General features: G+C 66.0%; 36 protein-coding genes (1 of these 36 running past the window's edge). 21 read left to right on the top strand and 15 right to left on the bottom strand.

What is annotated here, in order from left to right:
* The 3 genes from H7A19_19985 to H7A19_19975 form a co-directional block, all read right to left on the bottom strand.
* On the bottom strand, positions 1-578 hold part of the coding region annotated (locus tag H7A19_19985; protein ID MCP5477110.1) for a serine/threonine protein kinase (this coding region is incomplete at its 3' end). 1,213 nt of the annotated region lie to the left of the window's left edge; 578 of 1,791 annotated nt are visible.
* Positions 575-1,126, bottom strand: a complete 552-nt coding sequence (locus tag H7A19_19980) for a sigma-70 family RNA polymerase sigma factor (GenBank protein MCP5477109.1) — start codon at positions 1,124-1,126, stop codon at positions 575-577. The genes H7A19_19985 and H7A19_19980, both read right to left, overlap by 4 nt.
* 53 nt (positions 1,127-1,179) lie before the next feature.
* Positions 1,180-4,098 carry a right-handed parallel beta-helix repeat-containing protein gene (locus H7A19_19975; protein ID MCP5477108.1) on the bottom strand — a complete coding sequence of 973 codons (2,919 nt, stop codon included), beginning with the start codon at positions 4,096-4,098 and terminating at the stop codon, positions 1,180-1,182.
* 320 nt (positions 4,099-4,418) lie between these two features.
* Between H7A19_19975 and H7A19_19970 the strand changes: the two genes are divergently transcribed.
* The 7 genes from H7A19_19970 (at position 4,419) to H7A19_19940 (ending at position 15,063) form a co-directional block, all read left to right on the top strand.
* Complete coding sequence (locus H7A19_19970; protein ID MCP5477107.1) at positions 4,419-7,697, top strand: hypothetical protein; 3,279 nt, start codon at positions 4,419-4,421, stop codon at positions 7,695-7,697.
* Positions 7,698-7,787: 90 nt separating this feature from the next.
* Entirely contained in the window at positions 7,788-8,078 is a 291-nt protein-coding gene (locus tag H7A19_19965) for a hypothetical protein (GenBank protein MCP5477106.1), read from the top strand.
* Between the two features lie 73 nt (positions 8,079-8,151).
* Positions 8,152-9,387 carry a tetratricopeptide repeat protein gene (locus tag H7A19_19960; GenBank protein ID MCP5477105.1) on the top strand — a complete coding sequence of 412 codons (1,236 nt, stop codon included), beginning with the start codon at positions 8,152-8,154 and terminating at the stop codon, positions 9,385-9,387.
* Positions 9,388-9,450: 63 nt separating this feature from the next.
* The gene (locus H7A19_19955; protein MCP5477104.1) at positions 9,451-10,680 is read left to right on the top strand and encodes a sodium:proton antiporter; all 1,230 of its coding nucleotides are present in this window, start codon (positions 9,451-9,453) and stop codon (positions 10,678-10,680) included.
* Positions 10,681-10,864: 184 nt separating this feature from the next.
* Entirely contained in the window at positions 10,865-12,436 is a 1,572-nt protein-coding gene (locus H7A19_19950) for a CRTAC1 family protein (protein MCP5477103.1), read from the top strand.
* A gap of 101 nt (positions 12,437-12,537) precedes the next feature.
* Positions 12,538-14,556 carry a vanadium-dependent haloperoxidase gene (locus H7A19_19945; GenBank protein MCP5477102.1) on the top strand — a complete coding sequence of 673 codons (2,019 nt, stop codon included), beginning with the start codon at positions 12,538-12,540 and terminating at the stop codon, positions 14,554-14,556.
* 183 nt (positions 14,557-14,739) lie between these two features.
* A complete protein-coding gene (locus H7A19_19940) occupies positions 14,740-15,063 on the top strand; it encodes a hypothetical protein (GenBank protein ID MCP5477101.1) in 324 nt (107 codons plus the stop codon).
* Positions 15,064-15,083: 20 nt separating this feature from the next.
* Here the strand turns inward: H7A19_19940 and H7A19_19935 are convergent, their stop codons facing one another.
* The 4 genes from H7A19_19935 to H7A19_19920 form a co-directional block, all read right to left on the bottom strand.
* Entirely contained in the window at positions 15,084-15,716 is a 633-nt protein-coding gene (locus H7A19_19935) for a hypothetical protein (GenBank protein MCP5477100.1), read from the bottom strand.
* 142 nt (positions 15,717-15,858) lie between these two features.
* Positions 15,859-22,311: an acyltransferase domain-containing protein gene (locus H7A19_19930; protein MCP5477099.1), complete on the bottom strand. Its 6,453-nt coding sequence runs from the start codon at positions 22,309-22,311 to the stop codon at positions 15,859-15,861.
* Between the two features lie 223 nt (positions 22,312-22,534).
* Positions 22,535-29,464, bottom strand: coding sequence for an SDR family NAD(P)-dependent oxidoreductase (locus H7A19_19925; protein ID MCP5477098.1), 6,930 nt, complete (start codon positions 29,462-29,464; stop codon positions 22,535-22,537).
* 490 nt (positions 29,465-29,954) lie between these two features.
* On the bottom strand, positions 29,955-31,577 hold the full coding sequence (locus H7A19_19920) for a PfaD family polyunsaturated fatty acid/polyketide biosynthesis protein (GenBank protein MCP5477097.1): 1,623 nt from the start codon (positions 31,575-31,577) through the stop codon (positions 29,955-29,957).
* Positions 31,578-31,645: 68 nt separating this feature from the next.
* Between H7A19_19920 and H7A19_19915 the strand changes: the two genes are divergently transcribed.
* Entirely contained in the window at positions 31,646-32,260 is a 615-nt protein-coding gene (locus H7A19_19915; protein ID MCP5477096.1) for a TetR family transcriptional regulator, read from the top strand.
* Between the two features lie 333 nt (positions 32,261-32,593).
* Here the strand turns inward: H7A19_19915 and pyrE are convergent, their stop codons facing one another.
* The gene (gene pyrE / locus H7A19_19910) at positions 32,594-33,235 is read right to left on the bottom strand and encodes an orotate phosphoribosyltransferase (protein ID MCP5477095.1); all 642 of its coding nucleotides are present in this window, start codon (positions 33,233-33,235) and stop codon (positions 32,594-32,596) included.
* Between the two features lie 71 nt (positions 33,236-33,306).
* A complete protein-coding gene (locus H7A19_19905; protein MCP5477094.1) occupies positions 33,307-35,097 on the bottom strand; it encodes a hypothetical protein in 1,791 nt (596 codons plus the stop codon).
* A 260-nt stretch (positions 35,098-35,357) separates the two neighbouring features.
* Between H7A19_19905 and H7A19_19900 the strand changes: the two genes are divergently transcribed.
* From H7A19_19900 to H7A19_19885, 4 genes are all read left to right on the top strand, one after another.
* A complete protein-coding gene (locus H7A19_19900; protein ID MCP5477093.1) occupies positions 35,358-36,110 on the top strand; it encodes a helix-turn-helix domain-containing protein in 753 nt (250 codons plus the stop codon).
* Positions 36,111-36,216: 106 nt separating this feature from the next.
* On the top strand, positions 36,217-36,450 hold the full coding sequence (locus tag H7A19_19895; protein ID MCP5477092.1) for a hypothetical protein: 234 nt from the start codon (positions 36,217-36,219) through the stop codon (positions 36,448-36,450).
* A 228-nt stretch (positions 36,451-36,678) separates the two neighbouring features.
* Positions 36,679-37,566 carry a tryptophan 2,3-dioxygenase gene (locus H7A19_19890; GenBank protein MCP5477091.1) on the top strand — a complete coding sequence of 296 codons (888 nt, stop codon included), beginning with the start codon at positions 36,679-36,681 and terminating at the stop codon, positions 37,564-37,566.
* Between the two features lie 93 nt (positions 37,567-37,659).
* A complete protein-coding gene (locus tag H7A19_19885; protein ID MCP5477090.1) occupies positions 37,660-37,989 on the top strand; it encodes an H-NS histone family protein in 330 nt (109 codons plus the stop codon).
* Positions 37,990-38,095: 106 nt separating this feature from the next.
* On the opposite strand, the gene H7A19_19880 is transcribed toward H7A19_19885, so the two are convergent.
* The gene (locus tag H7A19_19880) at positions 38,096-38,896 is read right to left on the bottom strand and encodes a transporter substrate-binding domain-containing protein (protein MCP5477089.1); all 801 of its coding nucleotides are present in this window, start codon (positions 38,894-38,896) and stop codon (positions 38,096-38,098) included.
* 201 nt (positions 38,897-39,097) lie between these two features.
* Here H7A19_19880 and H7A19_19875 point away from each other — a divergent pair, with 201 nt between their 5' ends.
* From H7A19_19875 to mutM, 7 genes are all read left to right on the top strand, one after another.
* Positions 39,098-39,730 carry a TetR/AcrR family transcriptional regulator gene (locus tag H7A19_19875; GenBank protein MCP5477088.1) on the top strand — a complete coding sequence of 211 codons (633 nt, stop codon included), beginning with the start codon at positions 39,098-39,100 and terminating at the stop codon, positions 39,728-39,730.
* A gap of 70 nt (positions 39,731-39,800) precedes the next feature.
* Entirely contained in the window at positions 39,801-40,991 is a 1,191-nt protein-coding gene (locus H7A19_19870; GenBank protein MCP5477087.1) for an efflux RND transporter periplasmic adaptor subunit, read from the top strand.
* Positions 40,992-41,158: 167 nt separating this feature from the next.
* Positions 41,159-44,440 carry an efflux RND transporter permease subunit gene (locus tag H7A19_19865; GenBank protein ID MCP5477086.1) on the top strand — a complete coding sequence of 1,094 codons (3,282 nt, stop codon included), beginning with the start codon at positions 41,159-41,161 and terminating at the stop codon, positions 44,438-44,440.
* Between the two features lie 149 nt (positions 44,441-44,589).
* Entirely contained in the window at positions 44,590-45,966 is a 1,377-nt protein-coding gene (locus H7A19_19860) for an efflux transporter outer membrane subunit (GenBank protein MCP5477085.1), read from the top strand.
* Between the two features lie 151 nt (positions 45,967-46,117).
* A complete protein-coding gene (locus tag H7A19_19855; GenBank protein MCP5477084.1) occupies positions 46,118-46,765 on the top strand; it encodes a DUF4124 domain-containing protein in 648 nt (215 codons plus the stop codon).
* A 4-nt stretch (positions 46,766-46,769) separates the two neighbouring features.
* Positions 46,770-47,360 (top strand): TIGR00730 family Rossman fold protein, encoded by a 591-nt coding sequence (locus tag H7A19_19850; GenBank protein MCP5477083.1) that lies wholly within the window; start codon positions 46,770-46,772, stop codon positions 47,358-47,360.
* 154 nt (positions 47,361-47,514) lie between these two features.
* Entirely contained in the window at positions 47,515-48,327 is an 813-nt protein-coding gene (gene mutM / locus H7A19_19845) for a bifunctional DNA-formamidopyrimidine glycosylase/DNA-(apurinic or apyrimidinic site) lyase (protein ID MCP5477082.1), read from the top strand.
* An 18-nt stretch (positions 48,328-48,345) separates the two neighbouring features.
* On the opposite strand, the gene H7A19_19840 is transcribed toward mutM, so the two are convergent.
* Both H7A19_19840 and H7A19_19835 read right to left on the bottom strand, forming a co-directional pair.
* Positions 48,346-49,275 carry a sodium:calcium antiporter gene (locus H7A19_19840; GenBank protein MCP5477081.1) on the bottom strand — a complete coding sequence of 310 codons (930 nt, stop codon included), beginning with the start codon at positions 49,273-49,275 and terminating at the stop codon, positions 48,346-48,348.
* A 3-nt stretch (positions 49,276-49,278) separates the two neighbouring features.
* Entirely contained in the window at positions 49,279-49,758 is a 480-nt protein-coding gene (locus H7A19_19835; protein MCP5477080.1) for a nuclear transport factor 2 family protein, read from the bottom strand.
* A 204-nt stretch (positions 49,759-49,962) separates the two neighbouring features.
* Between H7A19_19835 and H7A19_19830 the strand changes: the two genes are divergently transcribed.
* Complete coding sequence (locus tag H7A19_19830; GenBank protein ID MCP5477079.1) at positions 49,963-51,045, top strand: aromatic ring-hydroxylating dioxygenase subunit alpha; 1,083 nt, start codon at positions 49,963-49,965, stop codon at positions 51,043-51,045.
* A 180-nt stretch (positions 51,046-51,225) separates the two neighbouring features.
* Here the strand turns inward: H7A19_19830 and H7A19_19825 are convergent, their stop codons facing one another.
* The gene (locus H7A19_19825; protein MCP5477078.1) at positions 51,226-52,308 is read right to left on the bottom strand and encodes a hypothetical protein; all 1,083 of its coding nucleotides are present in this window, start codon (positions 52,306-52,308) and stop codon (positions 51,226-51,228) included.
* A gap of 281 nt (positions 52,309-52,589) precedes the next feature.
* Positions 52,590-53,402, bottom strand: a complete 813-nt coding sequence (locus H7A19_19820) for a class I SAM-dependent methyltransferase (protein ID MCP5477077.1) — start codon at positions 53,400-53,402, stop codon at positions 52,590-52,592.
* A gap of 491 nt (positions 53,403-53,893) precedes the next feature.
* Here H7A19_19820 and H7A19_19815 point away from each other — a divergent pair, with 491 nt between their 5' ends.
* Positions 53,894-55,231: a mechanosensitive ion channel family protein gene (locus H7A19_19815; GenBank protein ID MCP5477076.1), complete on the top strand. Its 1,338-nt coding sequence runs from the start codon at positions 53,894-53,896 to the stop codon at positions 55,229-55,231.
* Positions 55,232-55,486: 255 nt separating this feature from the next.
* On the opposite strand, the gene H7A19_19810 is transcribed toward H7A19_19815, so the two are convergent.
* Positions 55,487-57,671: alpha-2-macroglobulin family protein (locus H7A19_19810; protein ID MCP5477075.1), on the bottom strand; the 2,185-nt coding region annotated here is incomplete at its 5' end.

Genomic DNA, 57,671 nt, shown 5'->3' with positions numbered 1-57,671 from the left:
TAAGCGACGGCCGCGCAAGCTTGTTCGATCAAGTCGATGCATTGCCCCAGGGTCAAACCCTGCTGGCGGGCGTGGCGGTCCAAGCTGACGCCGCTGATGCGCTCCATGACCAGATAGAGCTCGCCGTCTGCGCTTTCACCGCCGTCCAGCAGGCGGGCGATGCCGGGGTGATCCAGCCGAGCCAGAGCATCCCGCTCCTGCCGGAAGCGCTCGATCTGTCGGCCATTCGGAAAGCGCGTGCGCAGCAGCTTCAGGGCGCCTTGTTGCTCGAAACCGCCCTCGACCCGGTGCACCGCGAACACCATGCCCATGCCACCCTCGCCGAGTACGGCGTCGATCTGCCACACACCGAGGCGGCGACCCAGCCAGGGCTGGGGCTCGATCGCACGCTCACTGGCCACCGCGCGGATCTGCTCGAGCGCCGGCGCGGTACGCTGATGATGAAAGAGCAAGCTGCGCAACTCGGCGGCCAGCTCCGTTGGCAGTTGCAGCAACCAGGTATCGCGCTGCTCCGGATCCAGTTCCAGCGCCTCGCCGAACAGCGCCGTGAGTCTGGCGTGGTGTTCGGACGCAGTCACGGGCAATCGCCGGCCAACTCCCTCAACACCCAGGCGCGAGCCATTGCCGCATCGCGCTTGACCGTGGTGGGCGACAGTTGCAGCACCTCGGCGGTCTCTTCCACCGACAACCCGGCCAGATAGCGCATTTCAACGATCTCGACCTGCCGCGGGTCGAGCTCGTTCAGGCGCTCCAGCGCCGCGTCGAAGGCCACCAGATCGATCGGATCGACGCCGCCGCCGAGTGCATTCTCGCGGTCGTCCCAGGTCAGCATCAGCGCCTGCCCGCCGCGTTTGAGGCGCTGCTTGCCGCGCGCGTGATCCACCAGGACATGGCGCATGACCTTGGCCGCCAAAGCCAGAAAGGCCCGGCGATCGCCAGTATCCAGACGCTGCAGCCGGGCCAGCCGCAGCCAGGCCTCATGCACCAGCGCCGTGGGTTGCAGCGTGTGTGGACCGCGTTGATCGGCCATGGCCGCGCCGGCGATGGCCCGCAGTTCGGTGTAGAGCTCCTCAGCGCGCTGGTCCAGCGCGCTGCGCGCCACCGGGTTTTCGCCAGGGTCTGCCATGCCACCAGCATAGCGCCGGCCTCGCCCTGTCGCAGCGGGTCGTGAGCGCTCATTCAGTCCTCGAATCCATCGCTCAGCAGCTGACCTGCGACGCTGCTGCGACAAGGCGCCGGCTCCGAGGTGTTGCCGGCCTCGTCGGTGGCGGTCGCCGTCAGCACCCAGCCCTGCGGCACCTCGGCAATCACGCCGGACCAGCTGACATCGCCATTGGCGTCGGTGGTGCCGGTCACGGTGGAGCCGAGGTAGAGCGTCAGATCACCGCGGCCATCCGGGGGGCAGGCGGGCGCGGCGTAGAGGTCGATGGTGTAGGTCGAGGCCGGTCTGCTGTTGAGCGTGCCGCGGGCAAAGATGCCACCGCCGAGTGTCACCACCGGATGATTCTGGCCGGCGTTGGCACAATTGTGGCCACAGCCGTCGGGATCGCCGGGATCGTTCAGGGTTGGGCCGCTGCCGCAGCCCGGAAAGTCCTGGCACTGGATGTCGATGGCCATGCCTCCGTTGCCGTGGATGCTGTTGCCGCGCACGCGGCTGCGTTCGCCACCGCGGAGCAGTACTCCCGCGCCGGCCTGGTGGGCGATGACATTGCCCTCGCCCGCAGCGCTGCCGCCGATGCTCAGGGTGGGCGCGGTTGCCGGCAGGGAATTGCTCAGGTGATCGATGTAGATGCCGCTTCCGCCGTTGGCCAACACGCTGCCATCGGCCAGTTGCCCCACCCAATTGCCCTGCACGCTGGTCGAGGACATCACGCCGCCCAGCAACAGCGCATCCCCGGGAAAGCCCACCAGCTCGTTGCCACCGCCAGGTGCACCGATGCTGAGGGCGTCGACCCGCCCCAGTTGCCGAATTCCCTGACCCACCGCTCCGGTGGGACTGCCATCTGCGGCGGCACCGAAACGATTGCCAAGCACCAGCAGATTACCGGCGGCAAAGCAGCAGTCACTCATGCGCATGGCGCTGGGGTCGCCCGAGCCGGCGGCGGCGCCGGCGAGGAGGTTCCGGCTGCCGCTGGCGATACCACCGATGCTGCCGCCGTTGAACTGGCAGATGTTGGCGCTGTACCAGGCCGTGCGGGTCACGCTGCCATCCGGTTCGAATCCGAAATAGTTTCCCAGCACTTCCGTGTTGCTGGCGCTGGAGGAACATCCGGAAGTGGCGGCGATGGCAAAGTCGGCAAAGCCATTGCCGTAGGCGTAATTGCGGGCGGCGGTGACGGTGCCGCCGATCCGTGACTGGTCCGGCTGGGTGAAGTTGCAGCCGCCAATGTTGATGCCGACGCCGTTACCGCCGTTGGCGGGCGCCGTACCCGGATAGGGGCCGGTGATATTGGCTTCGATGACGTCACCGCTGCCACAGACGGCGATTCCCGACGCGTAGTCGCGCACCAGCATGCCACGCACCAGATTGTTGGCGCCGAAGGTGGCGAGGCCCGGTCCGTTGGTGGCATTGCCGAAAAGCAGGATCAGCGGCACGCCGGCATAGCCGGGCTGGGTGGTGGCGTCGACGCTGGTGCCGGCGTTGACCACCAGTTCGCCGCTGTTGATGATCGATTGTCCGCCACCGGCAATGCTGAAATTCACCGCATCCGGCCCTGGCAGGGCGGCCGCTTCCTGCAAGGCCGCGCGCAAGCTGCAGCCGCCACTGCCGCAGCCCATGCCGATGTCAGTGGAGCACACCCCGTCGCCCTGTGCGCAATCGGGCAGATTGCTGTTGTTCTCGACCAGAAAGCTGGCCTGCGGTGCACTGGCCACCACGCTCGGTATTGCGCTGCCGGTGTCGACGATCACCAGATCATCCAGGGCATCGGCGTTCAAGCGCATGGCCAGCATGGCGACCGGTGCGGCGCCATTGCTGGCCTGCAGCCGTGTCGCCGAATCGCGCTCCAGCCCGAACTCGACGTGGCCGTCGGCATGGCCGGCGATCAGGCTGGGCAAGGCCTCGGTGGACACGCGCCCGAGCACGGCCGTCGTTGCCGGCCAAGGCAGGCCATCGGCGCGACGATAGGCTGCCGCTGCGATGGTCAAGCCCTGGGCGTTCCATTCCAGACTGTGCAGCGTACCGGATGCATCCAGCAACCATCCGCGCCGCGCGCCTCGAGCTACGCTGGGCGGATACAGCAGCAATTGCCGGGGTGCTGCCATGAGTGGGGCAACGACAGATTGCGGCATTGCCCATTCCTGCCCGCTCAGGGTGCGATCGCTGCCGCTGATCCAGCCCAGACGCTCGGCGCCCAGCCATACGACATCACCCCAGGGATCCTCGTTGAGCATGCCCACCGCCAGTGCAGACACCGGCGCCGGCAGTGCCAGCCTCGTGGGCGGCCGGCGCGAGCCAGCCCAGAGCAACAGACTGGCCTTGCCGTCGTGGGTGACGGCGGCCACTACCTCGTCCACGCCGTCCCGTCGCCCAACCTCGCCCGCCGCCAAGGCCGTCAGCGTGCCCTCCAGCGCAATACTCTGAGCGTCGCCACTACCGCGCAGCTCGGCGGCGGTGAGCCGCCAGAGCGAGTCGCCGCCCACGGCACCAACGATCACCTCCATGCGCCCATCGGCGTCGCTGTCGACCAGCACCATGCGGTCGGCCGCCACTGGAATGTGTCGTTCCGGCCACGCTGCCAGGAAGGCCTCGGGGGGCGCACCACTCAGCGCTTGACGGGCCCTGGCCTGGGCCGTGTGCGGAAACAGGTAATCGACATTTCCGGGATAGACCAGCAGCTTGCCTTCACCCTCGGCGGTCACCAGCGACAGCACCAGATCAGGCATGCCGTCGCCATCCACATCGCCCTGGGCAAGCGCCAATCCCCTCTTCCCGCTGCCAGGTGTGGCTGGCAAATCCACTGCCAGCGGGTAACGGGCAAAATCAGATCGCCCCTGCGCCTGGGCAAACTCCCGATCCAGTCCCAGGCACTCGTCAGCTGTTGTCAATGCCAGGGCGGCCAGCATCCATGCTGCCGCGTGTGCGCTTGCCTGAGTCATCTGCTGCAGCCTCTTGTTCGGTCGACAGCGGCACGAACGACAGATCGCGGCCCCACGGACCACAGCCAGGGACTTGAACCTGCAAATGCCAGACAGAAGGCGATCCGTGAGGCCGGGTGCGCCATGCGAGCTTCCGGGCTTCAAGCTGCACAGCAAACTTTGGGGCGCGGCCCGGCTTGCGATCAGGGTGTCGCCGCGTGATAGTGCGTCATCGGCATGCAGGGGCGTACCCGCTGGTGAACGAGCTTGCTCTTTCAGGCTTCCGATACCTGATCGCTGATCGTCCGGCAGCGTTCTGGCTCTGCTTGGCGTGCTGCCTGTTGGGCCCGTGGTGCTTGCCGGCGGCGCTCGCGCAGTCGCTGGGGCAACCCTATTTCGAGTCGGTGCCCGGGACCGAGAAGATCGGCAACGGCATCATCACCGTGATTGCCCAGGATCGACGCGGGCTGATCTGGCTGGGCACGCCCGAGGGCCTGTACAGCTTCGACGGCTATCGTCTGCATGCCTATCGGAATGTCGCCGAAGCGCCAGATTCGATCGCTGATGACTATGTGCGGGGCTTGCTGGCGCATTCCGATGGCCGCTTGTGGGTGGCCACGCAAAGCGCCGGGCTCTCGATCTACGACCCTCGCCATGATCGTTTTGAGCACCAGCCGCCGGACCCTGGTCATGCCGGCGGTCTGCCAGGCGCGGCGGTGCTGGCGCTGGCCGAGGCTCCGAACGGCGACGTCTGGATCGGCTTTGGCAAGGAGGGTCTGGCGCGTTGGGACCACGCCAGCGGACGCTTCGAATCCTTCCGGCCCGATCCGGGCAGTTCGGGCGCGCTGCAGCATGACACCGTGCGCAGCCTGCTGTTCGACCGCCACGGTGATCTCTGGATAGGTACCGGCAACGGGCTGCAGCGCAAGCGCAAGGACAGCCCGCTGTTCGAGCATATTGCGTCTGCCGAGGACGATCAGGCAGGCCTCAGCCGGCAATACGTCTATGCCCTGTTCGAGGCCAGCGATGGCCACATCTGGATTGGCACCCAGGCCAGCGGCGCGGCGGTACTGGACCCGGACAGTGGCCGTCTGCAGCGCTTCCTGCCGGGCGCGGAGGGGACCGGACATCCGTGGATCTCGGGCTTCTCCGAACCCGTCCCCGGACAGATCTGGGTGCACACCTATGGCGGCGGCATCGATATCGTGGATGCCAAGAGCCCTCGGATCGTCCAGCGGGTACGCAGCGATCTGTCCATCCCCGGCGGACTCACGCTCGATCGTCTGACGGCGCCGCTGAGGGATCGTTCCGGGCTGATCTGGCTGGGCACCTGGGGTGCCGGCGCGCAGCACTACAATCCGCACAATGCGGCGGCTTTCCGCAGCATTCGGCACGGCGCTGCCAATCCGGCGGGTCTCAGCGCGGGCAGCGTCATGAGCACGCTGCCGCTGGATGCGCAGACGGTACTGATCGGCACGGGCGGCGCCGGCATCGACCTGCTCGATCTCGATGAGGGAGTCGTCCGCCGTTTTCCGCCTGATCCGCAGGCGCCGGGAGCCCTGCATGACGGCACCATCCGGGCGCTGGAGCGGGCATCGGATGGCTCGATCTGGGTGGGCACGCAGCAGGCCGGCGTGCAATCCCTGGATCTGGACAAGGGACAGTTCTCGGCCCCTCTGGCCGGCCTGCCACGAGGTCCGGTAAGGCAGCTGGAGCTGATCCCGTCGGGTTTGCTGGCGGTGGGCATGCAGGCGGCGCTGGTGCTCCATGACCCGAGGTCCGGGGCGGTCCGGCGACTGCGCACCGAACTCGATCAGGACTTTACCGACGCCGTCTGGAGTCTGCTGGCGGACGCGGACGGCCATCTCTGGGTCAGCACCCCCAACGCCCTGCTCTGGTGGTCGGAAGGCAGCGACCGGCTGCATCAGGTCGAGGCTCCGACTGATTGGCCGCTCGGTGCCTTGACCGATATACGCATGGACGCCGCCGGCACGGTCTGGGTGACCGGTCCACGCGGCATCGCCCGTCTGCGCGGTTGGCAGCAGGGCCAGCCCCGATTTGAACGCTATGGCCGGGAACATTCGGCTCTGAGCCGCGGCTCCGGTCAGCAGATGTTGCCGGATCAGCGGGGCCGATTGTGGAGCACGCAGGTGCTGGTGGACCCGCGCAGCGACAGCATCCAGCGCATCGGTGTAGCCGATGGCATCGACATCGGCAGCGTCGAGATCGGTTCCGGCAGCATCGGGCCGACCGGCTTGCTGTTCTTCGGCGGCACCCGCGGGCTGCTGATCGTCGATCCCGAGCGCTTCTCGCCCTGGCGTTTTGATCCACCGCTGCTGTTCACGCGCATCGATGTGGACGGTCGCAGCCGCCTGGGGACGGATCCTGGGCCGGGCTTGAATCTGGCCTCGGGTCAACGCCGATTCTCGGCCGAATTTGCAGCCCTCGACTACTCGGCGCCCGCGAGCATTCACTATGCCTATCGCTTGCGCGGTCTGGATGAAGACTGGACCGAAGTGGACGCCGGTCAGCGGATTGCCAGTTACAACAATCTGTGGCCAGGCAGCTACCAGCTTGAAGTCCGGGCCCATCTCAACACCGGCGGCTTCAGTGCTGCGCCCCTGTCCCTGCCGGTCACGGTGGCGCCGATCTGGTGGCAGCGCCCGATCTCTGCCGTCCTGGCGCTGCTGGCGTTGCTGTTGCTGATCGGGCTGGGAATGCGTTGGCGCACGCGCAAGGTTCAGGCCCGGGCCGAAGCCTTGGAGGTGCTGGTGGAAAAGCGCACCCGCGAGCTCAGTCTGGCCAAGTCGGGTGCCGAAGATGCGCTCAGCGATCTGCGCGGTGCCCAGAAACAACTGGTGGCTGCCGAGAAGATGGCCTCGCTGGGGCAACTGGTCGCCGGTGTTGCGCACGAGATCAATACCCCCATCGGCATTGCCATCACGGCGGCCTCGCATCTGGACGAACTGGCGCGCACCGGCAACGCCAAGCTCGAAGAGAACCGGTTCACCCGCAATGATCTCAGCCGCTGGAAGGCCGAGGTCATGGACGCCGCCCGGCTGATCCAGAACAGCCTGCAGCGCGCTGGTGAACTGGTCGCCAGTTTCAAGCAGGTCTCGGTCGATCAATCCAGTGGTCAGCGCCGAACCTTCCTGCTTGACGACTTCCTGCGCGAGGTGCAGACCACCCTAGGCCCCGGGCTGCGGCGTACGCCGCATACCCTGATCTGCGACTGTCCCGAACGCATCGAGCTGGATTCCTATCCCGGGGCTCTGTTCCAGATCCTCAGCAATCTGATCAACAACGCCCAGATACACGCCTTCAGCGACGATCAGCCCGGTCATATGTGGGTCGGCGCCCAGTCCAGTGGTGACTCGCTGCTGCTGCGCTTCAGTGACGACGGTCGGGGGATGCCGGAAGAGGTGGCGGCGCACGCCTTCGATCCTTTCTTTACCACCAAGCGTGGAAGCGGCGGCTCTGGCCTAGGCCTGCATGTGGTCCACAATCTGGTGACGCAGTTGCTCGGCGGCGAAATCGAGCTGCGCAGCAAGCCCGGACAGGGCACGGAGTTCCTGATGCGCTTTCCCAAACGCACGCCGGAGGCGGGCAGGGCTGGCTGATTCGGGTCATGTTTGTGTACCGCTCGTCGGAAAACAGGTCAGTTGTTCAAGATTCTGCATCCATTGGTGACACTCTTGACGTAGGGCGAAATGGGTGCGTGCCAACGTACCCTGGACGGCGTCAGCGGCAATGCGCTGCTGCCGGCGGCGACGCTGGCCAGCGTACTGGTCGACGACCGCCTGCTGATCGACACGTCCAAAGCCAACTGCGATGCCTATCTCGCGGTTGAACTGGGACTGGCAGACTGCGGTGGCCGCACCTTGGCCCGAGACATCATCGATGACTCGCTGGGCGTCATCGTCGGCCCCGGTGTCAGCGACAATGTCGCCAATGACAGTGTCTTCCTCGGCGACTTCCCCTTCCTGGGTCGGCCGCTGTAACGCACGCGAGCCCGGAGCGCCGCCACAAGGTGGGCGCTTCGGGCAGCCTTGGCAAGATCCAGGATTCCACCCGATGAAGCATTCATTGAACCGCATCTGCGTCGTCATGGCGCTGGCAGCCTTGCTGTGCGCCTGCGCATCCGTGCCCGACCAGACCCCAGCGGACACCCGTCCGACACTGCTGTCCGCCGGTTACCCGCTGACCACAGGCCAACGCGTGACGACCAGCGAGGACATTTACCTCGGCAATCTGCAGGCGCGCATCGAAGTCCTCGACAAGCAGCTGGAAAGCACGCCCTCCGCGAGTCTGCAGGCACAGCTGGCGGCAGCCCTGCTGCTGCGCTTTCGGGTGCTGGGCCAGCTCGGTGACGGCGAGCGCGGACTGGCGCTGGCCGCCAGCGCCACCCGGCAAGATCCCGACCTCGCCGATGCCCAGCTGATTCTGGCCTCGGCACTCTCCGTCTTTCACCGCTTCGAAGAGGCGATGGCAGCCCTGATGCAGGCCCGTCGAGCCGGGGCCGATGAAGCACGCCTGGCCACCACCCGACGGGATCTGCTGATGGCCCAGGGTCGATATGAGGAACTGGCCGATGACTTCGCCCGCTCCGCCGAGCCGGTCGCCGACTTCTACGAACTGGCACACCGCGCCGACCTGCGCCTGCTCCAGGGAGATCCTGCGGGCGCCGGCCAGTGGTTCCGCGCGGCCCAGGACCTGTATCAGGATGTCGATCCCTTGCCGCTGGCCTGGTTGTATGTGCAACAGGGCATCGCCCTGCTCCGGCACGACCAGATCCCCCAGGCGCGTGAATTCTTTGCCGCCGCGCATGCGCGCCTGCCGCACTACGCGCTGGCCGCCGAGCATCTGGCCGAATGCGAGTTCCTGCTCGGCCGTCATGATCGAGCCCGACAGCTCTATGCCGCCGTGATCGAGCAGACCGACAATCCCGAATACCGGGCAGCGCTGGCGGGAGTCGAGGAAGCCGCCGGCCATCCCGATCGAGCCCGGGCCGAGCGCGAGTCGGCCAGCCGTGGCTACCGGCAACTGCTGGAGCGACATCGGGCGGCTTACGCGCAGCACGCAGCAGAGTATTTCCTCGAGCTCGGGGAGGTCGACAGCGCCTGGCAGCTGGCGCAGGAAAATCTGCAGCTGCGTGCCGATATCGGCAGCCTGATCCTGTATGCCCGGGCGGCCGAAGCGGGCAACCATCGACAGCAGGCCTGCGACGCCCTGGCACGCATTCGGGCCAGTGACCTGCATCCGCCCGAACTGCGCGAACTGGGGCCCTTGCAGCGCAGCTGTTCGGGTTGAGGAGACCGCGTCAGGCAGGTTGGGTTCGCTATGATCGGCGGACTCGCTGACCGGAGCATCCACGTGCACCTATTCGACCTGGCCGCCGTGCTGATCACCGCAGCAGCACTGTTTTCCTGGGCCAATCATCGGTGGCTGGGGATGCCGACCACGCTCGGCGTGATGTTGATCAGTCTGGTGCTGTCGCTCGGGCTGGCCGGATTGCGCTGGTTCGGCATCGACTGGGCCGATGGCGTCGAACAGGTGATCGCGGCCATCGATTTCGATGAGGCGCTGTTGCACGGCATGCTCAGCTTCCTGCTGTTCGCCGGGGCGCTGCATGTGGATCTGGCCCGGCTGCGCGAGCACCAGTGGGTGGTCGGGGCGCTGGCCAGTGTCGGCGTGCTGATATCCACGGCCCTGGTCGGATTCGGTGCCTGGCTGGTGTTCAGCCTCATCGGCATTCCGATTCCGTTGATCTGGTGCCTGGTGTTCGGTGCGCTGATCTCGCCCACCGATCCGATTGCCGTGCTGGCCACACTGAAACAATTGGGCGCGCCCAAGGCGCTGGAGATCAAGATCGCCGGCGAATCCCTGTTCAACGACGGCGTGGGCGTGGTGGTGTTCATCGTCCTGCTCGGCATCGCCAGCGGTGCAGCGCCGGCCAGCGTCGAGGGCATCGGCAAGCTGTTCCTGATGGAGGCGGTCGGTGGCGTGATCTTTGGTCTGGCGCTGGGCTGGGTTGGCTTCCACCTGCTGAAATCAGTGGACAAGTATGATGTCGAGGTGCTGCTGTCGCTGGCGCTGGTCATGGGCGGATACGCCCTGGCCTTCAGGCTGCATGTATCCGCTCCCATTGCCATCGTGGTGGCCGGCTTGTTCATCGGCAATCAGGGGCGCAGCCTGGCCATGTCCGCACAGACCCGCGAGCGGCTGGACGAGTTCTGGGAGCTGATCGACGAGATTCTGAATGCGGTGCTGTTCCTGCTGATCGGCATCGAGGTGCTGGTGCTGACCTTCAATGGCCAATTCCTGCTGGCCGGCCTGGTGCTGATTCCGGTGGTGCTGCTGGCTCGATTCATCAGCGTAGGCGGACCCATCGCCCTGTTCCGCCTGCGCCGCCAGTTCCCGGTGCGCACCGTGCGCATCCTCACCTGGGGTGGCTTGCGTGGCGGCATTTCAGTGGCCCTGGCACTGTCACTGCCGCCGGGGCCGATCCGCGAACAGTTGCTGATGGCCACCTATGCCGTGGTGCTGTTTTCCTTGCTGGTGCAGGGCACCACCATTTCGCGGCTGCTGCCGCGCGAGCATTGAGGCCGGGGTTTTCGACGGTGGCGAACCGCTTGATGCGACCGACGTTTGACCCCGGGATGGGTCGAGCGGATGATCTTGGCTTGTTGCTTGATGCCGGTCACGTCAGCCAGCGGGCGCTATCGGGTTTGTTTCGGACAGGTCCGCCGCACGGAGAACCGGCCCGGCGTCGCTTGGAGTCTTGACCATGCATCCCTTCCGTCTGCTGTCCCGTCATCGTTGCTGCCTCGGGCTTCTGACCCTGGCGCTCGGTACCGGCGCCTCGGCACAGACCTTCCAGAACCTGTCGGCGACGGTCGGCTTTCAACCCGGCTTTCTGGCCAATATCCCGGCCGGTGGCCTGGCCGTGGATGATTTCGACCGCAATGGCTATCCCGATATCTTCGTGACCGGCTATCTCTTGCCGAATCGGCTGTTCTTCAACCAGGGCAATGGCCAGTTCACCGAGAGCGCCGCGGTCAACGCCACACTGCCTGGTACCCGCTGCAGCGTAACCGCGGCCGCCGACTACGACAATGACGGCTGGCCCGACCTGTATGTGGGTTGCCGCGACCAGAAGAACTACCTGTTCCGCAACACCCAGCAGGGACAGGTCTTCGTGGATGTGACGCCGGCGGAACTGGATCACAACGCGCCAGGCGCCAATTCTGCGCGCACCGATGCAGTGGCCTGGGGTGATCTGAACAACGATGGACTGCTCGACATTTTCATTGGCGTGTATCCCACGTCCGATACGCCCGACCTCGGCAATCCGGATAACCTTGATCGCATCGTGCTCAACAACGGCAACGGCAGCTGGACGCAGGTCACCAGCCAGTTCGCGCCGGCAGACATCGCCAAGCTCGGACGGACGGCGTTGGCGGCGGTGATCTCCGATCTTGATGGCGATGGACGCGCCGATATCTACGTGGTCAACGACAAGCAGCTGGGCAACGTGCTGTGGCACAACGATGGTCCAGGGTGCGGCGGCTGGTGCTTCAGCGAACGCGCGGCTGCGAGCGGCGCCAATCAGACGCCCTTCGGCATGGGCATTGCCGTGGGTGATGTTGATCGCGATGGCATCTGGGACATGTATTTTTCCAGTATCGATACCCAGCACTTTCTGCAGGGTGACAGCCGCAGTCCCCTGCATTTCACCGAAGATCCATTGTCACCGCTGAACCACTACGGCGTCGGCTGGAGCACCATCTTCAGTGATTTCGACAACGATGGCTGGGAGGATGCCTATCTGGCCTGTGGCAGTGGCAGCTTCTCGACCACCAGCGATCGCGACCAGGTCTTCCGCAACATGGGAGCTGGGGTCTTTCAGGTGGTCAGCGTCGGTAGCGGCATCGACGAGAACAAGCCCACGCAGCCGGCGGCGCGCATCGACTTTGACCGCGATGGTCGTACCGACCTGGCCGTTGGTCACTGGAACAATGGCTATGAGTTCTACCGTAACGTGACCGCGGGCACGGGCCACTGGATGGCTTTCACCCTCACCGGCGGCGGCGCCGTGAACCGGGACGGTATCGGTACCATCGTCACCGTGGAAACCGCCGACGGCGCCGTTCAGATGCGCGAGATGCGCGCGGGCGAGGCGCGCGGTTCGAGCCATGAGAAAGTCCTTCACTTTGGCCTCGGCAATTACACCGAGGCGCAGGTGCGGGTGCGCTGGCCCGATGGCACCCAGGAGAATCTGGGCACGATGGCGGCCGATCAGTACCACGCCCATCAGCACCCTGCGGTGGCGCAGGTGTTTCGCAGCGGCTTCGAATGACGCTGTCCGCGATGTCCCCTCAGAACCGTTTAATCGATTCTGTCGCTGTGACGGTTCAGTTGCCGGACCTTCAAGAGAATCTGACTCCCATGAGATCCAAGATGCAGTCAACCCAAACTTCCAGGATCAAGGGCGGAGCGCGCCTTCGTCGTTCACATGCAAGACTGGTCCAGGCCGGCCTGCTGACCCTGAGCCTGCTGGCTGGCAGCCTGGGCCTCGCCGCCCCACTGCCGCCCTTGCAGCTGCCGCCAGCACGTCACAGCGCCGACAAGATGGCGGCAGTCTGCAGCTTGGCCCAGACGGTGGCACGCAACTGGAACGAGCAGACCCTGGCCGCGATTCGTCTGGACGCACCGCGGCCCACGGTGCATGCGCGTAACCTGTTCCACGTTTCGCTGGCCATGTACGAGGCCTGGGCGGCCTATGCGCCCGAGGCCAGCGCCTGGCGGTTCGACGAATCCGCGGCAGCCTTCGGGCAGCCACAGTCCAATCGCGAGATTGCCATCAGCCACGCTGCCTATCGCGTGCTGGTCAACCGCTTCAGCGGCTCGCCGGGGGCGAGCAGCTCGCTGGCCTCCTTCGCAGCCTGCATGCAAGCGCTGGGGCAGGACCCGGCGAATACCGGCACCACTGGCAACAGTCCGCAGGCCATCGGTAACCGGATTGGCGCGGCGATCATTGCCTTCGGCCTGCAGGATCACTCCAACCAGCAGAACAGCTACCTGGACACCACCTTCTATTTCCCGGTCAACAGCCCGATGCTGGTGCAACTGCCCGGTACTGGTGGTCTGGTCGACATCAATGCCTGGCAACCCCTGATTCCTCCCGGTGCGCCGGGGGTGCAGAATTTTCTGACGCCGCACTGGAGTCTGGTCACGCCCTTTGCGCTGGTGCGCCCGGCCCCGAACGCCACCTACCTCGACCCAGGTCCGCAACCCAAGCTGGGTGGCATCGGTGATGCCCAGCTACGCCAGGATGTGCTCAGCCTGATCCGCTTCAGCGGCCGCCTGGACCCGGACGATGGCGTGCAGATCAACATCTCGCCGCGGCTGGTCGGCAACAGCACGCTCGGCAGCAACAACGGTCAAGGCCACCCGCTGAATCCCGCCACCGGGCAGCCTTACGCCGACAATTTCGTGCTGCGCGGTGATTGGGGCCGGGTGCTGAGCGAATTCTGGGCTGACGGCCCGCTGTCGAGTACGCCGCCGGGGCACTGGAACGAGATCGCCAACGAAGTTTCGGACCACCCGGCCACGGTCAAGCGCATTGGCGGCAACGGACCCGTGCTGAGTGACCTGGACTGGGACATCAAGCTCTATCTCACGCTCAATGGCGCCCTGCATGACACCGCCATCGCCACCTGGGAGGTCAAGCGCAAGTACGACTCCGCGCGTCCGATCACGCTGATCCGCGAAATGGGCAGCCTGGGACAATCCAGCAATCCGGCCTTGCCCTCCTACCATGTCAACGGTCTGCCGCTGGAGGATGGACTGGTGGAGCTGATCACCACGGCCTCCAGCGCGCCGGGCCAGCGCCATGCCCACCTGGCAGGGCATGTTGGCGAGATCGCCATCCACGCCTGGCTTGGCCATCCGGCCGATCCACTCACCCAGCACGGCGGTGTAGGCTGGATCCGCGCCGTCGACTGGATCCCCTACCAGAAACGCAGTTTCGTCACGCCGCCGTTCGCCGGTTACACCTCCGGGCACAGCGGTTTCAGCCGTGCTGGTGCCGAAGTCCTGACCGCCTTCACCGGTACCCCCTACTTCCCCGGTGGCCTGGGGGAATTTGTCGCCGATGCTGGCGGCAACGGTCGCTTCCATCTGGCTTTCGAGTATGGGCCGGCCCAGACCACCCGCTTGCAGTGGGCGACCTACTACGACGCCTCCGACGAAGCCGGTATCTCGCGTATCTACGGCGGCATTCATCCGGCTTATGATGATTTTCCCGGGCGGGTGATCGGCCACGAGGCTGGCCTCGCGGCGCTGGCGAGCGCACTGCCGCTGTTCGGCACGCCGCCGCCGGATGCGCTGCCGGTGCCGGCGATCGATGCCCTCGCGCGCCTGGTCCTGTTGCTGGGCGTGCTGACGCTGGCGGGCGTGTGGCTGCGTCGCCGCTGATCCGCGGCCGACCGGCAGATGTTCGCAATCGTTGCAGCTGGCCCATGTCGGGTTGTATGTGGACGACGGCTGTCGCAGGCTTGCCCATGGATGGTGTCGAGGCCGACGAGCCCGCCGCCGTCCGCATGCTGCACGGGCGTTGACGCACAGTGCGAAGCAACCCCGCAATCGGAGACCCTGACGATGATCAAGCTGATATCCGCTTCGCTGCTGGCTGCATTGGCCCTGACCCTGGCACCGGCCGCCGAGGCCAGAAAAGGTCAGATTCAGGACATCGATTTCGGGGCCATCACTTGCAAGGCCTTTCTCAATGACCTGTCCACGGCCAGCGAAGAAGACGCCGGTGCCATCTTCCTGTGGCTGGACGGCTATCTCAGTGGCGTATCCGGCGATACCGTGTTGCGCTGGGACGGCATGAGCAGCTTCGCCGAAGAACTGGTGAATCGATGCCAGCGCCGAGGCAATGAGCGACTGCTGGATGCCGCCCGGAATGTCGGTCTGAACTAGCAGCCGGCGGCCACTTGCGGTCAGGACAGCACGCGCCAATGCTGGCGCTGTGCGCCTGACAGTTCGAGATCAAATGGCGCTACGCAAGCGACGGCCAGGTGGAAGCTGGTCGTGCTCAGCAGTTCGATCTCGGCGTCGTCCTGTCTGCAAGGCTGCAGGAGAATGCTGGCGAGGTACTGCGGCAGGGCACTGCCGCAATCGCGCTTGATCAGGGCTTCCTTCAGCACCCAGCGTTGCAGCAGGGTGTCGTCGTCCAGTTCACCCGGCGATTCTTCCTCGGCGACGAGCAGGTGGGCGAAAGTCCGCAGCTGCGGTCCGCGGCCACGCTCTTCCAGGTCAATGCCAATGGCAGCGGGCGACAGCGCGCAAGCTATCCAGTTGCCGCTGTGGCTCAGCGAGAGCTGCAAGGGGGCGTCGAGCACCTGCGGGGGCAGATGTTCGCGCTCGATCAGCACGCATTCGGCCGGATCTCGATCAAGCAGGCGCCCCAGCTGCAGACGTGCCAGCCAATGGCCGGCCAGATATTGGCGATGGCGGCTGGGCACGCGCAGGCGCTGGGCGCGGGCCCATTCACTGGGGGACAACCAGGATTCGGGTGCGGCGGGTGCCTGCGCCAGCACATCGGCGACAGCCGCGACTGCGACCGAAGTCACCGGCAGTTTCACCGCGCCAGCCTTGAGGAGGGCCGCGCGCCTGCGCGGCCGCTGTTGCCTGGGGCTTGCCTGTAGCCAAAGCGGCGCCGCAGGCGCGGCGCCCTCCACCGGCCGCGCCGGCTGCCCAAGCGCCATCGACCGGTCATGCTGTCGTCAGCACCGCTCTGACCCCCAGACCCGTGGCCTCGTAGATGCGCTGGCCATCGACCCACAGACTGGCATCGCCCAGTGCCAGCCAGCCGCTGGCCTCGCGCCGCAGCTCGGTCAGTTCCAGGGTGGTGTGCACCTGCCGATGATGCGGCAATACCTGGCCGCGGTACTTCCAGCGATGGTGCTGATCCAGGGCGATGCTCTGGAAGCGGGCGCTGGCTCGTTCGGCGGGGCTCAGATGCTGCAGCAACGCGTACTGCAGCGTCTGCAGCATGGCTTCCAGGCCCAGCGAGCCCGGCTGCACCGGATCCTGGAAGAAGTGTGCCTTGAAGAACCACTCGCCGCTGTCGACATCCTTGACCGCGCGCAGCTGACCCAGGCGCGCCGCGCCAGCCTCGGGCCAATGGCCTTCGATCCGGTCGATCATGCGCAACATGCTGCCGGGCAGGCGCAACTCGCCGGTGGGTGCGGCATCAAGCGCCGCCAGATCGATATCGACATTGGCAGGGCGGGTCAGCAGCTCCCGCTGTCCAGCGCTGACCGGCAGTCCGGCCTGCGCTGCCAGGGCCTCGGGCGGGAAAAAGCCGAACACGGTCTTCAGCTGATAGACCTCGCGACCCCCCAGATGACAACGCACCCGGAAGTTCTCGATGATCATGCCGGCACTGGCTGACACATCGGTGAGTTCGACTTCGGTCGTCAGCGTGCCGGCGCCCCCGGGCAATTCGGCCAGCACCGTGCCCTCGCCGTCGAGGTTGCGGAAGCCGAGTTCGCTGTCCACGGTCAGTGCCGAACCGACATAGCTCGATAGCCAGCCGCAGGGCTGCAGTGCCGCCTCCAGCAGCACGGCGAAGGGCATCACCCGGGCGCCGTTCTGGTCCAGATACCAGACCGACTCCGGCACATCGTACTCAGCCACCACCCGGGCGCCGCCGCGCATCACGCCGATCGGCCCGTCGATGTGGGCAATGCGGCTGATGAAGTGATAGGGCGGACTGGGCAGTCGCGCCACCCGGGTGGGGCCATCGAAGCGGCGGTACATCGGGCCGAAGGCGGCGGACGGACGCCCGAGCGCGCAGGCGAGCAGGCTGTGTTCGTCGAAGGGGAAGCCGTTGATGGTGGGGGGTGTGGGCGCTGGCGTTTGCGGAATCTGGGCCACTGGGTGATGGCCGGCGTCGCTCGCCATCTGTAGGTCACGTTGTCCGCGCAGCGGGCTACGTGACATCACGGTCTCCGGAAGCTTGATGTCACGTAGGCCGCGTTGCGGCCAACGTGACCTACGGTCGGCATCCTCCAGCGGCCAGTCGGGCGCCAGTTCCAGCGCCACGCGCCTGGCGTGGAAGGCCTTGAGGCCATCGACCGTGCACAGCAGATCGGCCCAGATCGTCGGTTGCGGTCCGGCGCTGCGTTCCTCGATGTAGACCTCGGTCACCAGCAGCCGCGAGGCAGGCGTGACCTGACCGCGACACTGCAGCGCGTAGCTGAGCTCGGGTACCGGCTGAAAGCGCCAGCCGTCGCGCTTGAGCGTATAACCGCAGGCCGCCAGATACAGCGCCATGGCCTGCAGGCAGGCCTCGAACATCAGCGTGCCGGGCATGCATGGGTCATTCTTGAAATGGCCGTCGAAAAACCACTGCTGCGGATGGATGTCGAGCTCGGCGCGCAGATAGCCGCGGCCCCAGGGTCCGCCGTCGATGGCCAGTTCACTGACCCGGTCGAGCAGCAGCATCCGCCCACCTTGAATGCCCGGGCTGCGGGTGTGGGTGCGGGCCAGCTCGAAGCCGGCGCCGAAGCAGTCGTATGTCTGGCCGGCGGCAAAAGCCTCCAGCTGCGAGCGATTCAGCGTGGTCCGGGTGCACGTCACGGCTACCGCATCGAGCTTCGGTGAATCGGCGATCTGCTGCTGCTCCGGGCTCCACAGGCATCCCGCTGAAGCTGCCAGTTCATCGGCGGTGAAGAATCCGGCCTGACCCTGACGTACCGACAGCTGGCGCCGATCGCCGTTGTGGCAGTCGTAGTGGAAGAACATCAGACGCACATCACCCTGCGCGGCGTGGCCGTCGAGCTCGATATCAAAGTGCAGCGTGTCGCCCAGTGCCGGCAGATCGCCGTGGTACATCAGCTCGCAGCCGAGCAGGCGGTAGACGCGTTCGCCGCGATTGTGGGCATCGATGCCTTGCCAGGACACCAGCATCAGATCGGCCTGTCCGGCTTCAATCAGCACGCCGGCGGCCAGACGGCCGCAGTGGGTAGCCCAGTCGTGATTGGCAATATCGGTTTCGGTGCGGATGCGGCCTTTGCCGAGCACCCGCGGCGGCCCATCGATGGCGATCACGCGATCTGCGAGCAACAACGGCGGCCTGGGCATGCGCACCTGGCGCGCGTAGCCGTCCTGGCCGGCAAAGGCCGGGCCGAAGATCTCGGAGATACGGCCGTCGGCGTGGATTTCGAGTTGGGCGCGGGTGAAGCGGGTTGTGGGTTGTCGGCTGTGGGTTGCTGGCGCCTGGCTGGTTGTCGGTTGTGGGTTGTCGGTTGCTGGTTTCAGCACAAAGGCCGTCGCAGCCGCTGGGATGCGATTAGCCTGTGGGGTGGATTCGCGATGGGCGAACAGCAGCGTCTGGGCGCGGGCTTGCAGGCCGAGGAACTGCTGCTGGGCACTGCTCATGGCGTGCAAGTATTGCGACTGGGCTTGGCTCAGCTGCGCGAGCTGACGCTGCACGGCGCGGTGCGCCGGGTACCGGAAGACACCGGTCTGCGGCTGATCGTAGGTCACGTTGGCCGCGTAGCGGGCTACGTGACGGGGCGCCGTGGCCTCACGTAGGCCCTGCGGGCCAACGTGACCTGCCTTGGCGAGCGGGCTTGCGGTCGGCGACCAGCCGAATACGCTGGGCAGCGCCGGTGCTGGCAGCATGCGCTGCAGGGCGGTTCCTTTTATCTGCACTTTGACCTCGGGCCAATGCGCGGCGAAGCGCATCGGTCGTTTCGGTGTCGGGTTTTCTGCGGGCGGTGCAAGTGAGAGCTGCAATGCCGCAAGGTCGATCTCGACGCCCGCCACCCAAAGTGCCGCGGCTGCCCCGAGCACACCCTCAAGCCCCTGATTCCTGCGGTCCAGACTGACAATCAGCGCTTCGCGCTGCCCGAGGATGTTGCGGATCGCACGGGCGAAGCTGTTGCCGGGGCCGTGCTCGACGAACACGCGCACGCCGTCGTTCCAGGCCTGCAGGATCACCGGACGCAGGTCCAGTGTCCGATTGGCCTGGGCCAGAATGGCCTGGGCGCAGGATTCGCGATCGGGCGTGTAGGCTCTTCCACTGGCCGTCGAGTAGATCCGACCGCAACGCGGCGCCTGGGTGTCGCGGCGATGCAGCGCCAGCCAGTCCTCGGCCACGGCCTGCAGCTCGGGCACGTGCACCGCCAGCGGATAGTCCAGGCGCAGACAGCGGCTGCTGCCGATATGCTCGACCACGCGGGCACAGCCGTCGGCGTCGCCGGCGATCAGGCAGTCGGCATCAGCATTGATGATGGCTAAGTGCACCGGCGGCTCGGGTTCGATCGCCGCGCGAACCTCGGCGACCGGCGCCAGCACGGTCCAGCTGGCCCAGCGCACCGGCCCGGCCCATTGCGCCGCGACGGCCTCAAAGTTGCCACCGAGTTGGCGCGTCACCAGGCCGCTGGCGTCCATCTCGTCCATCAACGCGTCGGGATCGGTCCAGACTTCGGCCGCGACCAGCGCATTGGTCTCGCCGGAGGAGTAGCCGATCCAGGCGTCCGGATGCAGTCCCAACAGCTCGGTCGACAGCGCCAGATGCAGCTGCGACAGCGCCGAGGCACCCCACAGTTGCTGCACGGCGCTGGGGGCGGACTCGCCTGCCAGCGACCAGTCCAGCGCCGTCGAGAGCCGGCGGCTGCGCTGCCCCAGCGTATCCAGCAGGGCCGGAAATGCCTGCAGCAGCTCGCGCCCCATGCCGGGGTAGGAGGCGCCGGCTCCGGCGAAGACGAAAGCCAGTTCACCCTCGATCGGGCGCTCGCGGAAGTGCACGCTGCTGCCGGCCGGGGCGCCATCGCGCAGGTGCGCCAGCGCCCGGGCGCGCACTTGCGCCAGCTCGGCCGCGGTCGCCACCAGCGCCAATCGCGCCGGACCCGATGCGGGGACGGTGCCGTGGGTCAGCGCCTCGATCAGTTCGGCCTTGCCGGCCGCGGTCAGCAGATGCAGCTGCGGCGCCGGTGTCGGCAGACGGCAGACCTGCGCCTCGCGCAGTCGCATCGGTGCATGCCCGGGCAGAGCGATCTCGAAACCCCGGGCCCGCGCACTGAGCCAGGACAGACCGTCGAACCGTCGCCGGTAATGCAGGCAAAGGGCCGCCGCGGCCAGTCGCAGCAAACCGTCGGCGGCGCCAGCATCGCCAAAGCGTGAGCGCACATCCGGCAGATCCTCACCCACCGCCTCCGATTCGGCGCGATCCAGCAGCGCGTAGATGCGGTCGCCGTCACGCTCGGCATCGGCCAGACGTTTCAGCACCAGTGCCACCGCTGCGTCGGCGGGGCGGGTGTTGCCGGCGGCGATGGTCACTGGCTCGCAGCAGAGATCGACCGCGCCGACCAGCACCGCGTCCTGCTCACCGGCGAGCAGCGCCCGTCGGGCAATGGCCAGCGCCTGCAGACCGGACTCGGCACCGGCCTGCAGCGTGTAGCTGGGTCCGCCCAGATCGAATTGCGAACTCAGACGATTGGCCGGGATGTTGGGCATGCAGCCGAGCACCCCGGCGGCCTGCAGCGGCGCGACCACGGCGTCGCGGTCAGCACCGGCAGGCAACCGCCAGCGCGTGCCGTAGCGGGCGATGTCGGCATCGGGTTCCATGCCGATCAGGGCGCCGATGCGCGGTCCCGGCGTGATTCGCGCCTGGGCCAGCGCGGCGCTGGCAACCCGCAGCAGCAGCAGTTGTTGCGGCAGGGCCTGTTCCAGATCCCTGGGCGGGAAACGCAGGCCCGCCAGATCCAGTTCGATCTGCTCGGCGCGGGCTTGTCCGGCATTGTCCAGCAGCGGTGCGCCGGCGAACAGCGCCGCGGCGACGGCAGCGCAGTCGTTGTGTGCGCCCAGGCTGCACGCCAGGCCGACGATGGCGACTGGCTCGTCGCCGATCGCCGCCGGGTCAGCGGGCGCCAGCGGCAGCGCCGGATCGTCCTCGGACAGGATCAGGTGGGCATTGTTGCCGCCGAATCCGAAGGCCGAAATGGCGGCGATGCGTGGACCGACGGTGGGCCAGTCCTCCGCTCGCTGCAGCAATCGAAACGGCGTTTGCGCGAGAGCCTCGTGGTAATGATCGACGGGCCGATTCGGTGGCCTCTGGCCGTGGCGCAGCGCCTCAATCAGCTTGACGATGCCGGCGCCGCCGGCGGCGGTGATCAGGTGGCCGAGATTGGATTTCGACGAGGCGATCGGTAAATCCGCCGCCTCTGCAAACACCGCCGCGCTGCTCCGCAATTCGGCGGCATCACCCACCGGCGTGCCGGTGGCGTGGCATTCCAGCAGGCCGACCTGATCCGGGCGCAGGCCGGCATCGGCGTAGGCACGGTGCATGGCGCGGCGCTGGCCGTTCTCGTCCGGCACCAGCAGGCCGCGACCGCGACCGTCGTTGCTCAAACCGATGCCACGGATGACGGCATGGATTCGGTCGCCATCGCGACGGGCGTCGGCCAGCCGCTTTAGCGCGAAGATGGCGCAGCCCTCGGCCGCGATCAGGCCATCGGCATCACGGTGAAAAGGTCGTGACTGGCCGCTCTTGCTGAGCGCGCCCAGCGCCGCAAAACCCTGTTGCAGGAACAGCGGATCGGCCCGCTGCACGGCGCCCGCAAGCATCAGATCCGCCTCGCCATCGTTGAGCTGATCGCAAGCCAGCTTGAGTGCATACAGCGAACTGGCGCAGGCGGCATCCAGACACCAGCTGCCAGCGGTCAAATCGAGCGCCCGGGCAATCAGCGCAGCGCTGCCGCCGCTCATGGCGCGATGGCGCGGATCCCGCGGCGTTTCGTCCTTCCAGACCTGATCGGCAAAACGCGCCATCGATTCAGAAGGAAAACCCAGATTGCCGAGCACCAGGCCGATCCGCGCCGGCCGCGCAGCGATGTCCTCCAGAGCCGTGCGGGCGCAGTGCAGGGTCCAGTGAACCAGTGGATCCAGCCCATCCAACTCGGCGGCTGGAAGATCGAAACCCAGTGGGTTCCAGATCTGCTCAAAGCCACGGACAAAGCCGCCGCGATCGCTCCAGCAATGGTCAGCCTGCGGCGCATCGGGTTGGCAAAGCACCGTTGCCGGATCCAGGCCCCAGCGTCCCGCGGGCACCGCCGAGCTCAGATCGCGGCCGGCCATGACCGCGTGCCAGAGTTCCTCCGGGCTCAAGGCGCCTGGCAGCACGCAGCCGCGGCCGACGATGGCGATCGGGGTCATGGGAACAACTCGGGTGTCATTGCGACCCCGGTCGTGATCCGGGGCACACCGGGAAGCGGGCTCGCCGGTCCCTGGATTGCTTCGTCGCTGCGCTCCTCGCAATGACGCCGGGATGCGAGCCTTGAGGAGGGCCGCGCGCCTGCGCGGCCGCTCTTGATCTTCAGGCCAGGCAAAGCGGCGCCGCGGCGCGGCGCCCTCCATGGGCTCAGTTCCGCAACCGCCCTCACGGCGCAATCGCGTGGTTCTGCACGCCCAGCATTTCAGCCACGGCGCGGCCGCTGGCGTCGGTGTAGACGATGTCGGTGGTGGTCATGCCCTGACCGACACGGCGGGCATAGGCGGCTGCGGTGATCGGACCGGGCACTGGCGTCGCCAGGTGTCGCATCTCGGCAACGCTGGTCGGCAGATTGGGGCCACCGAGCATGCGCTGGCCATAGAGCACCGCCAGTTGCAGACCGCCGTCCAGCGCGGCGACATCGAAGTGCCAGTCCTGCTCGGGCCAGGCCGCTGCGGCCACGCCTCGCAATCGCGCGGCGACGCCTTCGTCGGAGATGCCGGTCAGGCTTTCGATCAATTCGAAGGGGCCGCGATGGAACAGCAGATCCTGGTACATCGGCGTACCGTTCCAGGCTTCCAGCTGCATCGTCGGGCGAGCCTCCGCGCTGATCTCGGGCGGGCCAAATTCGGCGCGGGCGCTGTAATGGAACGCGCCGTTGTGGCCGAGGATGCGCAGGTCCAGCTGCGTATCACCAGCGCGACTCCGGCCTTCGATGCGCAAACGGTCGCCGCCGTTGCGGAAGCCACTCAGGCGAATGCCCTTGAGCACCTTCAGCTCATGCAAGGCGCGCAATCGCAGGCCGGGACGCCAGCCACGCACGGCGCGGGCCATCCACTCGGCCACCAGCGCCAGCGGCACCACCGGCAGCCCAGCGACCTGGTGTCCCTCCAGCCAGCCATGGCTGTCCTGATCGATGCGCAGTTCCAGCGCCTCCACGCGTGACTGGGCGCCGTCGACCAGCAAAGCCTGCGGCCGCGGTTCGCCACCCAATACCAGTTCCAACGCGCCGGCATCGGCCATCTCGTCGGCGAACATGCGTGCGCCCTGGTCCAGCGGAATCATCGGCACGCCGAGTTCGGCAAAACGTGTCGCCAGCGTCGGGTTGACCATGCCACCCTGCCATGGGCCCCAACCCAGTGACTTGACCCGCAGTTCCGGGCGGCGTCGCTGCTCAGCCGCGAGCACCTTGGCCAGCACCTCATTGGCCATGGCGTAATCGGCCTGCCCGGTATTGCCGCAACGCGCCGACACCGAGGAGAAGGCCGCCAGCAGCTTGAGTTCGTCACCGCGGGTGGCGGCCAGCAGATGCCGAAGGCCCTCGACCTTGGCGGCGAACACACGCTGAAACTGGGCATCGGTCTTGTCGGCGATGCGCCTGTCGGCGATCAGGCCAGCGGCATGGACGAGGCCACGGATCGGGCCGATTTCGCTGCGCACCTGGCGCAGTGCGGCGTCGACTTCAGCGGCATTCTCGACTGAGGCCTGCAGATAGTGTGCCTCGCAGCCGATGGCGGCCAGTTCGGCCAGCGTGGCTTGAATCTCGCGCGTGCTCAGCACCTGGCGCAGGCGCGCCTGCAGCTCGGCTGGGGTCAGACGCTCGCCGGCGGCCTGCGCCGCCTGCAGCAAGGCTTGCTGGAGTTCGCTTTCGCCGTGTACGCCTGCGCAGAACTCAGGCTCAGGACTCAGCGCGCTGCGCCCGAGCAGGACCAGCCGTGGCGAGGCGCGACGAGCCCACTCGATCAGACAGGGCGCGGTCACGCCGCGAGCACCGCCGCTGACGACGACCACATCGCCAGCGGCAATGACCGGCGAGTCGGGCTGCGCCGGGCGCGGCACACTGATCCAGCTGCAGCGTGCGCCGTCGGCTGCCAGCGCCACTTCGATCTCGCCCCCGCCGCCGAGGATTTCGTCGGCGATCCACCGCGCCAGTTGCGGCAGCGCCGTGCTCGGGTCTACGGCTATGGACTTGCACGCCGCCTGCGGCCATTCCAGCGCGCAGGACTTGATCAGCGCCGGCACACCGGCGCCCCAGGCAGCATCGCTGTCAGCGCCGATGGCGTCCAGATCGGGATGGATGGCCACGAATACACCGGGCTGCGACTGCAAGGTCGGCGCCAGCTGACGCGCCAGGGCAAAGGCCTCGTGATTCACCGCGATGGCGGCTTCTGGCGTATCCACGGCGCGCAGTGCACCGAGATAGATGCAGGTGCGTGCCTGCGGTGGCAGCGTGCTGTCGACCCGCGCCGCCACACCCCGTGCCTGCAGCTCCGCCACCAGCAAAGGCCCGAGCTCGCCGTGACCGATCACCGACAAGGGCGCAGCGCCGTACAGGCCAGGCATCCCCAGGCCGCATGCCGGTGCCGGGACGCGGTGGAGTTCGTAGCGGGCGAGGGCCGGGTTCCTGTAGGCCGGGTCCTCGCGGCGAGCAGGCGTGTTCTCGACCAAAGCCGGTTCCGCGAGGCGCCCGGCGCTGTGCGCGACACCCAGAGCCGCGGCCGCCGGCGCGATCTTGCTCGTTGCCTGCGCCGGCACTGCGCGCGCCGGAGCCGCGCTACCTTCCAGCGCTGTGACAATCTGCCGTAGCGTCGCCATCGCCCCGAGCTGGGCCCTATCCACCTTCGGCAGCTGCGGCGCGCGCTCGTCGACGGCGGCCAGGATCTCGACCCGCTTGATCGAATCGATGCCCAGATCGCCCTCCAGATCCATGTCCAGATTGAGCATGTCGACCGGGTAGCCGGTTTTGTCGGCGACGATGGCGAGGAGGAGGCCGGCGAGATCGAAAGCCGGAGCGGCGCTTTCGGCGGCGGCTGAGGCCTCGGCCCCACCAGCGTGGGCCGGGTCCTCGCGGCGATCCGGTGTGTTCTTGCCGGAAGCTGGTTCCGCGAGGCGCCCGGCGCTGTGCGCGACACCCAAAGCCGCGGCCGCCGGCGCGATCGTGCTCACGGCGAAGTCCGATGCTGCGCGCGCCGGAGCCGCGCTACTCTCCAAAGCGGCGACGATCTGCGCCAGCGTCGCCATCGCCCCGAGCTGGGCCCTATCCACCTTGGGCAGCTGCGGCGCGCGCTCGTCGACCGCGGCCAGAATCTCGACCCGCTTGATCGAATCGATGCCCAGATCGCCCTCCAGATCCATGTCCAGATTGAGCATGTCGACCGGGTAGCCGGTCTTGTCGGCGACGATGGCGAGGAGGAGGCCGGCGAGATCGAAAGCCGGAGCGGCGCTTTCGGCGGCGGCTGAGGCCTCGGCCCCACCAGCGTAGGCCGGGTCCTCGCGGCGATCCGGTGTGTTCTTGCCGGAAGCTGGTTCCGCGAGGCGCCCGGCGCTGTGCGCGACACCCAAAGCCGCGGCCGCCGGCGCGATCGTGCTCACGGCGAAGTCCGATGCTGCGCGCGCCGGAGCCGCGCTACTCTCCAAAGCGGCGACGATCTGCGCCAGCGTCGCCATCGCCCCGAGCTGGGCCCTATCCACCTTCGGCAGCTGCGGCGCGCGCTCATCGACGGCGGCCAGGATCTCGACCCGCTTGATCGAATCGATGCCCAGATCGCCCTCCAGATCCATGTCCAGATTGAGCATGTCGACCGGGTAGCCGGTCTTGTCGGCGACGATGGCGAGGAGCAGGCCGGCGAGATCGAAAGCCCGATCGACGCTATCAGTGGCGGCTGAAGCCTCGGTCCCACCAGCGTAGGCCGAGTCCTCGCGGCGATGACGCGTGTGCTCGACCAAAGCCGGTTCCGCGAGGCGCCCGGCGCTTTGCGCGACGCCCAGAGCCGCGGCCGCCGGCGCGATCGTGCTCACGGCGAAGTCCGATGCGGCGCGCGCCGGAGCCGCGCTACTGCTCAACGCATCAACGGACGCGATCGCGGCGTGTCGATAGCCCTGATCCCCTGCCCCCGCGTCTCCCCCCGCCGCCGCCAATCCCGCCATCGCCGTCTCGGCCAGTCGCAGATAGGCGCTGTGGCTCTCGGCCATGGCCCGCTGGAAGCTGGCGTGGGCTTCGGCGGTGTGCTGCTGCATCTGCTGGAACGCACTCAGCCAGTCGGGTGAGATGCTGGATTCGGCGGACATGGTGGAGATCCTGTTGGGGGTTGGAGCGGGCGTCAGCGATGTAGCCGGTGTCGGCAAGGGTGGTGAAGCCGACGGCGGTGTAGCGGGTGCTGGTGGAGAGGCGGGTGTCGCAACAGCAGCAGGAGCGGACGTCCGTGCCTGATCAGGGCGAAGAGCTGTGTCAGGGCTTGTTTCGCGCTTGCCGGCACTGACCGTGGCAATTGCTTGAACACCGTGATCACCCGCACCCGCTCCAAAGGGCTTGCCCAGATTGCTGCCATTGATGGCAATCGCGTGTTTGGGACGTACGGCCGGGGCCGGCGGCAGGCGGGTGTCGGCGTAGAGGACTTGCGGCCGCATGGGTACGCCGGCGGCGGCCAGTTGGGCCAGGCCGATCAACAGGGACTCGACCCCATCCTTGCCCTTGCGGTCGAGGGCGATGGCGCGGTGTGGGCGCTCGCCGAGTATGGCTCCGACCAGACTAGTGAGCACGGCGCCGGGGCCGACTTCGACGAACTGGCGGATGCCCCTGGCGTACATGGCTTCGATCATGTCGACGAAGCGCACCGGCTGCGCCAGCTGCGCCGCCAGCTGCGCACGAATCGCTGCGGCCTCGCTCGGGTATTCGGCGGCGTGGGTGTTGCCGTAAACCGGTACGCTCGCGGCGCTCAGGTCGACGCCGGCCAGCGCTTCAGCAAAGGCATGACTGGCGTCGGCCACCAGCGTCGAATGGAAGGCGCTGGCCACCGGCAGGCGCCGGCCGGGCTTGCCCTGTTGCTCCAGCGCCGCCTGCAGCTTGTCCACCGCCGCCAGAGGTCCGGAGACCACCACCTGCTTCGGTCCGTTGTGATTGGCGATGACCAGCTCGGGTGCGTGCTCGGTCAGCAGCGCCCGCACCCGTTCCAGCGTTTCGGTCAACGCCAGCATGGCGCCGGGCTCGCCCGCGGCATCGCGCATGGCCAGGCCGCGGGCGCGCGCCAGTCCGAGGGCGGTCTCCAGTTCGAAGACCCCGGCCGCATGCAGGGCCATCAACTCGCCGAAGCTGTGTCCGCCGTGGGCGTCGGCTTCGACACCGAGTTCACGCAGGCAGGCCAGCAGCGCTGCGGAATGCGCGGCCAGCGCCGGCTGGGTCCATTCGGTCGCGGTCAGTCGCGACAGCTGCGCCGCTTCGGTTTCGCCGTCGAAGGCCGGCTGCGGGAACACGATCTGGTGCAGTGCCGTCTGTGGGTCCAGCGGCAGATCGGCGCTGCGATCCCAGACCGCGCGTGCCGCGCTGAACTGCATGGCCACGGCATCACCCATGTTCAGGTACTGGCTGCCCTGACCGGGGAACAGGAAGGCGGTGCTTCCGGCCACAGGGCCGAATCCGTAGCTGCTGCCGTCGGCCAGTGCGAATGCCTGTTCCGGCCTCGCCGCCATCTGTTTGAGCGCGGCATCCAGCCTGGCGTGCAACTGGGCGTTGCTGCTGGCGACCAGCGCCAGCCGATGCTGCGCCTGCGTGCGCCAGCCATCTCGGCTGTCCGCCGCAATCTGCGCCAGGGGTGCGCTGCTGTGTCGCAAGGCCTCGGCTTTCTGCTCCAACTCGGCGATCGAATCGGCCGCGATCAGCACCAGTTCGAAAGGCTGCACCGGCAGGCGCAAGGCCGGCGAGTCGCCGCGATACTCCTCCAGCGTGGCGTGGAAATTCGATCCGCCAAAGCCGAAGGCACTGACCGAAGCCCGGCGCGGATGGGCGCTGCCGCGGATCCACGGCCGGCTGCGGGTGTTGAGATAGAAGGGACTGCGCTCGATGTCCAGTTTGGGGTTCGGCGCATCCACCTTGATGGTGGGTGGCAGGACCTTGTGATGCAGCGCCATGACCGCCTTGAACAGTCCGGCGGCGCCCGCTGCGGCCTTGGTGTGGCCGATTTGGCTCTTCACCGAACCCAGTGCGCACCAGGGTTGCTGCTCGTCACCCTCGGGCGCGAAGCACAGGCGCAGGCCTTCGAACTCGGCGACATCGCCAGCCTTGGTGCCGGTGCCGTGGGCCTCGACCAGTTCCACGGTGTCCGGTCCGTAGCCGGCCTGTTCGTAGGCGCGCCGCAAGGCCTGCGCCTGGCCGGCCGAGACCGGCGCGTAGACGCTCTTGGAGCGGCCGTCGCTGGCCGTTCCCAGCCCGCGCAGCACGGCATAGATGCGGTCGCCGTCGCGCTCGGCATCGGCCAGCCGTTTCAGCGCGACCATACCCAGGCCTTCCCCAAGCATGGTGCCGTCTGCCGAGGCGCTGAAGGGCCGGCAGTCGCCGCTGGGTGACAGCGCCGGCGTCTTCGAAAAGCACAGGTACATGAAGATGTCGTTGAGTGTGTCGACACCGCCGGCAATGGCCAGATCACTGGTCCCGAGCTGCAACTCGCTGACCGCCATCGACAGGGCGCTCAAGGACGAGGCACAGGCGGCATCGGTGACGCAGTTGGTACCGCCCAGATTCAATCGATTGGCGATACGTCCGGCGACGACATTGCCGAGCAGACCTGGGAAGCTGGCTTCCTGCCACGGCACATAGCTGGCGGCGATGCGGGCGCAGGCGGTCTCGATCAGCGCCTCGTCCAGACCGGAATCGCGAAGCGCCTGCGCCCAGACCGGGCGCTGCAGTCGCGACACCATCGAAAACAGCAGTTCCTGCGCCGAGGTCACGCCCAGGATCACCGAGATGCGCGAGCGGTCCATGTGCTCGAAAGCTTCGCCGGCCGCGTCCTGCAGCACCGCCTGGGCGACAATCAGCGCCAGCAGTTGCGAGGTGTCGGTGGCCGGCAGTGTCGAGGGCGGCAAGCCCCAGGCCAATGCGTCGAAATCGACCAGGTCCAGGAAGCCGCCGCGACGCGCATAGGTCTTGTCCGGCGCCTTCGGGTCCGGGTCGTAGTAGTCGGCAATACGCCAGTGTGACTCGGGCACATCGCTGAGCAGATCGCGGCCGGCCAGGATGTCGCGCCAGAATCCGGTGGCGTCTGTGGAACCGGGAAACAGGGCGCTGACGCCGACTATGGCGATCGGGGAACGCTGGACGATGGTCATGACGATCTCGCTGGTGCAAAAGGTAGGTCACGTTGGGCGCGCAGCGACCTGGGTGACTCGGTGGCGCGCTGCACTCGGACAAGAGCGTCTGGGTCCGCAAAGGACGCAAAGGACGCCAAGAAGAGCGAAGAATTCTTGATCAGGCCGACAGGGACCGGCGCCGGGCAGCGTAGGCCGAGGGTGTCACGTGGCTCCCTTGGAGGGCGCCGCGCTGCGACGCCGCTCTGCTGTGCAGGCCGGTCAAGAGCGGCCGCGCCGGCGCGCGTCCCTTCTTGGTCGTGTCGCAGTTCGCCGGATGGCTTCCCCCGAATCAAGTCCGGGGTCAAGATGACGCCGAGCAGAGTTTGCTGGATAGGGACTGATGATCTGGACTCTTTCGCTTTTCTTTGCGTCCTTCGCGTCCTTCGCGGACCAATAGCTCTGCCCACGCCACCCGACCTCACATCGCGCGCCATGCGGGCAAGGGCACCGACGGTGGCAAGCGCGGAGCTCACGCCAGCGGCCGTGGCCGGAAGTCAAAGGCGCTGGCCGGCACCGGCGCGCCGAAACTGCGCAGCTGCTGGGCGCGGCTGATCACTGCAGCGCCTTCGAGCAGATTGCGCGCCACCTGAACCACGGTGCGCGCTTCCGGGTCTTCCAGAAAACTGCCGCGTACCCAGCTGTTGAAGGCGCCCATCGCCGGACCGCACCAGATCTGATAGTCGGATTCGCGCCCGGCCAGGCCGTCGATGGCCCAGCGGCTGGCGAGGCCCAGATAGCTGCGGAACACCAGCGCCATCTGATGCTTGGGATCGCGTTCGGCGCGTTCGACCTGTTTGGGGTCGCGGCCCAGCCAGAAGCTGCGGGTGCTGGCCCAGGCCTCGTCGAAGCTGGCCCGCAGTATCGTGCTCTCGACCTTCTCGCGCTCCGTGGTCGGAATCGCGTCCAGTGCGGGATAGCTCTTGTACAACTCGTAGAGCTTGCGGGCGCGCGGCGCGAACAGCGTGCCGCGTCGCAATACCTGCACATCCACGCCCATCTCGAACATGTCGGCGGCCGGGGCCATGGTCACATCGGCCATCTCGGCCTGTGCCAGCTGCGCGCGAGCGGCGGCGCCGAGGCCCGCTTCCACACAGCTCTGGTTGACCGAACCGGTCTGGACATAGTCGGCGCCCAGCGCAAAGGCGGCAGCGACCGCAGCGGGCGTGCCCAAACCACCGGCGGCGCCGATGCGGATCGGCCGGGTGTAGCCGCGCTCGGCGGCGATGTGCGTACGCAGCGCCGCCAGTTCCGGTACCAGCACGGCCATCGGCCGGTTGTCGGTATGACCGCCGGAATCAGCTTCGGCGGTCAGATCCTCGACCAGCGGAATGGTGGCGGCGAGTTCAGCCTCCTGCGCCGTCAGCTGCCCACGGTCGAGCAGTTTCTGCAGCAGTGCCGCCGGTGGCGGGTTCAGAAACTGGCGCGCGACTTCGGTGCGCGAGACCTTGGCGATGACGCGATGGGCGCGCCGCACCTGGCCGTCGGCACCGCGAGTCAAGCCAGTGCAGGCATAACGCACCACGGCTGGCGTCAGACGCAGATAGGCCGAGGCTTCGACGCAGCGCACGCCGCGCCTGAGCAGCAGTTCAGCCACGGCCTCTTCGTGCGCCGGCTCCGCCGGGCTGTGGATCAGATTGACGCCCCAGGGCAGCTGCTGCGGATCCAGCTCCCGCTGCAACTCCTCGATGGCCGCTTCGATGCGCGCCAGAGACAATCCCGCGGCACCGAAGAAGCCGAGGAAACCCTGGCGCGCCAGTTCGATCACCATGCGCGTGCTGGCAATGCCATTGGCCATGGCGCCGCCCACATAGGCAAAACGGGTGCGATGGACCTCGGCAAAGCCGCGATCGCCCAGCCACTCGGGATAGAGCGGCGGCAGACTGCCGAGGAGCTCCAGACGGGGCACGGCGGACGGGGCACGGGGCACGGGGGATGGAGTTCCGGCCAGGCCGATGCCGATGGCACCGCTGACGGGATCGCGGATGACGTGCGCGGTGACCCGGGGCTGGGCCAGAGCGGCGGCGATGTCGGCCGGCGCAAAGGCGGGCGCGTGAGGGCCGGCGACCCAGCTGAGGGTCGAGTCCGGGCGCAGATCCTGGGTTTGGGCTGAATTTGGCACTGAGTGGCACTTTGTTGGACGCGCCCTTATATCCTTAGGCCATGAAGAAGTCACCTGCGCGCTTGCGCGAACACAAGAAAGACACCACTCGTCGGGCCCTGGTGCGCGCCGCCAACCGGCGTTTTCACCGCGATGGCTTCGAGGCCACCACCATCGACGACATCTGCGCCGATGCCGGCGTCAGTCGCCGCACCTTCTTCCGTTATTTCGCCAACAAGGAGGCGCTGGCCTTCCCGCATCGGGCCGAGCGCCTGGAGCGTTTTCTGGAACTGCTGGAAGGCGCGCCGGTCAACGAGAGCCCTTTCGCCAGCCTGCGCGCCATCGCCCGCGAGTTCGCCCGCGATTACGCCGCGAACCGCGAGCAGCTGATCGCCCAGCAGCGCCTGGTGCAGTCGGCCGCTACGCTGATCGCCCGTGAGCACGAGATCGACCACGACTGGGAACAGGCCATGGCCCGGGTCTTCGCTCAGCGCTTTGCCGGCTCGGCCCACGCCGAACTGCGCGCGCGCATGCTGGCCGGCGCCGCCATCGGCCTGATCCGCGCCACCATGCGCTACTGGTTTGAACACGACGGCAGACCCGACCTCGGCGCACTCGGCTCGCAAGCGCTGGATGCCTTGCAGGACGGCTTTGTCGCCGTGATACCGCCGGCCTGAGCGCCGCCCGTGGGAGCGGATTCATCCGCGACTGGCTCGCTGAGTTCCCACGTAAGAGCGGGACGCGAAGGACGCAAAGGACAAGCAGAAAGAAGAGCAAACAAGAATGGCAGCTGTTGATGGAAAAACGGCTTGTCCATCAGCTTCAGGCCAACCCGATCTTGCTCAAGCCCATTCATGGATTGGTGCCACAGGTGTCTCGGAGGGCTTCCTGATATGGACGTCCCTCGCGACCTTTCTGCTTTTCCTTCGCGTCCTTCGCGTCCGGCTTCTTGTGACGGTCTGCGGCAAGCCCGGTCGCGGCTGAAGCCGCTCCCACAGGGCTAGCGGGGTTCAGGCCCCGTATTCGCCGCGATAGGCCTGCAGTCTGGGAAGGACCTCGGCCAATTCCGGACGGGTCGCGGCGAAGCTCAGCAGTTCCGTCAAATTGGCAATGGCCAGCACGGGGATGTCGAACTCGGCGCGGACTTCATCGGCGGCCGACAGGGCGCCCAGTCCGCGCTCCTGGCGATCGATCGCAATCAGCACGGCGGCGGGCTCGGCGCCATGGGCGCGGATCAGCGCCACCGATTCGCGCACGCTGGTGCCGGCGCTGATGACGTCGTCGACGATGACCACCCGTCCCTTGAGTGGAGCGCCGATGAGCACGCCGCCCTCGCCATGATCCTTGGCTTCCTTGCGATTGAAGGCAAAAGGCAGGTCGCGGCCATGCTTGCGCGCGAGGGCAATGGCGCTGGCGCTGGCCAGCGCGATGCCCTTGTAGGCCGGGCCGTAGAGCATGTCGAAAGCCAGACCGGACTCGACCAGGGTATCGGCGTAGGCGTCACCCAGAGTGGCCAGCGCGGCGCCGGTGTTGATCAGGCCGGCATTGAAGAAATACGGGCTCAAGCGCCCGCTCTTCAGCTTGAACTCGCCGAAGCGCAGTACGTTGAGGCGCAGCGCCAGTTCCAGAAAGTCAGATCGGAAGGACATCAGCATGCTCGGCACAGGTGGCGCCGAATCCTAGCGCGCCACCTGCATCCGGTCACCTCGGCAAGGCCTTGATGTCAGCCACCGCCGGAAGGAAAGAGCTGGGCCAGCCTGCACTCGGCGGTCGGCGTCTGATTGCTGAGATGCAAGGTCTGCGAGGCCTGTCCGAGCAAATCCACCGTTGCCACCGCCGCCGTGCAATCGGTGAACTCGATGCGGATGGTGCCGGCGTCCCGCAGCGTGCGCACCGAGCCCGGCTTGTCGGTCTGATAGACCCGCAGCTGCACCGTACGTGTCTGGAATGCAGCCGGCGCAAGGCACTCGGCCGAGCCGGGCTCCGACGCGCAGCTGTCCATGACATACCACTGCACACGGTCATCGGCTCCGTGCTTGAACCAGGTGCCGAGCAAACGATCCTGCTCAGGCATGGGCGTCAGGTTGAAGCCTTCCAGCGCAAACTCATCGATGGTCCAGAAGCCGCCATAGCGCGGGTCCACTACCAGTTCCTCGCCTAGCGCCGCTTCGCTGACGATGCGATAGGGAAAGCGTTCGCCGTCGCCGATCAGAACGGCATCGACGGCGCTGCCTGGCGCCGGGGTAAATGGCGCCAGATCGGCCAGATTGCGTGTGCCGTAGTCGCCGCTGATCTTGATGTCGAGCCGTTCGGGCGCGCCATCCAGCACGGTGACGGCGCCGGAGCCGAAGGCCGGCTGGGCGACGTCAGGCGAATCGAGCACCTGCACTTCGCCACCGGAATCCGCGCCGACGTAGAGCAGGTCGGAAAAGCGCGGTGCAACGGCGCCATAAAGCACGCGAACTCGGCTGTTGCTGCCGACTGGCGCCGGGATCTCGTAGGCCAGAAACGGGAGCGCGTCCAGCAACGATGGCGGCGGGTTCGACTGGTTCGGGAAGAAGGAACGGGAAATCGCGAGATAGCGCTTGCCGCCCTCGAATTCGAGCGTGCCGCAGGAGATCTGGGGAAACTGGGTGATCCCGCGACCGGCTTCTGCGCACAGCCGGTATACACCCTGTTCGGGCAAGTCGATGGTCGAGGAGAACTCGCCATATTCGAGCCGCGCCGATTGTCCGCCAATGTCGAAATCCATGGGCGCCGGTCCACTGCCAAAGGCGCCACCATTCAGCAGTTTCAGCTGCACCGTTCCCAGCGCCAGACTGGGCAAGGCATTGACCACATAGGGATTGAAGTCGCTGATGCCGATCTCATCGGCCTTCAGTGCATCCTGGGTTCCATGCAACACCACGACCACATCCCGTGCCAGGCCGCTGCGACCGAAACTCGCGCGCTTCAGGTGCAGCAGGGTCGCGCCGTCGCTGGCGCGACGAAAGCGCAGTCCCAGATTGGCTCGATCTGCCGACAGCGACTCAGACAGCGATCCGGCAGCCGCCCGCACCGCAGTCGAACCGTCATCGCTCTCCATCAGTATTTCGAACTCCGGCGCTTCGCCGAGTAGTCGCGAGGCGTTGAACAAGCGCGTGCGGACGCCGACACTGGCTTCCACCTGAAGTCTGTAGGGCAAGGTCTGGCCATCGCCCGAGGCCAGCAGCAGATAATCCTGAGTGAAGTCCGGCGTCAGCGAGGTGCTGGCCAGCACGGTGCCGTCGGAGGCACGCAGCTGGAGCACCTTGAGCTGGGTACCCGCCAGTTGAATGCGCGGCAGTTCGCCGGCCGCGACCAAGGGATTGACGGCCACCCCGTCGATGGTCAGTTGCGTGGCCGCCGTACTGACGGCGTAGTCGGCAATGACCAGTCTGCCGCGCTGGGCCTCTGCCTGATCCATGGCGAAGAAGGCCAAGGCGACCAATGCCAGCTGCATCGTCAGCTTTCGAATCACGTTGTCGATCATCATGGGAGATCTCCCGATGGGCCCGGAGTGGCGCAGCAGATAGCTTACGCCAATTCGTCACAATCGTTCAGGTCTCGATCGGCAATGCCATCGACCCTGGCGCCCACCGTCTGCCATCACCTCCGCCGTGCCAGCGGCGAATCGCGTGCAATCGCCATTTCGAAGTCGTCGAGGGCGCTGGCCCGGACACCGGCGCACGCTGCTAGCCGCCCGCGGCTGCCACGGGCAGACTACGCAACACACATGGACCGCGGAGTTCCGCCTTGCTCGAGCACACGCAGAACCTCTGGCCCCAGGCGCCCATCGATGATGGCGACGAGGCCCATTTCTGCAGCACTTGCGTGTTTGGACAACTGTGTCTGCCAGATGGTTACAGCAAGACCGCGCTGCGCGAGCTGCATTGCCTGATCGAGCACGTTGGACCATTTCATGCGGGCGACGAGATCTTCCGCACCGGTGATGCCTTCGGCGCGATCTTTTCGGTGCGGGCAGGGTTGGTCAAGACTTCCGTGCTGGATGACAAGGGTCGGGAGCAAGTGCTCGGCTTCTACACGCCGGGCGAACTGGTCGGACTGAATGCCATCTATCCGGCGCGATACCCATGCACGGCTGTTGCTGTCGATACCGTGATGCTCTGCCGTTTTTCCTTTCCGGCGATGGCCACGCTGGCTACCCGTGTCCCCTCCATACAGGAAACGCTGTTCCGGTTGATTTCCCGGGACATCGGCACCGCCACGCTGGGCAAGGGTGATTACAGCGCCGAGGAGCGTCTGGCGGCCTTCTTGATCAACTGGTCGGAACGGCTGGCCTCCCGTGGCTTTTCAGAGCGGCGCTTCAGCCTGCCCATGCAGCGCACCGATATCGCCAATTACCTCAGTCTGGCACCGGAGACGGTCAGCCGAGTCCTTCGTCGAATGAGCGACGATGGACTGATTGCCATTGATCGCCGCGAGGTCGCACTGCTGGACCGGAACGGGCTGGAATCCATGGCCAGCTCATTGCTGCGTCGGGGCTGAGCCCGCGTCCAGCAGTGATTGTGGACCGCGTGATTTTCGCTGGACGAGCGCTTCCGGCGGCACTTCCGGCGTAGACTCACGATCAGTTTCGGTCAGGGGCCAGATCATGCAGCGTTGGGTACGGTTGCCGCAGGGCGGGTTTCTCGACGCCACCCGGGTCATTTACATCAGCAAGGTGGAATCATTCGCCCGGCTCGATGATGAGGGCCACAACGTCGGAGTCGATTATGCCGTCAGCATCGGCATCAGCCTGGCGCGCGACGAGCATCTGATGGTCACCGGCAACAAGGAAGAAATCGGCACGCTGGTGCGGCAGATCCTGGGGCAGGCAGCCGGTTGATGGCGGCCGCGCGTGATCCGCTGGGTCATTTCATTGGGATGTCCGTCGTTGCTGGCGGTGCCTTTGGTCCGGCATCAAACCGGAGGGCGAGAGGGCACGCAGGATCAGGAACTCGCGGTGAGGCTGCCTATACGCGCCCTCGTGCCCTCTCGCCCTCGTGCCCTCCGCCATTGACGCCCCGGCCCCAGGCGCGGAGGCTAGTCGGTCCCCATTCTGGTGCTAGCCCCCATGACCACCCCGGAAAACCGGCGCCCGCTTGAGCGTGAAATCACGGTCGACCTGAGCAACCGACTGACCTATGACGGCTACCTGATGCTGGACCGCCTGCTCGGCGCCCAGCAGCCGCTGTCCGAACCGCAACATCACGACGAGATGCTGTTCATCATCCAGCATCAGACCTCCGAGTTGTGGATGAAGCTGTTGATCCATGAGCTGGAGGAGGCCACAGCGCGTCTGCGCATGGACGACCTCGGTCCATGCCTGAAGATATTGTCGCGGGTCAAGCACATCCAGAAGCAGCTCTTTGAGCAATGGGCGGTGCTGGAAACGCTGACTCCTTCGGAGTACGTCCAGTTTCGCCATGTGCTGGGGCCCGCCAGCGGCTTTCAGTCCCTGCAGTATCGTTTGATCGAGTTCCTGCTCGGCAACAAGAATGCCGACATGCTGCAGGTATTCGACTACGCGCCGGAGCAGCGCGAGCGGCTGCGCGGAGTCCTCGAATCTCCCAGTCTATACGACGAGTTTCTGCGGCATTTGGCGCGTGCCGGCCATGATCTGCCGGCCCATTGCGTTGATCGCGATTTTTCCCTGCCGCATCAGCGCGAACCCGCATTGATTCCGGTGTTGCAGCGCATCTATGAACAGCCGGAGCAGTTCTGGGGCGAGTACCACTTGTGCGAACAATTGGTCGACGTCGAAGAGAGCTTTCAGTTGTGGCGATTCCGGCATATGAAAACCGTGGAGCGGGTGATCGGTTATCGACGAGGAACCGGCGGTTCTTCCGGCGTGGCTTTCCTGAAGCGTGCGCTGGAACTCACATTCTTTCCGGAACTTCTGGATGTACGCAGCGTGTTGCGGTCACCCGATAAATCAAACCCGGCAGAACAAACTGTGTGACCGTTTGCAAATAGGCTTTATTCCTGAAATTAATCAGTGCACAATCCGCCGCCACAATACTCCCCCCGCGGGGCGAACCAAGAGAGGTGGACAATGGCAATAGATCTGAGTGGACTTGGCGTAGCTGAACTCGAACAGTTGATCACGGACGCGCGTGCGCGCATCGAAACGGTGAAGAAGCAGCAGTTCGCCGAATTGCGCAAGAATCTCGAAGCACAGGCCAAATCGGCTGGATTCGACATTTATGAACTCTTCGGTGGCGCCGGTCGGGCTCCGCGCGCAGGCGGCGAAAAGCGCGCAGTCGCGCCGAAATACCGGAATCCGGCAAACCATCTGCAGACATGGACCGGTCGCGGCAAGCAACCGCACTGGGTGCGCGACGCGCTGGCGGCCGGTAAATCGCTGGGTGACCTCGCAATCTGAGTCGCTGCCGGTTCAGGGATGTTCGGGCCCGCTTCGGCGGGCCTTTTTCTTGCCGTAGGAGCGACCTTGCGTCGCGACTGATCCGAACTGTCGGCGAAAATGCGGGCTAGGGCGTAGCCTCAGCGCCTTCCCAGTCTTTCAGGTTGTAGCGCGCGAGAATCTCTGCCAGCTTGCCGCTGGAACGCAACTGCGCGGTCCCCTGATCGAACATGTCGGCGTAGGCACGCCCACGTGGATCCGCGGGCGTGCAGGCGATGTAGACGCTCTCGACCTCGCCTGCCTCTCCCAGTGCGATGATCCGGGACGGATCCATCTTCGCCTGTTCCACGGCATAGGCCAGCACGCTGCGGTCCTCTATGAAGGTATCGATGCGCTTTCCGATCAGGCGTGCCATCAAGCGCACGATGCCGCGGCCCACCGCCGGTACGATCTCCAGTCTGGCCTTGTCATCGGCGTGGGCCTTGATGTACGCGTCCAGGTCCTCACCGTAGCTGTATTCCTCGATGACGCCGATACGAACGTCGCCCAGACTGTCCGGCCCGGTATAGCGCCAGGGGTTCTCGGCCAGTCCCCAGAACACATTGCCCGACGGTCCCCAGCCGGTCTTCGGAAATTCGAAACCCTCGGCGTCGGAGAGGTAGGCGCCGACCACGCAGTCGGCCGAACCTGCGCGTACCACTTCCAGCGCGTTTGCCCAAGGCATGGTCCGGTACTGCACGGTATGGCCATTGGCCTTGGCGATGGCCATGGCCATCTCCACCATGTAGCCGGGAGGATTCATCTCCGAGCCACCGCTGTAGGGTAGCCAGGGATCGGCACGGATGCGGATGTCATCAGCGGATGCGCTGAAGGCGGCAGATACCAGAACCAGGCCGTACAGGCCCGGTGACGCGCGTCGCTTTGACATAGGTTTGCCCCTGTCCAGCCGTCGAGTGCCTGGCTCCGAGAATACGCGGCTCGGAGATTTGAACAAGTCCTCATCGAGAGCAGACCAGCAGTTCAGACCCGTTCGATTCCGCTCTCGACGACGGCATGACCTTCGGCCCTGGTGAGGGCAGACACCGAACCGTCATCATTACTGAACAGAATGTTCTGTATAGTAATGACGATGCCCAGACCGCCCAAAGCCCGAGCCCGGATCCTTGATGCCGCCGAACGAGTGGTCAAGACTCACGGCGCGGCCAAGCTCACCTTTGAGGAATTGGTGCAGGAGAGCGGCATATCGCGCGGCGGCATCACCTACCACTTTGCCACCAAGGAAGACCTTCTGCGGGCCTTGATCGAGCGTGACCTCGAGCAAGGCCAGGCCGAGCAATCGCGACACGCGGCGCAATCTGGCGATGAGCCGGGAGCGGAACTCATTGCACTGATCCGCACCTGGAGCCGCCCCGACAGTGAACGACGGCGCTTTGTTGCCGGCATGCTGAGCGCAGTCGCGCACGACCCGAGCCTGCTCGACCCCATTCGTTGCCATCATCAGCAGGAATGCGCCGCACGTACCTGGGACGATGCCGAGATTCAGCGCTCGGTGCTGCGACTGGCAGCCGAAGGCTTGTTCTGGAGCGAGTACTTCGGTTGCAGTGAAGTTCCCGCCGAGCACCGCGACCGGATCATTGCGCGCATGGAGCAACTGGCGCGCGAATGGTCGTTGCCCCCGGTTGCCGCGCCGCCGGCGCCGGCCGCCGCCCATGACGCCCGAACAACACGCAGTACAACCAGAGGGGATGACGATGGCCGATGAAACCAGTCAATCCCTGCCAGGCCTTCCGGCTTCTACATCCAATCACCCATTCAAATCGATGACTCAACCCATGATCAACATCCGACACCTGATTCTGACTGGCCTGACAGCCCTGCTGGCAGCTTGCGGTGGTGGCAGTGGCGGACCGCCGGAAGGCGGCGGCCAGATGCCGCCAACCGAGGTCAATGTGGCTCAGGTGGTCAGCCGTGAAGTGACCGAATGGGATGAATTCAATGGGCGTTTTGCCGCCACCGAGTCGGTCCAGGTCCGACCGCGGGTCTCCGGATACATCACCCGCATTGCCTTCAGCGAGGGCGCCGAGGTGGCCAAGGGCGATGTGCTGGTCGAGATCGATGACCGCGAGTACCGTGCCGCGCTGGCGCGCACGCAGGCCGATCTCAATCGCGCCCAGACCCGGGTCAAGCTGGCCGAACGCGATCTGGAGCGCGGCCGCAAGCTGGTGGCGGCCAAGGCCATGTCCGGCGAGGAATGGGATCAGAAGAGTGCCGAGCTGGACCAGGCCAAGGCCGATGTGGTCGCCATGCGCGCCGCGGTCGATCAGGCTCGGCTGAACATGGACTTCACCAAGGTCACCGCGCCAATCAGCGGACGCGTCGGCGCGGCGATGATCACCGAGGGCAATCTCGTCGATCCGAGCTCGATGCTGACCACGCTGGTGTCTCTGGATCCGATCTACGTCTGGTTCGAGGGCGATGAGCGCACCTTCCTGCGCTATCAGGGTTTGATCCGCGGCGGAGAACGCCCCAGCGCCCGCGAGGGCGGCAATCCGGTACGCGTGGGTCTGACCAATGAAGACGGTTTCCCGCACGAAGGCGTGCTCGACTTCGTCGACAACCAGCTCGATCCGGCCACCGGCACCATCCGCGTGCGCGCCAAGCTGGACAACAGCGATCGGCGCTTCACGCCGGGCCTGTTTGCGCGAGTGCAACTGGTCGGCAGCGCCGTCCATCCGGCCATGCTGATCCACGATCAGGCGGTCCTGACCGACCAGGATCGCAAGTACGTCTATGTCGTCGGTGAGAACAACAGCGCCCAGCGCAAGGATGTGGTGCTGGGTGGGCTGGTCGACGGTCTGCGCATCGTCGAATCCGGTCTCGATGCCGCCGATCGCGTGGTCATCAACGGCACCAAGAAGATCTTCTTCCCGGGCGCGCCGCTGACGCCGATCGAGGTGCCGATGAATGCGCCGAACACGATTGCCGAGGCGCCGGCGGCAGATGCCGCGGCGGTGCCGCAGTGAGCCAGGCGATGGAGGGCACGAGGGCAAGAGGGCAGGAGGGCACGAGATTGCGGGCCCCGCACAGGCTGGAAAGCGCTCTGGGAATCAGTCTGACACGAGAGATGACGAGGGACCGTCGTGTGCGTGCCCTCGTGCCCTCGTGCCCTCGCCAAACAGGACTCTAACCCATGGCCCACGCCGATATCTCCAAAGTCTTTGTCGACCGGCCGATCCTGGCAGCGGTGCTGTCGCTGCTGGTGCTGATCGCCGGCGCCATTGCGATACCGAATCTGCCGATCAGCGAATACCCCGATGTGGTGCCGCCCTCGGTGCAGGTGACCGCGATCTATCCCGGCGCCAATCCCAAGACCATTGCCGAAACCGTGGCCGCGCCAATCGAGGAGGCGGTCAACGGCGTCGAAGGCATGATCTACATGAAGTCGACGGCCGGTTCCGACGGCACCATGCAGCTGACTGTCACGTTCAAGGGTGGCGTCGACATCGACCTGGCGGCAGTACAGGTGCAAAACCGCGTGGCCCAGGCGCTGCCACGTCTGCCGGAAAGCGTGCGCCAGCTCGGCGTGACCACGGTCAAGAGTTCGCCCAATCTGACCATGGTGGTGCATCTGCGCTCGCCCGATCAGACCTACGACGGCCTCTATCTGTCCAACTTCGCCAATCTGCGGGTGCGCGACGAACTGGCGCGGCTGGACGGCGTCGGCCAGGCCATTGCCTTCGGCGCCGGCAACTATTCGATGCGGGTCTGGATTGATCCAGACAAGGCCGCGGCCCGCGACCTCACGGCCGGTGACATCATCGCCGCGATCCGCGAACAGAACCTGGAAATCTCAGCCGGCACCATCGGAGGGCCGCCACGCCCCAAGGGCAGCACGGTGCAGTTCTCGATCAACGCCCAGGGTCGTTTGAGCACGCCGGAGGAATTTGGCGCCATCGTGCTCAAGGCCGGCAACGAGGGCCAACTGACCCGATTGCGCGATGTGGCGCGGGTGGAACTGGGCTCCAACAACTACGCGCTGAATTCCTTGCTGGATAACAAGGACGCTGCGGCCATCGTGATATTCGAGGCTCCGGGCGCCAACACCATCGCGCTCTCGGATGCCGTGCGCGAGAAGATGGCGGAACTGGCCAAGGGCTTCCCGGCCGGTGTCGAATGGACCGTGGTCTACGACCCGACCGTGTTCGTGCGCCAATCGATCAAGTCAGTCATCTCGACCCTGCTCGAAGCGGTGGCGCTGGTGGTACTGGTGGTCGTGGTGTTCCTGCAGACCTGGCGGGCCTCGATCATTCCGCTGCTGGCGGTGCCGGTGTCCATTGTCGGCACCTTCGCCGTACTCTGGATGCTGGGATTCTCGATCAATGTGCTGACCCTGTTTGGTCTGGTGCTGGCCATCGGCATCGTGGTTGACGATGCCATCGTCGTGGTCGAGAACGTCGAGCGCCACATCGAAGAGGGCATGCAGCCACGGGCGGCCGCCCATCAGGCCATGAGCGAGGTCTCCGGGCCGATTGTCGCCATCTCGCTGGTGCTGGCGAGCGTATTCGTGCCGCTGGCCTTCATCGGTGGCGTCACTGGTCAGTTCTACAAGCAGTTTGCGGTCACCATCGCAGCCTCGGTGCTGATATCGGCTTTCAACTCGCTGACGCTGTCGCCGGCGTTGGCGGCGGTACTGCTGAAACCCCAGGGTGCCCCCAAGGACAAGCTCGGACGCCTGATCGAAGCGGTCTTCGGGCGCTTCTTCGGCTGGTTCAATGCGCGCTTCTCCAAAGCCAGCAAGCGTTACTCCAGCAGCATCGGCGGCACTATCGCCCGGGCCCCGCGCTTGATGGTGGTGTACGCCTTGCTCATCGGCCTGACCGTGCTCGGCTTCACTCAGGTGCCGGCTGGCTTCATTCCTACCCAGGACAAGCAGTACCTGTTCTCGATCCTGCAGCTGCCCGAGGGCGCCACGCTGGAGCGCACCGAGGCCGCCATGCGCCGCATGGGCGAGATGGCGCTGGCCACGCCGGGCGTGGAGAGCGCGGTGCAGTTTCCCGGACTGAACGCCATCCATTTCGTCAACACCAGCAATGCCGGTCTGATGTTCGTGGGTATCAGCCCCTCAGGAGAGCGCGACGTCAGCGCAGCCGAGATTGCCGGCATGCTCAACGGCAAGTTCAGCACCATTCAGGACGGGCTGGCCTTCGCGCTGCTGCCGCCGCCGGTGCTGGGCCTGGGCAATTCGGCCGGCGTCGAAACCTATGTTCAGGATCGCGGTGCCGCCGGCTATGGCGAGCTCAACAATCAGACCCAGATGTTGGCCGGCGCCCTGCGCGGCACGCCGGGTTTCGATCCCTATGCGGTGTTCAGTTCCTTTCAGTCCAATGTGCCCCAGCTCGATGCCAGCGTGGATCGCACCAAGGCCAAGGAGCAGGGACTGGCGCTCACCGACATCTACACGGCGCTGCAGGTCTATCTCGGATCGGCCTATGTCAATGATTTCAATCTCTTCGGTCGCACCTACAGTGTTTACGCTCAGGCCGACGCCGGCTTCCGCGACGAGGTGTCCGACATTGTCCGCATCAAGGTGCGCAACCAGCAGGGGCAGATGGTGCCCATCGGCAGTGTGGTCGAAGTCACACCCAGCTATGGCCCGGATCCGGTGATCCGCTACAACGGTTATCCGGCGGCCGACCTCGGTGCCGGCATCAACCCGGCCCTGCTGTCCTCGGATCAGGCCATCCAGCAGATCAAGGCCATAGCCGGCCAGGTGCTGCCCAAGGGCATGAACATCGAGTGGACCGGCCTGACCTACCAGCAAGTCACCCAGGGTTCGATGGCCCTGCTGGTGTTCCCGCTGTGTGTGCTGCTGGTGTACATGGTGCTGGCCGCGCTGTACGAGAGCTGGACCCTCCCGCTGGCGGTGATCCTGATTGTGCCGATGTGCATGCTCTCGGCCATTGGCGGAATCTGGCTGCTCAACTTCATCCATGGGATGTGGTTCGGTTTGCAGATTGGTTGGGGCTGGATACCACCGCCACCCATGAGCGTGCCGCCGACCTTCATCGACAACAACATCTTCACCCAGATCGGACTTGTCGTGCTGATGGGTCTGGCCTGCAAGAACGCGATCCTGATCGTCGAATTCGCCCGCGATCTGGAAGAGCAGGGCCGCGGCATCGTCGAGGCCGCCATCGAAGCTTGCCGGCTGCGCCTGCGTCCGATCCTGATGACCAGCTTCGCCTTCATCATGGGTGTGCTGCCGCTGGTCTACGCCCACGGCGCCGGCGCCGAAGTGCGCCACGTCATGGGTGTGACCGTGTTCGCCGGCATGCTCGGCGTCACTTTCTTCGGCCTGTTCTTCACCCCGGTGTTCTACGTACTGCTGCGCAAGTGGGCGGTGCGGGGCGGCCGCGAGCCGGGACTCGGGACTCGGGACTCGGGACTCGGCCATGAGGAGAGATCGGCATGACACCAGCTAGACCGACTTCAGAGCTTAGAGCGGCAACGACCGGCCTCACGGAAGATCAGGGAATGAATACACCTTGCAGGGTTGCGGCTGGACCGAGTCCCGAGTCCCGAGTCCCGAGTCCCGACATTCGGGGCAGGCGTCTGGGCGCCGTGTTGGCTTCGGCCCTCACCCTGGCCGCCTGCAATGTCGGTCCCGAGTACGTGCGCCCGGATGCCGAGCTGCCGCCGCGTTTCGATCAGGCGGTGGAGAGCGTCAATCCGCCGGCAGCCGTGATGAGCGAGGTCTGGTCGGCGTTCAAGGAGCCGGAACTGGATGCGCTGATTGACCAGGCACTCAAGGCCAATACCCAGATCGCGCAGGCGCTGGCGCGGCTGGATGAAACCCGGGCGCTGGCGGGTCTGAGCTTCTTCAGCCTGATGCCAACGGTGACTGCCGACAGCGGCGTGCAACGCAACAAGCCCTCGAACAAGGACCCTTTCATCCCGCCCGATGTCGGCACCACCGACACCTATCGCCTGGGTTTTGATGCCACCTGGGAGATCGATCTCTTCGGTTCGCTCCGGCGTCAGAGCGAGGCCATCTATCGCGAGGTCGATGCCCGTGCGGCTGCGCTCGACGCGGTGCGACTGTCGGTGGTGGCCGAAACCGCGCAGGCCTACTTCGAGCTGCGCGGCACCCAGGCGCAGCTGGCCGTGCAGGAACGCAATCTGGCCAATCTGCAGGAGAATCTGGACATCCTGCGGAAGCAGCTGGAGGCCGGGCGCGGCACCGAACTGGACGTCACCCGGGCCAACGCGCTGGGATTGTCAGTGGCCGCGCAGGTGCCACAGACCCGCGCCGCGGTCAGCGCCCAGGAACAGCGACTGGCGGTGCTGACGGCACAGCCCGTGGCGCGCCTGCGCGCGCAGCTGGCGCCGCACAAGGATTTGCCGGCGCTGCCCGCCATGGTGGCGGTTGGTACGCCGACCGAGTGGCTGGCGCGGCGACCCGACATCCGCGAAGCCGATCGCCTGCTCGCTGCCGAAGTCTCGCGCATCGGTGTCGAAACGGCCGAGTTCTATCCCAAGCTGACGCTGACCGGCGCCTTCGGCGTGACCGCGCAGTCCTTCGGCAAGCTCGGCAGTGAGGCCCAGCGCTGGAACTACGGCCCCGGCTTGAGCTGGAGCTTTCTCGATTTCGGGCGCGTTCGTCAGCGTGTCAGGGCGCAACGCGCCGTGGCCGATGGTGCCGTCGCCCGCTACCAGGAGACCTGGCTCAAGGCGCTGGAAGAAACCGAGAACGCGCTGGCCGGATTCCGTGCCTGGAACGAGTCCTGCGCAGCGCTGGATCTGGCCGTCAGCGAGAGCCGCAAGTCGGCCGGGCTTGCACGCCTGCGCTACGATGCCGGCGCCAGCGATTACCTGGCCGTGCTCGACGCCGAACGCTCGCTGCTCGACCTCGAAGACCAGTACGCGCAAGCCCAGACCCATCGGGCTACCGCGCTGGCAGCGGTCTACAAGGCGCTGGCCGGCGATTTCGCGCGTTAACTGACGCGGCCACGGTCCAGGGCGATGTATCGACGGGTGCGGCAGGCGTCACAGCGTTACGTTTGCAGCCGGATTTTGACGACCTATTCAGCCTGTACGCAGTTCTGGGCCCTACAATCACGCTCTGACCTTGCAGCAAGGAGTCGAGTCGATGCGTAGCAGGATTCTCACCGGTCTGGCCCTGGCGATCTTCGCTCTGGGTGTTCATTCCTCGGCTGCAGCGGCAGACGAAAAGGCGGGCAAGCTGTACAAATGGACGGACAAGGACGGCAACATCCATTTCAGCGACCAGATTCCGCCCGAGGCCAAGGAATATGCGCGCGAGAAGATCAACGATCAGGGCATATCGGTGGAGCGCACCGAGCGCGCACTGACGCCGGAAGAGCGTGCCGCCAAGGAGGCCGAGGAGCGCCGCATCGCCGAGGAAGCCGCGGCCAAGGAAGCCCGCCGCAAGGCTGACGAGGCGCTGCTCAATTCCTATGCCAGCGAAGAAGATCTGGATCGTGCCTACAGCCAGCGCATGGATCTGCTCGGCCAGACCATCGAGGCGCGCCGGGTCGAGATCAATGCCCGCGAGATCAGCCTGTCGCAGCTGGTGGCCCAGGCCGCGGACATGGAGCGCAGTGGCCGTACCGTCAGTGATGCGCTGAAACAGATGATCACCGGCGAGCGCGCCGAGATCGAACGCCAGAAGCAGTTCCTGGTGCGCAAGGAGGCCGAGAAGATCGAAGCCAAGGCTGACTACGAGCGCGATCTGGCCAAGTACAAGGAAGCGGTCGCCCGCGCCAAGCAGGATTGATCCGATGAGCGCCGGTCTGCGTGTCTGCGTCTATTGCGCGTCCAGCAACGCTGCTGATCCCATCTACCGGGATCAGGCCCACGCGCTGGGACAGTCCCTGGCAGCCAACGGCTGCAGCGTGGTCTATGGCGGCGGCAGCATGGGCTCGATGGGCGCCGTGGCCGACGGCGCGCTCAGCGCCGGCGGCGAGGTCATCGGCATCCTGCCGCGGTTCATGGCTGATCTGGAATGGGGTCATCCGGGACTGACTCGGCTGGAACTGGTCGAGGACATGCGTGAGCGCAAGCACAAGCTGTTGACCGGCAGCGACGCCGTGGTCGCCCTGCCCGGCGGCTGCGGCACGCTGGAAGAACTGTTCGAAGCCATTACGCTGAAGCGCCTCGGCCTGTACTTCGGCCCGATCATCTTGCTCAACACCCGCGGCTTCTACGACGATGTCGTGCGCCTGCTCGACCGCAGCATCGACGAGCGCTTCATGAATGCCGAACACCGCGACATGTGGACCCTGGTCAGTGACGCCAGCGAGGTGTTGCCCGCCATCCGCGCCACCCCGCGCTGGCGCGAGGATGCGCGGGCGTTGGCGACGGCGAGGTAGGTGAGAGCCGTGGGAGCGAGTGGGTGCAGGTAGCCAAGCGTCAGAAGTAAGACGTCAAACGTAAAACGTCAATGAGAAGCAGGAAGCCCGGGCGCATGGGACATGCGGGGCTTCAATTGACGTTTCACGTTTTACGTTTGACCGCTCTCCCGCCATGCCCGAACTCCCCGAAGTAGAAACCACCCGACGCGGCATCGAGCCGCACCTGCTCGGTCGGCGGGCGTGCGGGTTGATCGTGCGCGAAGCACGGCTGCGCTGGCCGATCAGCGCCGACGTGGCCGCCGGTCTGAACGGGCTGCCGATCACGGCGGTGCGCCGCCGCGCCAAGTACCTGTTGCTGGACAATAATCGCGGCGCCGCGATCATTCATCTTGGGATGAGCGGCAGCCTGCGGGTACTCGACCGACAAGTGCCGCTGCGCAAGCACGATCACTACGATCTGCTGCTGGAAGACGGCCAGCTGCTACGCTTCAACGATCCTCGACGCTTCGGTTCCTTGCTGTGGCAGGCCGCCGGCGAGCTTCATCCGCTGCTGGCCGAACTCGGGCCCGAGCCCTTCGATCCGGGCTTCGATGGCGCCTACCTACACGCCCGCGCCCACGGTCGTAGCGCACCGGTCAAACACTTCCTGATGGACCAGCACATCGTGGTCGGCGTCGGCAACATCTATGCCGCCGAGGCTCTGTTTCGTGCTGGCATCGACCCCCGCCGGGCCGCCGGTCGGGTGTCGCGTTCGCGCTTTGAGCGATTGGCCGATGCCGTCCGGACCATCCTCGGCCATGCCATCGAGCGCGGTGGTACCACCCTGCGCGACTTTCTCCGTCCGGATGGCGAGCCGGGTTATTTCGAGCAGGAACTGCTGGTCTACGGCCGCGCGGGTGAGCCCTGCCGGATCTGCGCCGGGCCGATCAGCAGCGTACGCCTGGGTCAGCGCACCAGCTTCTATTGCCCGCGCTGTCAGAGGTAGCGTCCAGCGGCCCGGCAGTCAGCGCGCAAACACCGCCATCGTGGCCATGGTCATGGCATAGACCACGATCAGGGCCACGCCGCGGCCGCGACCGAGCTTTTCGCGGGCGCCCGGCCACACCAGTGCCACCGCAACGATGGCGCCACCCAGGGCCACCCACAGGCCGTGACCATTGATGGCAATGGGCGTGATGCTGGAGGTCAACCCGACGATCAGCAGGGCATTGAAGACATTGCTGCCGAGCAGCGTGCCGACACCGACATCGTCATGGCCGCGGAACACCGCGACCAGCGTGGTCGCCAGTTCCGGCATCGAGGTACCCAGGGCCACCAGCGTGGCGCCGATCAGATAGGGTGGAATGCCAAAGCCGGCGGCGATGAACTGGGCGCCGGAAACCACCAGACTGCCGGCCATGATCAGCAGCGCCAGTCCACCGATGCTGTCACTGGCGATGCGCCAGGGTCTGTCTGTCGCCACGGAGTCATCCGGCAGGGCGCGTTGGCGGCGGGCTTCGCGCACATGCATGGTCATCCAAACCAGGAAGCCTGCAATCAGCATGGCCCCTTCGATCCGGCTGATGACGCCATCGATCGCCATCAGCCCGATCAGTACCGAGGCACCGATGGCGACGCCAAAATCCAGGGCAATGACCTTGCGACGGGTCACCAGCGGCTTGACCAGCAGGGCCACCGCCAGAATCAGCGCGATGTTGACCACATTGCTGCCGGTGGCATCACCCAGACCGATGCCCGGTGCGCCGTTGACGGCGGCGATGGTGGAGACAAAGAGCTCCGGGCTGGAGGTGGCGAAGGCGCCCAGTGTGGCGGCGGCAATGGCGCTGGGGATGCGCATCCAGCGGGCAAAGCCGAGCACACCGCGCAGGAACAGTTCACCGCCTAGGCCCGCCAGCACCACACCGGCCAGGAGCGAGAGGATGGCCCAGGTCACGACTCAGCCTTTGTGATGACGTTTGAAGATTGCCAGACCCTTGGCTGCCTCGGCCTGCACCTTGCCGCGCAGGAAGCCGCTCCAGCCCAGCAGCAGACCCGGTGTACCCAATGCCATTCGACTCCAGCGCCAGAAATCGAATCGGTCTGCATGCTCGATGATCAATCCGTCCTTGAACCTGAAACTGGCATCAATCACATTGTGTACCTGACGCCCGGTCTTGCTGAACAGATAGCGGGCCTCCCAGTGCGCCTGACCGCGATCGCCCTCGGCGCTGATGGCACTGAAGCTCAGCGAGAAGTCCTGGGCTCTCTCGCAGAGCATGGTCCACATCGCAGCAATGTCGGCGCCACGCAGATCGGGAAAGGCCGGATCTGAAAAGCGTGCGTCTGCGTGGTAACAGGTGGCCATGGTCGCCGCGTCGCGCCGGGCAAAAGCCTCGTAGAAGCGCTGAATCAGGGCTGCGTTCTGTTCGGCCGACATGGTCTGCTCCCGAAGCGATGGAAGAGGTGAGCATAGCGAGTCGGGGATGGGGGCATGAGGTCTGTCGCGGCTGAAGCCGCTCCCACAGAAGCCGGTTCCAGCCATCGTCGCCACTCTGCTGTGGGAGCGGCTTCAGCCGCGACGGCTCTCATCTGCCTACGCCAGCAAGGCTAGACTTCGCTTCTTTCCAAGCCGGTGCCGCCCATGTCTCCCCTGTCCACCATCGACTGGCGTACGCCTCAAACCCTGGCCCAGGCGCATGGGCTGCCGGCCGCCTGCTACACCGATGCTGAGCTCGCACTGCGCGAGCGCAGCGCGGTGTTTGCCCGCAGCTGGCAGTTCGTCGCCCATGCTGCACAGCTATCGCAGCCCGGCGATCACATGGTGACCGAAGTGGCGGGCACGCCCTTGCTGCTGCTTCGCGACGACAACGGTGTACTCCGGGCCCTGCACAATGTCTGTCGTCATCGCGGCGGACCGCTGGCCACCGCCCATGGTTGCGGCCTCAAGCAGCTGCGCTGTCAGTACCATGGCTGGACCTACGATCTGCAGGGCGGCTTGCGCAGTGGCCCGGAGCTCGATGCCATCGAAGGGCTGGATCGCACGCAGACCCGCTTGCCGCAAGCGCGTGCCGACATCTGGCAGGGACTGGTGTTCGTGGCGCTGGATCCGAGCACGCCGCCGCTCAGCGAACTGGTCGCCGGCATCGACGGGCGCCTGGCCGAGCCCTTGGACGATTATGTCTTCCAGCGCCGCATCAGCTATCCAGCGGCCTGCAACTGGAAGGCTTATGTCGACAACTACCTGGAGGGCTATCACGTTCCGCACATCCACCCGGAACTGAACCGCCTGCTGGACTACCGCAGCTACCGCACCGAGTGCGAAGCCTGGCATTCGCTGCAATGGAGCCCGCTCGACAACAACACCAGTTTCTATGGCTCCGGCACGGCGCTGTACTACTTCCTGTGGCCGAACACGATGCTGAACATCCTGCCCGGCCGCCTGCAGACCAACCGCATCGTTCCGACCGGTGTGGACAGCTGCCGCATCGACTTCGAGTACTACTACCGACCCGGACTGGTCGAGGCCCACGCCGATCGCATCACCCAGGATCAGGACCTGGCCGAGATTACCCAGCAGCAGGACATCGACATCTGCGAGCGCGTGCAGCGCGCCTTCGCCAGCGGCTCGTACACGGTCGGTCGCGTGCATCCCACCCGCGAGCAGGGCGTGCACCATTTCCAGGAGTTGTACCGGGCAGCGTTGCGGGCGGTGGGTGACGGGTAACGGGGCACGGGGGTGCGGCGCTTTTGATCCTGCCGGTCCAGACTTGTCTGGACGCTCTTGGCGTCGTGCTGAAGAAGCGTCCAGACAAGTCTGGACCCACAAAAGCCTCGGACCTGTAGCCTTTTCCCGTGCCCCGTGCCCCGTGCCCCGTGCCCCGTGCCCCGTGCCCCGCTCTCGACGCTACCCGGGATTCGGCCCGGCTGCCTCGTCTGGCGGTTCCTTGGCTATGTCCTCGGGAGCCGCGGTGAATCCCGGCGCCAGTTCCCGCGCCAGTTTGACCAGCCGCTCGGTAGCCAGACCGCCCCAGGCCAGGTCCGCGGCGCCCAGGAGTTCGCCGGCAGTGACGGGATCGCGTTGCTGGTAGGCCTGTTCGGCAGCGCTGACGTCGGTCGCCACGCGCTCGGCCAGTTCATTCAGACAGGGCTGCTGCGCCTTCAACAACTTGGGTTCCAGGGGCTGGTCCAGGCGCTTCAGTGCCCGCTCCAGCGTTCTTCGATCCGGCACCTCATGGCCGATGTCGGGCTCGTCGATCTTGAATACGCCGGCCACGCAGCGCGCCTTCAGCGCGGCGATGCTGCGGGCATCCAGCCTGCGATTGGGCATGTCCAGCTTGCCGGTGGAATAGACCACCCGCATGCGCGTCTGCAGCGCCTGCATGATCGGCAGCGGCGGCGGCGCGAAGTCCTCCTCGCCCATGACCTTGGCACCGCCGATCAGCAAGGCGCCGGTAAACACGTCGGCATAGGCGGCAGCAATGCGCATGGCCGTGCGCGAGCCGCCGGAGAAGCCACTGATGACCACTTTTTCGGGATCAATCGGATAGCGCGCGCGGATGTTCTCCAGCGCATGCAAGGCCAGCGGAATGCGCCGCTCGTAGACATTCTGCTGGTTGCCTGAGCGCCGCGCCGAGACGTAGATGACCCCCTCGCGATCGAGCACCTTCTTCCAGTCGTAGGTCAGCGGCCAGCGCGGAATCGGCGACACGAACACGATCAGTCCATAGCCACCCGGCGGTTTGTGGCTGGGCAGGAAGATGTCGAACCGCTCCTCGCTGAGATCGACGGTCTGTTCCACCGCGTGCTGACCGATGGCCTGCTGAAAGCGCTGCAGCCGATCATGCGTCGTGGGGGTGAACACCCTTCGTGAGAACTCATCGGCTGCCGCGAGCGGCGAATAGCGATCGAAGACCTGGGCTTCCAGCAATTCACCCGCATGCGCCGTCAGCGAGGCCGCTAGGCCCAACGCAGTCCAGAAGCAGCGCATCACCATGAGTCAGGGGAACTCTCGCCGAGCATTTTGCAAGTCATTGGTTTTACTGCCTTCAAGAAAGGGGCAGGGGGCAAGGGGCAGGGGACCCACCCCGCCGCACGGTCAGATCGTGTGGCGAGCTTGGGCCCCTGCCCCCTGCCCCTCGCCCCCTGTTTGCCGCGCAAGTAGGCGCACCGCCAGGGGCGACCGGGACTCCCGCAGCAGTGTGCGAGCGGACTGCCCGGCACACAAGTGAAGGATTCCTAAGGTTCCGACTCCCCGAGCCGGATCCCTGCTCAGATCCGGGCCCAGGCACCGCCGTTGATCTGGACCAGACCGGGGGCGCCGTTGGCGCAGGATTCGCGCAGCCGCGTCTCCAGTGTGTCGAGGCCCAGCTCATCCACCTTGATCACGCCGTGCTTCTCCAGCGTTGGTGCCACCGTGCGCAGGATCTCCACCAGATAGGCCGGCGCAAAGCTGTCCGGACCGCAGCCGACCAGGGGGTAGAGCTCGACCTGTGGCCAGCCGAAACCGGCTTCAAAGAAGCAGCGCGACAGATCCATGACCCCATGCGCCTGCATGCCCCCGAACTTGAAGGCCTGACGCAGCCAGCCGCGCACCTGCAACACCAGTTCGGAGGCCGGATCACTCATGGTACGGGCCTCCAGCTCCAGTTCGTGGAAGGCAATGATGCCGCCGTCCGGGCGCAGCATCGGCCGCAGCTTGAGCAGCGCCTCCTCGATGTCGGGCTGATGGATCAACACGTAGCGACCGACGATGGCATCGAAGCGTTCGTCGGATCCGGGCCAGGAGCCAAGCTCGCCTTCGACAAACTCGACGTGATCCAGACCCAGCTCCGCGGCCCGCTGACGGGCCGTAGCCAGCGCCTCGGGCGAGCGATCTTGACCCACCACCATGCCGTCGACACCCACCATGTCCGCGGCCAGAAAGCTGGTATCGCCGACCCCGCAGCCGACATCGAGCACCCGCATGCCCGGCTCCAGTCCGGCCCGGCGCCAGATGGTCTGGGTGATGTTGCGCAACAGCGCTGCCTGACGCTGCAAGCGTTGTTGTTCAGCCGGGCTATGGCCCAGAGAGTACTCAGCCACGGGGTGGGCTCCAGTAGGTGTACAGGAGCCTGAACCCTAGCATCAGATGGACGGGATCGGGCACCGGGGGCGCGCACAAGACGGGGCAGGGGGAGCGGGGCAGGGGGCACGGGAAAAGGCTACGGGCTTGATGCTGTTGTAGGAGCGCCCTTGTGGCGCGACCACTACTGTGGACCTGCGGCTTGGCGGTCGCGACGCGAGGTCGCTCCTACAGGCAGCTTGTGGTTCATGGCCCGTGGGCAGTTTCACGCCGGAACAGGTGGCTCGCAATGAAGCCCGCTCTTGTGGGTCCGGACTTGTCCGGACGCTCTTTCGGCCCGCTACCAGGAGCGTCCAGACAAGTCTGGGCCCACAAAAGCTCGAAACCCTTAGCCTTTCCCGTGCCCCGTGCCCCGTGCCCCGTGCCCCGTGCCCCGTGCCCCGTGCCCCGTGCCCCATCCGGCCACCCTTGTTACCATCGGCGGCTGAACCGTTGTTGGAGTGCGCCAGTCATGGACGAGACCACGCAGAACTTGCCGGATCCGGAGAGTGCGCAGGCGCTGGCTTCAAGCTGGTTCGCGGCCTGGTTGGCTGATCCGCTGTGGGGGCCCTTGCTGGGCGTGCTGCTGCTGGTGCTGGGCGTCATCGTGCTGCATCTGCTGACCCAGCGATTGATCCTGCGCGCGCTGGACAAGCTGTTCAGCCATACCGGAACCTGGTGGGATGACGTGCTGATGGACCAGGGTGTATTCCGGCGCCTCGCCTGGCTGATCCCGCTGCTGCTGATCCACACTGGCGTGAGCATGATTCCCGGCCTAGGCGAAGGCTGGGTCGAGCTGGTGCAACGCGTCACCCGTGCGTTTGCCTTCCTGGCGGTGGCGCTGGGACTGAGCGCCTTCCTCAGCGCCATCAACAGCATCTACGCGCGCTATCCGATTTCGCGGAACCGACCGATCAAGGGCTATCTGCAGGTGGTGGCCATCGTGGTCTGGGTGTTCACCGTGATCCTGATCATCGCCACGCTGATGCGGCAGTCGCCCTGGTTCCTGTTGTCTGGCCTGGGCGCCATGACGGCGATCCTGCTGCTGGTGTTCCGGGACACCCTGCTGAGTCTGGTCGCCGGCATCCAGATCACCGCCAATGACCTGATCCGGGTCGGCGACTGGATCGAGATGCCGCAATTCGGCGTCGACGGCGATGTGGTCGACATCAGCCTCAATCAGGTCAGCGTGTCCAACTGGGATCGCACCATTGCCGTGATCCCCACCCACAAATTCCTGGAGCACAGCTTTCGCAACTGGCGCGGCATGTTCGATGCCGGCGGCCGCCGCATCAAGCGCGCGATCAGCATCGACATGAATACGGTGCACTTCTTGTCATCCGAGGAGATTGACCGGCTCGGCCGCATCGAGGTGCTGCGCGGCTATCTGACCGAGCGCAAGGCCGAGGTCGAAAAATGGAATCGCGAGCATGCCGGCGATCCCGAGGTGCTGACCAACCAGCGTCGCCTGACCAATCTCGGCACTTTCCGGGCCTATGTGGTGGCCTGGCTCAAGCGCAATCCGCACGTCCACCCAGACATGACCTTCATCGTTCGGCAGCTGCCGCCGGGGCCCGAAGGCCTGCCGCTGGAGATCTATTTCTTCGCCAGGGAGACCCGCTGGGCCAAGTACGAAGACATCCAGTCAGACATCTTCGACCATCTGCTGGCGGTGCTGCCTGAATTCGGCCTGCGCGTGTTCCAGCGTCCGGCCGGCAGCGATTTCCAGCAGCTGTCACGCCATTCTGCGCTCGCCTCCAAGCCAGCGCTCACCGCCGCACAGCCATCGAGCGATCCCGCGCCACTGTAGGAACGACCTTGGGTCGCGACCGCGGAGTCGCGCCGCTGCGGCGAAGATCAGGAATCGCGCTGAGTTGTGGTCAGAAGGGGAACGCGGAGAACGCAGAGGGCCGCAGAGAACGCAGAGAACAGCGTTTACAGATCAGTCTTGCTTCTCTCCGTGTTCTCCGCGTTTCTCTGCGTTCTCCGCGTTGAATCAATCTCCTCACTCACGCCGCGAGACCTCTCAACGCGGCCGCGTCCCGGTCGCGACGCGAGGTCGCTTCTACTTGACCTCGATGTTCCCGGCCGGGCCGCCCTGGGCGTAGATGCTGCGTTCGTACATGGACTCGGCGTAGGCCGGTGGCACCACGAAGCTGCCCGGGTTGCTGGGACGGATCCGGTACAGGAACTCGGCCACGCGCGGTCCGGCCGTGGCGTAGAGCACCACCCGGTCCTCGCGCTGCTCGACATGCTCGGTGTAGAGCGTGCTGCCGGGCAGTGCCAGCGTCGGCGCGGGTGGTGAGCTGTCACCATCCGCCTCGTCCTCGTTCTCGCCGCTGTCGGCGGCCGGCGGTGGCAATTGCACCACCGGCTCGAAGCCGCCGGGGAGCAGATCGACGATCGCGATAGAGCCGATGGCATCGGCGCCGAGCGCCCGCAGGCGCAGGCGCACGGTGATTTCCTGGCCGAGTTCCGCCTGGGTCAGCGGCTGACCATTGGCACCCAGATACTCGCGCACGATCTCGATGCCCTGATCCTGTACCGCCTTGGGCATGACCGTGTCGTAGCCGGTCTGGCTGAGCACATACCAACTGGGCGTGGCTTTCGGTGGGATCACTCTCAGCAGCTGATCGTCATTGAGGAAGGCGCCGCGCTGGAGCACGCCGAAGGCCTCGCCGAAAGTGCGCTCCTTGCCATCGAAGCCCAGCGCCTGCAGCACCGGCAGACCGGCATCAGCCTTGGCACTGGTGTAGGCATCCAGCGCCAGCACGGTCAGCGCCGAGGACAGGGTGTTGTACTGATTCTTCTGCAGCGGATAGAGCAGATTCTCGATGGCCCGCACCGAGATGCGCTCGGCCTCCTTGGGAAAGTGCTTGTGCGCCAGATACACCACCCACGCGGTGTCGATGCTGGCGTCGTAGTAATAGGCGTAGCCGCCGTACTTGGGCGGCTGCGCCGCACCGACCCGCGCAAGGCCGCCCTGAGCCAGTTCCCTGGCCGGTTTGGCTTGCTGCAACAGGGCGTAGCTGGACGCCAGCAGCATGCCGATGGTGTCGTCCTTCCAAGCTTGCGGATAATCGCGCTTGAGCTGCTCGTGCACGGCGCTCAGCAGGGCCGTGGCGGTCTGCCCCTGGCGGATCAGCAGGTACACCGCCAGCGCCCGAGAACGCAGCTCGTGCAGCTGGGTCAGGGCGGCATCGCCGGCCATGCGGGTCAGATAGCGATTGACCGCGTTCATCAGATCGGCCGGCACCGGCTCGCCGCGCTCGCGCGCTTCCACCAGATAGAAAGCGGCGTAAGCCGTGATGAAGGGATCGACATCCGGTGTGGCCAGCCACAGGCCGATACCGCCCTGGCCGTTCTGACGCGCGCGCAGCACGTTGATCAGCCCGAGGTTGACGCCCGGCTCGGCGCCGCTGATACGACCGAATTCCGGTCGTTTGCCGTAGACCAGCGCCGGTATCGCCTGGCTCAGCAACTGCTCGGTACACAGATGCGGATAGTCGGCAAGATACGCGGCCAGACCGTCGGCGGCGACAAAGGGCGAGGTCGAGGCCGACAGCAAACGCTGCGAGCGCTCTGGGTACATGCGGCGCAGATCCTTGAGCTCGACCTTGCGATCGGCGCGACCGAGGATCAGATCGCTGCGACCTACAACGGCCGGTCGCAGCGACAGCTCGATCCGGCGCTTGGCGCTGCGCGTGCCGGACTCGGCCACCAGGCCGATCGGCGCAGCGCCCAGGGTGTCGCCTGCACGAAGACGGACACGCACGGTACCCTCCTGTCCCGGCTTCAGCGACAGCGCGCCAGGCAGCTCGCCCACCAGCGTCAGCGACTTGGGCAGATCCAGCTTCAGGCTGATTGCCATGGCCTCCTCGCCGCCCTCGACGGTGTTGGCGATGCCCACCGGCAACTCGAACTCATCGCCCGGCGCCACGTGCGTCGGTATCGTTGGTGTCAGCACGAAATCACCGCGCACCAGGGCCTTGGTCTGGGCAATGCCGATGCGGTCGGCGGTCACTGCCACCGCCATCACCCGCAGCTGGCCGTTGAAATGATCCGGCATGTCGAAGCTGAAGGTGTGCTCGCCATCGATGTCGGTGACCCCCGACCACCACACCGCCGGGCGCTCGCTCTTGCGCTTGAAGGGGTTCAGATGTTTGCCGAGATCGCCCTCGGCATCGCCGCCGGGGGCGGCGCTGGCCACCAGCCGACTGAACTCGGGCAGGATCAGATCAAGGATCTGC

This window comes from Rhodanobacteraceae bacterium, assembly GCA_024234055.1.
Classification (GTDB): Bacteria; Pseudomonadota; Gammaproteobacteria; order Xanthomonadales; family SZUA-5; genus JADKFD01.
The sequence above is the reverse complement of the archived record's forward strand: the minus strand, read 5'-3'. Positions and strand labels throughout refer to the sequence as shown.

Coding starts and splice junctions, on each gene's coding strand:
- H7A19_19980 (MCP5477109.1), bottom strand. CDS start 1,126: ATGGCAGACCCTGGCGAAAACCCGGTGGCGCGCAGCGCGCTGGACCAG.
- mutM (MCP5477082.1), top strand. CDS start 47,515: ATGCCCGAACTCCCCGAAGTAGAAACCACCCGACGCGGCATCGAGCCG.
- H7A19_19835 (MCP5477080.1), bottom strand. CDS start 49,758: ATGTCGGCCGAACAGAACGCAGCCCTGATTCAGCGCTTCTACGAGGCT.
- H7A19_19865 (MCP5477086.1), top strand. CDS start 41,159: ATGGCCCACGCCGATATCTCCAAAGTCTTTGTCGACCGGCCGATCCTG.
- H7A19_19940 (MCP5477101.1), top strand. CDS start 14,740: ATGATCAAGCTGATATCCGCTTCGCTGCTGGCTGCATTGGCCCTGACC.
- H7A19_19890 (MCP5477091.1), top strand. CDS start 36,679: ATGACCACCCCGGAAAACCGGCGCCCGCTTGAGCGTGAAATCACGGTC.
- H7A19_19880 (MCP5477089.1), bottom strand. CDS start 38,896: ATGTCAAAGCGACGCGCGTCACCGGGCCTGTACGGCCTGGTTCTGGTA.
- H7A19_19960 (MCP5477105.1), top strand. CDS start 8,152: ATGAAGCATTCATTGAACCGCATCTGCGTCGTCATGGCGCTGGCAGCC.
- H7A19_19850 (MCP5477083.1), top strand. CDS start 46,770: ATGAGCGCCGGTCTGCGTGTCTGCGTCTATTGCGCGTCCAGCAACGCT.
- H7A19_19950 (MCP5477103.1), top strand. CDS start 10,865: ATGCATCCCTTCCGTCTGCTGTCCCGTCATCGTTGCTGCCTCGGGCTT.
- H7A19_19925 (MCP5477098.1), bottom strand. CDS start 29,464: ATGACCATCGTCCAGCGTTCCCCGATCGCCATAGTCGGCGTCAGCGCC.
- H7A19_19975 (MCP5477108.1), bottom strand. CDS start 4,098: ATGACTCAGGCAAGCGCACACGCGGCAGCATGGATGCTGGCCGCCCTG.
- H7A19_19875 (MCP5477088.1), top strand. CDS start 39,098: ATGCCCAGACCGCCCAAAGCCCGAGCCCGGATCCTTGATGCCGCCGAA.
- H7A19_19915 (MCP5477096.1), top strand. CDS start 31,646: ATGAAGAAGTCACCTGCGCGCTTGCGCGAACACAAGAAAGACACCACT.
- H7A19_19945 (MCP5477102.1), top strand. CDS start 12,538: ATGCAGTCAACCCAAACTTCCAGGATCAAGGGCGGAGCGCGCCTTCGT.
- H7A19_19965 (MCP5477106.1), top strand. CDS start 7,788: ATGGGTGCGTGCCAACGTACCCTGGACGGCGTCAGCGGCAATGCGCTG.
- H7A19_19855 (MCP5477084.1), top strand. CDS start 46,118: ATGCGTAGCAGGATTCTCACCGGTCTGGCCCTGGCGATCTTCGCTCTG.
- H7A19_19825 (MCP5477078.1), bottom strand. CDS start 52,308: ATGCGCTGCTTCTGGACTGCGTTGGGCCTAGCGGCCTCGCTGACGGCG.
- H7A19_19870 (MCP5477087.1), top strand. CDS start 39,801: ATGATCAACATCCGACACCTGATTCTGACTGGCCTGACAGCCCTGCTG.
- H7A19_19905 (MCP5477094.1), bottom strand. CDS start 35,097: ATGATGATCGACAACGTGATTCGAAAGCTGACGATGCAGCTGGCATTG.
- H7A19_19885 (MCP5477090.1), top strand. CDS start 37,660: ATGGCAATAGATCTGAGTGGACTTGGCGTAGCTGAACTCGAACAGTTG.
- H7A19_19895 (MCP5477092.1), top strand. CDS start 36,217: ATGCAGCGTTGGGTACGGTTGCCGCAGGGCGGGTTTCTCGACGCCACC.
- H7A19_19930 (MCP5477099.1), bottom strand. CDS start 22,311: ATGACCCCGATCGCCATCGTCGGCCGCGGCTGCGTGCTGCCAGGCGCC.
- H7A19_19815 (MCP5477076.1), top strand. CDS start 53,894: ATGGACGAGACCACGCAGAACTTGCCGGATCCGGAGAGTGCGCAGGCG.
- H7A19_19830 (MCP5477079.1), top strand. CDS start 49,963: ATGTCTCCCCTGTCCACCATCGACTGGCGTACGCCTCAAACCCTGGCC.